Source organism: Gilliamella sp. wkB292, from assembly GCF_001690235.1.
In the GTDB taxonomy this organism is placed as follows: Bacteria; Pseudomonadota; Gammaproteobacteria; order Enterobacterales; family Orbaceae; genus Gilliamella; species Gilliamella apicola_F.
Genome location: NZ_LZGO01000047.1, coordinates 57,672 through 108,141, shown reverse-complemented (window position 1 = coordinate 108,141; position 50,470 = coordinate 57,672). Strand labels below are relative to the sequence as shown.

Annotated in this window: 47 protein-coding genes, 3 tRNA genes and 3 other RNA genes (1 of these 53 running past the window's edge); 36 read left to right on the top strand and 17 right to left on the bottom strand. The window is 35.2% G+C overall.

All coding sequences use genetic code 11. From position 1 onward, the window contains the following. Positions 1-1,568 precede the first annotated feature (1,568 nt). Positions 1,569-1,644: transfer RNA gene (locus A9G09_RS05070), tRNA-Phe, on the bottom strand. A gap of 158 nt (positions 1,645-1,802) precedes the next feature. On the opposite strand from A9G09_RS05070, the gene A9G09_RS05065 reads away from it, so the two are divergent. The 5 genes from A9G09_RS05065 (at position 1,803) to A9G09_RS05045 (ending at position 8,551) form a co-directional block, all read left to right on the top strand. Then, entirely contained in the window at positions 1,803-2,252 is a 450-nt protein-coding gene (locus A9G09_RS05065) for an FxsA family protein (RefSeq protein WP_065633807.1), read from the top strand. A gap of 133 nt (positions 2,253-2,385) precedes the next feature. Beyond that, complete coding sequence (locus A9G09_RS05060) at positions 2,386-2,679, top strand: co-chaperone GroES (protein ID WP_034915350.1); 294 nt, start codon at positions 2,386-2,388, stop codon at positions 2,677-2,679. 46 nt (positions 2,680-2,725) lie between these two features. Beyond that, a complete protein-coding gene (gene groL / locus A9G09_RS05055) occupies positions 2,726-4,372 on the top strand; it encodes a chaperonin GroEL (RefSeq protein WP_065633806.1) in 1,647 nt (548 codons plus the stop codon). Positions 4,373-4,771: 399 nt separating this feature from the next. Next, a complete protein-coding gene (locus tag A9G09_RS05050; protein WP_065633805.1) occupies positions 4,772-6,403 on the top strand; it encodes a hypothetical protein in 1,632 nt (543 codons plus the stop codon). Between the two features lie 18 nt (positions 6,404-6,421). Next, complete coding sequence (locus A9G09_RS05045) at positions 6,422-8,551, top strand: AAA family ATPase (protein ID WP_065633804.1); 2,130 nt, start codon at positions 6,422-6,424, stop codon at positions 8,549-8,551. Positions 8,552-8,862: 311 nt separating this feature from the next. Here the strand turns inward: A9G09_RS05045 and A9G09_RS05040 are convergent, their stop codons facing one another. Next, entirely contained in the window at positions 8,863-9,477 is a 615-nt protein-coding gene (locus A9G09_RS05040; protein ID WP_141671530.1) for a hypothetical protein, read from the bottom strand. Between the two features lie 28 nt (positions 9,478-9,505). Then, positions 9,506-10,666, bottom strand: a complete 1,161-nt coding sequence (locus A9G09_RS05035; protein WP_065633816.1) for a bifunctional tRNA (adenosine(37)-C2)-methyltransferase TrmG/ribosomal RNA large subunit methyltransferase RlmN — start codon at positions 10,664-10,666, stop codon at positions 9,506-9,508. A gap of 122 nt (positions 10,667-10,788) precedes the next feature. Here A9G09_RS05035 and A9G09_RS05030 point away from each other — a divergent pair, with 122 nt between their 5' ends. Then, entirely contained in the window at positions 10,789-11,541 is a 753-nt protein-coding gene (locus A9G09_RS05030) for a M15 family metallopeptidase (RefSeq protein ID WP_065799281.1), read from the top strand. A 7-nt stretch (positions 11,542-11,548) separates the two neighbouring features. On the opposite strand, the gene A9G09_RS05025 is transcribed toward A9G09_RS05030, so the two are convergent. Both A9G09_RS05025 and A9G09_RS05020 read right to left on the bottom strand, forming a co-directional pair. After that, positions 11,549-12,844, bottom strand: a complete 1,296-nt coding sequence (locus A9G09_RS05025; RefSeq protein ID WP_065633801.1) for an ATP-binding protein — start codon at positions 12,842-12,844, stop codon at positions 11,549-11,551. A 19-nt stretch (positions 12,845-12,863) separates the two neighbouring features. After that, complete coding sequence (locus A9G09_RS05020; protein WP_065633815.1) at positions 12,864-13,544, bottom strand: response regulator transcription factor; 681 nt, start codon at positions 13,542-13,544, stop codon at positions 12,864-12,866. 393 nt (positions 13,545-13,937) lie between these two features. On the opposite strand from A9G09_RS05020, the gene A9G09_RS05015 reads away from it, so the two are divergent. From A9G09_RS05015 to asd, 16 genes are all read left to right on the top strand, one after another. Then, the gene (locus A9G09_RS05015) at positions 13,938-15,233 is read left to right on the top strand and encodes a serine dehydratase subunit alpha family protein (RefSeq protein WP_065633800.1); all 1,296 of its coding nucleotides are present in this window, start codon (positions 13,938-13,940) and stop codon (positions 15,231-15,233) included. A gap of 123 nt (positions 15,234-15,356) precedes the next feature. Further along, a tRNA-His gene (locus A9G09_RS05010) sits at positions 15,357-15,432 on the top strand. A 22-nt stretch (positions 15,433-15,454) separates the two neighbouring features. After that, a tRNA-Pro gene (locus A9G09_RS05005) sits at positions 15,455-15,531 on the top strand. 41 nt (positions 15,532-15,572) lie between these two features. Then, positions 15,573-15,697: non-coding RNA, RtT sRNA (locus tag A9G09_RS05000), on the top strand. Positions 15,698-15,738: 41 nt separating this feature from the next. Continuing rightward, positions 15,739-15,863: non-coding RNA, RtT sRNA (locus tag A9G09_RS04995), on the top strand. A gap of 41 nt (positions 15,864-15,904) precedes the next feature. Then, positions 15,905-16,029, top strand: a non-coding RNA gene (locus A9G09_RS04990) — RtT sRNA. A gap of 175 nt (positions 16,030-16,204) precedes the next feature. Then, the gene (locus A9G09_RS04985; protein ID WP_065633799.1) at positions 16,205-16,927 is read left to right on the top strand and encodes a GntR family transcriptional regulator; all 723 of its coding nucleotides are present in this window, start codon (positions 16,205-16,207) and stop codon (positions 16,925-16,927) included. Then, positions 16,924-17,607, top strand: coding sequence for a GntR family transcriptional regulator (locus A9G09_RS04980; protein WP_065633798.1), 684 nt, complete (start codon positions 16,924-16,926; stop codon positions 17,605-17,607). Before A9G09_RS04985 ends, A9G09_RS04980 begins: the two co-directional genes overlap by 4 nt. Before the next feature lie 11 nt (positions 17,608-17,618). Beyond that, positions 17,619-18,086 (top strand): PTS sugar transporter subunit IIB, encoded by a 468-nt coding sequence (locus A9G09_RS04975; RefSeq protein WP_065633797.1) that lies wholly within the window; start codon positions 17,619-17,621, stop codon positions 18,084-18,086. Between the two features lie 17 nt (positions 18,087-18,103). Then, entirely contained in the window at positions 18,104-18,940 is an 837-nt protein-coding gene (locus A9G09_RS04970; RefSeq protein ID WP_065633796.1) for a PTS sugar transporter subunit IIC, read from the top strand. Continuing rightward, the gene (locus A9G09_RS04965; protein WP_065633795.1) at positions 18,921-19,742 is read left to right on the top strand and encodes a PTS system mannose/fructose/sorbose family transporter subunit IID; all 822 of its coding nucleotides are present in this window, start codon (positions 18,921-18,923) and stop codon (positions 19,740-19,742) included. The genes A9G09_RS04970 and A9G09_RS04965 overlap by 20 nt, the downstream gene beginning before the upstream one ends. A gap of 13 nt (positions 19,743-19,755) precedes the next feature. Next, positions 19,756-20,841 (top strand): SIS domain-containing protein, encoded by a 1,086-nt coding sequence (locus A9G09_RS04960; RefSeq protein WP_065633794.1) that lies wholly within the window; start codon positions 19,756-19,758, stop codon positions 20,839-20,841. Beyond that, positions 20,838-21,836 carry an SIS domain-containing protein gene (locus A9G09_RS04955; protein WP_065633793.1) on the top strand — a complete coding sequence of 333 codons (999 nt, stop codon included), beginning with the start codon at positions 20,838-20,840 and terminating at the stop codon, positions 21,834-21,836. Before A9G09_RS04960 ends, A9G09_RS04955 begins: the two co-directional genes overlap by 4 nt. Positions 21,837-21,850: 14 nt before the next feature. Continuing rightward, complete coding sequence (locus A9G09_RS04950) at positions 21,851-22,282, top strand: PTS sugar transporter subunit IIA (protein ID WP_065633792.1); 432 nt, start codon at positions 21,851-21,853, stop codon at positions 22,280-22,282. A gap of 147 nt (positions 22,283-22,429) precedes the next feature. Beyond that, entirely contained in the window at positions 22,430-24,511 is a 2,082-nt protein-coding gene (locus tag A9G09_RS04945; RefSeq protein WP_065633791.1) for a prolyl oligopeptidase family serine peptidase, read from the top strand. 273 nt (positions 24,512-24,784) lie between these two features. Continuing rightward, a complete protein-coding gene (asd, locus tag A9G09_RS04940; protein ID WP_065633790.1) occupies positions 24,785-25,888 on the top strand; it encodes an aspartate-semialdehyde dehydrogenase in 1,104 nt (367 codons plus the stop codon). A gap of 43 nt (positions 25,889-25,931) precedes the next feature. Here the strand turns inward: asd and A9G09_RS04935 are convergent, their stop codons facing one another. From A9G09_RS04935 to nagB, 3 genes are read right to left on the bottom strand one after another with little or no spacing between them, the layout of a single operon-like run. Further along, complete coding sequence (locus tag A9G09_RS04935; RefSeq protein ID WP_065633789.1) at positions 25,932-27,161, bottom strand: ROK family protein; 1,230 nt, start codon at positions 27,159-27,161, stop codon at positions 25,932-25,934. 37 nt (positions 27,162-27,198) lie between these two features. Beyond that, on the bottom strand, positions 27,199-28,341 hold the full coding sequence (gene nagA, locus A9G09_RS04930; RefSeq protein ID WP_065633788.1) for an N-acetylglucosamine-6-phosphate deacetylase: 1,143 nt from the start codon (positions 28,339-28,341) through the stop codon (positions 27,199-27,201). A gap of 11 nt (positions 28,342-28,352) precedes the next feature. Then, positions 28,353-29,159: a glucosamine-6-phosphate deaminase gene (gene nagB / locus A9G09_RS04925; RefSeq protein WP_065633787.1), complete on the bottom strand. Its 807-nt coding sequence runs from the start codon at positions 29,157-29,159 to the stop codon at positions 28,353-28,355. A 246-nt stretch (positions 29,160-29,405) separates the two neighbouring features. Between nagB and nagE the strand changes: the two genes are divergently transcribed. Further along, positions 29,406-30,899, top strand: coding sequence for an N-acetylglucosamine-specific PTS transporter subunit IIBC (nagE, locus tag A9G09_RS04920; protein WP_065633786.1), 1,494 nt, complete (start codon positions 29,406-29,408; stop codon positions 30,897-30,899). A gap of 209 nt (positions 30,900-31,108) precedes the next feature. Here the strand turns inward: nagE and tusC are convergent, their stop codons facing one another. Genes tusC through fkpA form a run of 3 tightly spaced genes read right to left on the bottom strand, consistent with a single transcriptional unit; the run spans position 31,109 to position 32,663 of the window. After that, positions 31,109-31,462 (bottom strand): sulfurtransferase complex subunit TusC, encoded by a 354-nt coding sequence (gene tusC / locus A9G09_RS04915; RefSeq protein WP_065633785.1) that lies wholly within the window; start codon positions 31,460-31,462, stop codon positions 31,109-31,111. Positions 31,463-31,477: 15 nt separating this feature from the next. Then, positions 31,478-31,846 (bottom strand): sulfurtransferase complex subunit TusD, encoded by a 369-nt coding sequence (tusD, locus tag A9G09_RS04910; RefSeq protein ID WP_065633784.1) that lies wholly within the window; start codon positions 31,844-31,846, stop codon positions 31,478-31,480. A 1-nt stretch (position 31,847) separates the two neighbouring features. Next, positions 31,848-32,663 carry an FKBP-type peptidyl-prolyl cis-trans isomerase gene (gene fkpA, locus A9G09_RS04905; RefSeq protein WP_065633783.1) on the bottom strand — a complete coding sequence of 272 codons (816 nt, stop codon included), beginning with the start codon at positions 32,661-32,663 and terminating at the stop codon, positions 31,848-31,850. A gap of 230 nt (positions 32,664-32,893) precedes the next feature. Here fkpA and fabZ point away from each other — a divergent pair, with 230 nt between their 5' ends. From fabZ to rnhB, 4 genes are read left to right on the top strand one after another with little or no spacing between them, the layout of a single operon-like run. After that, positions 32,894-33,340: a 3-hydroxyacyl-ACP dehydratase FabZ gene (gene fabZ, locus A9G09_RS04900; RefSeq protein WP_065558097.1), complete on the top strand. Its 447-nt coding sequence runs from the start codon at positions 32,894-32,896 to the stop codon at positions 33,338-33,340. Positions 33,341-33,383: 43 nt separating this feature from the next. Further along, complete coding sequence (gene lpxA, locus A9G09_RS04895) at positions 33,384-34,163, top strand: acyl-ACP--UDP-N-acetylglucosamine O-acyltransferase (RefSeq protein WP_065633782.1); 780 nt, start codon at positions 33,384-33,386, stop codon at positions 34,161-34,163. Beyond that, complete coding sequence (gene lpxB / locus A9G09_RS04890) at positions 34,163-35,317, top strand: lipid-A-disaccharide synthase (protein WP_065633781.1); 1,155 nt, start codon at positions 34,163-34,165, stop codon at positions 35,315-35,317. The genes lpxA and lpxB overlap by 1 nt, the downstream gene beginning before the upstream one ends. Then, complete coding sequence (gene rnhB, locus A9G09_RS04885) at positions 35,308-35,901, top strand: ribonuclease HII (protein ID WP_255307660.1); 594 nt, start codon at positions 35,308-35,310, stop codon at positions 35,899-35,901. The genes lpxB and rnhB overlap by 10 nt, the downstream gene beginning before the upstream one ends. 2 nt (positions 35,902-35,903) lie before the next feature. On the opposite strand, the gene A9G09_RS04880 is transcribed toward rnhB, so the two are convergent. After that, positions 35,904-36,503, bottom strand: coding sequence for a YiiX family permuted papain-like enzyme (locus A9G09_RS04880; protein WP_065633780.1), 600 nt, complete (start codon positions 36,501-36,503; stop codon positions 35,904-35,906). 102 nt (positions 36,504-36,605) lie between these two features. Next, on the bottom strand, positions 36,606-37,895 hold the full coding sequence (locus A9G09_RS04875; protein WP_065633779.1) for an NAD(P)/FAD-dependent oxidoreductase: 1,290 nt from the start codon (positions 37,893-37,895) through the stop codon (positions 36,606-36,608). A gap of 338 nt (positions 37,896-38,233) precedes the next feature. On the opposite strand from A9G09_RS04875, the gene A9G09_RS04870 reads away from it, so the two are divergent. The 5 genes from A9G09_RS04870 (at position 38,234) to rraA (ending at position 43,067) form a co-directional block, all read left to right on the top strand. Beyond that, positions 38,234-39,205 carry an HlyD family secretion protein gene (locus tag A9G09_RS04870; protein WP_065633778.1) on the top strand — a complete coding sequence of 324 codons (972 nt, stop codon included), beginning with the start codon at positions 38,234-38,236 and terminating at the stop codon, positions 39,203-39,205. Continuing rightward, positions 39,187-40,326 carry an ABC transporter permease gene (locus A9G09_RS04865; protein ID WP_065633777.1) on the top strand — a complete coding sequence of 380 codons (1,140 nt, stop codon included), beginning with the start codon at positions 39,187-39,189 and terminating at the stop codon, positions 40,324-40,326. The genes A9G09_RS04870 and A9G09_RS04865 overlap by 19 nt, the downstream gene beginning before the upstream one ends. 58 nt (positions 40,327-40,384) lie before the next feature. Next, on the top strand, positions 40,385-41,515 hold the full coding sequence (locus A9G09_RS04860; RefSeq protein ID WP_065633813.1) for an ABC transporter permease: 1,131 nt from the start codon (positions 40,385-40,387) through the stop codon (positions 41,513-41,515). Between the two features lie 78 nt (positions 41,516-41,593). Continuing rightward, complete coding sequence (locus A9G09_RS04855) at positions 41,594-42,490, top strand: 1,4-dihydroxy-2-naphthoate polyprenyltransferase (protein ID WP_065633776.1); 897 nt, start codon at positions 41,594-41,596, stop codon at positions 42,488-42,490. 85 nt (positions 42,491-42,575) lie between these two features. Continuing rightward, a complete protein-coding gene (gene rraA, locus A9G09_RS04850) occupies positions 42,576-43,067 on the top strand; it encodes a ribonuclease E activity regulator RraA (protein ID WP_065633812.1) in 492 nt (163 codons plus the stop codon). Between the two features lie 84 nt (positions 43,068-43,151). On the opposite strand, the gene dprA is transcribed toward rraA, so the two are convergent. Continuing rightward, positions 43,152-44,246 carry a DNA-processing protein DprA gene (gene dprA, locus A9G09_RS04845; protein WP_065633775.1) on the bottom strand — a complete coding sequence of 365 codons (1,095 nt, stop codon included), beginning with the start codon at positions 44,244-44,246 and terminating at the stop codon, positions 43,152-43,154. Between the two features lie 159 nt (positions 44,247-44,405). Here dprA and def point away from each other — a divergent pair, with 159 nt between their 5' ends. Next, on the top strand, positions 44,406-44,918 hold the full coding sequence (def, locus tag A9G09_RS04840) for a peptide deformylase (protein ID WP_065633774.1): 513 nt from the start codon (positions 44,406-44,408) through the stop codon (positions 44,916-44,918). A gap of 36 nt (positions 44,919-44,954) precedes the next feature. Here def and grpE read toward each other — a convergent pair whose 3' ends face one another. Continuing rightward, entirely contained in the window at positions 44,955-45,539 is a 585-nt protein-coding gene (gene grpE, locus A9G09_RS04835; protein ID WP_065633773.1) for a nucleotide exchange factor GrpE, read from the bottom strand. 153 nt (positions 45,540-45,692) lie between these two features. On the opposite strand from grpE, the gene nadK reads away from it, so the two are divergent. Then, positions 45,693-46,571 carry an NAD(+) kinase gene (nadK, locus tag A9G09_RS04830; protein WP_065633772.1) on the top strand — a complete coding sequence of 293 codons (879 nt, stop codon included), beginning with the start codon at positions 45,693-45,695 and terminating at the stop codon, positions 46,569-46,571. 107 nt (positions 46,572-46,678) lie between these two features. Here the strand turns inward: nadK and A9G09_RS04825 are convergent, their stop codons facing one another. Together A9G09_RS04825 and argF are read right to left on the bottom strand one after the other, a co-directional pair. Next, complete coding sequence (locus A9G09_RS04825; RefSeq protein WP_065633771.1) at positions 46,679-47,182, bottom strand: phosphatidylglycerophosphatase A; 504 nt, start codon at positions 47,180-47,182, stop codon at positions 46,679-46,681. A gap of 94 nt (positions 47,183-47,276) precedes the next feature. After that, complete coding sequence (gene argF, locus A9G09_RS04820; protein WP_065633770.1) at positions 47,277-48,287, bottom strand: ornithine carbamoyltransferase; 1,011 nt, start codon at positions 48,285-48,287, stop codon at positions 47,277-47,279. A 267-nt stretch (positions 48,288-48,554) separates the two neighbouring features. On the opposite strand from argF, the gene carA reads away from it, so the two are divergent. Next, positions 48,555-49,715 carry a glutamine-hydrolyzing carbamoyl-phosphate synthase small subunit gene (gene carA / locus A9G09_RS04815; RefSeq protein ID WP_065633769.1) on the top strand — a complete coding sequence of 387 codons (1,161 nt, stop codon included), beginning with the start codon at positions 48,555-48,557 and terminating at the stop codon, positions 49,713-49,715. A gap of 1 nt (position 49,716) precedes the next feature. Beyond that, a protein-coding gene (gene carB / locus A9G09_RS04810; protein ID WP_065633768.1) for a carbamoyl-phosphate synthase large subunit crosses the window boundary here: on the top strand, positions 49,717-50,470 show its start. 2,462 nt of this gene lie beyond the right edge of the window; 754 of the gene's 3,216 nt are visible here — the first part of the coding sequence; the start codon lies at positions 49,717-49,719; its stop codon lies off the right edge, out of view.

The window sequence follows — 50,470 nt, the reverse complement described above, 5'->3', positions numbered from 1 at the left end:
TATACATATTTATATTCAGATGAATATAAATTTATTACGAAAAAATATAATTTATGATTGTATTAATATTAAACTACTGATCCTAGCCAAAATATTAGACAGTGCCCACCTCTATCACTTTATTTTTTTGATAAAATTGGTCATATGATACTCAACTAACCATAGTATTTTTCTATATCATAAAGACGATATCAATAAGATCTGCACGATATCGTAACCTTGATAGAGCCGAGCATTGAGTTCTATAAATATATATTATCTACTTTTTTTCAGCCTTAACATACTTATTTTTTAATTTTCTAATTCTTGACGAATTAGTTTTGTCATTGATGATTTTCCAACACTAAAAAATCTTTATACACCCAATAAATGGTGTTCTAGATTTTTTATCCACATAAACTTTGTCGTATTTCTATTTGTGAGCTGTTTAATGGCTAATAGGCTTATTTTACGAGTTACTTTCTTTGGCTGTTTCTAAACAATACTGTTGTAATTTTAACTTGCTAACAAACACATAATGATAAGAAAATTAAGATGTTGATTCTTTCATCATACACATCATGAATTTGTGAAATAGCAATGATTGTAACGAGCCTCATTTAAATAAACAAGACACTTAAAGCGCTTGTTAGCAAAGTTATAGATAATCATACAATCTAGACTAACTCTAAAACATATCCGTAGCTGTTGTTTATGTGCTTCATATTTGATTTGTTTATCAAGTAGTAAAAATAATTTATCTGACATATCTTGTTCCCTTATTTGTCGACTTAAATAAAAGATGAAAATGAAAAGGGATATGTTCATTCTTATTAAATTCCATAACAACAGCATACCCTACAATACCAAGTTTAAATTGCAGAACTTGATAAAGGAGAAGTACATTATTTCTTTTTGGTTGCATCGATATCAGTATTGAACTCATCATCTCATTTAGCATAATGAAAATCAGCTCGAATCGGTAATATTTTTGCGTATTTAGTTTGTGGCTTATTTAGGTATATAATTTGTTTTTGATTAAGTTGAGTATTAATGGTAAATTTTATATTTTACATGTAGTTGCCTTTATTAACTTAGAGTCATTTGAGAAGAAACGAAATTATTTTTAATCTTACTTGTAGTATCTCAAAAATATTCGATAAAAATTAACATTTGACTTTAAAAAATAGTGAAACGTTAACTTAAAAAACCCACTCTCATTAAATTATCAATCCATCAGAATATGAATGGGTAAAGATGATTACTTCATAATTATCTTATGAACAAATAACAAGCATAATGTAATAAATATAAAAAAAAATAATAACGTAATAAGGTATTCATTGAAAGCATCAGTACAAGTAACGAACGCATAACCACTTGGTAAGCAATTCTTTATAACCCTTGCAAATAAAGGCTTTAAATCCAGTTTAATGATACACTCCATTATCAAACAGCTTGTACCCTATTTTGTTTCCGATTTTATACTTGATTTGGATTGATTTTAGTTAAACTTGGTTGAGTTATAAAATAAGGTAAAAACTTTAGACACAAAAAAACCAGCTTTCGCTGGTGTTCTTTTTTGGAATTGGTGCCCGGACGCGGAATCGAACCACGGACACGGGGATTTTCAATCCCCTGCTCTACCGACTGAGCTATCCGGGCAACAATGGATGCACATTAAACACGATCTGAGATTATCCGTCAATCCCTTTTGTAAGATATTTTAAAAAAAATAGATTGTTTGGTTGAAAAATAACTAATCATCTATATATCTAGATCTAATTTTAATAATATAACGTCACTTTTTAAGGAATTGTTATATGCGATATCTAGGCTTTATTGTTTTTTTTATTTATCTCTATTTTGAAATTAGTACATTTATGATGGTGGCTAACGCTATTGGCGTTTTTCTTGCCTTAATTTGTATTATTGCAACATCTATTATTGGTTTTTCATTAGTTAAAACACAAGGTTTAAAAAACCTGCGCGAAATGCAACAAAAAATAGCAGAAAATCAGAGTCCTAAAAATGAAATTATTAAAAGTGTTGCTTTATTGTTTGCTGGTTTTCTATTACTTATCCCTGGTTTTTTGACCGATATTTTAGGCGCTATTTTATTAATTCCTTATGTGCAAGAATCGATTGTTAATTTCATTGTGAGAAAACTACCAAAAAAATCAATATTTTCATCATACCAACGCACTGATAAAAATGCTGATATTATTGAGGGAGAGTTCATCCGTAAAGATGATGAAGAATTAATCAATTGAAAAATATTTTAATATTATTCTCTTGAAGAATTTAAAACAAACCCCATGTAATATTCACTATATTATATAGATCATAATTTGATGATTTATTGTTAATAATTATTTAATTTAAATTAGTGCTAGGAGATAACTAATGAAAATTCGTCCATTGCATGATCGTGTGATCATTAAACGCAAAGAAGTAGAATCAAAATCAGCTGGCGGTATTGTTTTAACAGGTTCAGCTGCGGGTAAATCAACACGTGGTGAAGTTTTAGCTGTTGGTAATGGTCGCATTTTAGAAAATGGTCAAGTTCAACCATTAGACGTTAAAGTTGGCGATATCGTTATTTTCAATGAAGGATATGGCGTTAAAACAGAAAAAATTGATAACGAAGAAGTGCTTATCTTATCTGAAAGCGATATTTTAGCCATTGTTCAAGCGTAATTGGCAAATAATTTAATTTATAGACAGAATTCAGGAGAAATACAAAATGGCAGCTAAAGATGTAAAATTTGGTAATGACGCTCGCGTTAAAATGCTTAAAGGCGTTAATGTACTAGCTGATGCAGTTAAAGTCACTTTAGGTCCAAAAGGACGTAACGTAGTATTAGATAAATCATTTGGTGCACCAACTATTACTAAAGATGGTGTGTCAGTTGCCCGTGAAATCGAATTAGAAGATAAATTCGAAAACATGGGTGCACAAATGGTTAAAGAAGTAGCTTCAAAAGCAAATGATGCTGCTGGTGACGGTACAACTACCGCAACAGTACTTGCTCAAGCGATTGTTAATGAAGGTTTAAAAGCGGTTGCGGCTGGCATGAACCCAATGGATTTAAAACGTGGTATCGATAAAGCTGTAGTTGCAGCAGTTGAAGAGCTTAAAAAATTATCTTCACCATGTGCAGACTCTAAAGCGATTGCACAAGTAGGTACTATTTCAGCAAACTCTGATGAAACTGTGGGTACTTTAATTGCACAAGCAATGGAAAAAGTGGGTAAAGAAGGTGTTATCACTGTTGAAGACGGCACAGGTTTACAAGACGAACTTGATGTTGTTGAAGGTATGCAATTTGACCGTGGTTATTTATCACCATATTTCATCAATAAACCAGAAACAGCAACGGTTGAATTAGACAGCCCATATATTTTATTAGCTGATAAAAAAATCTCTAACATTCGTGAATTATTACCAGTATTAGAAGCAGTTGCTAAAGCAGGTAAATCACTATTAATCATTGCTGAAGATGTTGAAGGCGAAGCATTAGCAACATTAGTTGTGAACACTATGCGTGGTATTGTTAAAGTTGCCGCAGTTAAAGCACCTGGCTTTGGTGACCGTCGTAAAGCAATGTTACAAGACATCGCGATTTTAACAGCTGGTACTGTAATTTCAGAAGAAATTGGTTTAGAGCTTGAAAAAGCAACTTTAGAAGATCTAGGTCAAGCTAAACGTGTTGTTATCAATAAAGACAATACCACTATCATCGATGGTGTTGGTGAAGAGTCTTTAATCACTGCGCGCGTTGAACAAATCCGTAAACAAATCGAAGAATCAACTTCTGATTACGATAAAGAAAAACTTCAAGAACGTGTAGCTAAACTTGCTGGCGGTGTTGCAGTCATTAAAGTTGGTGCAGCAACTGAAGTTGAAATGAAAGAGAAAAAAGCACGTGTTGAAGATGCATTACATGCAACTCGTGCAGCGGTTGAAGAAGGTGTTGTTGCTGGTGGTGGTGTTGCGTTAGTTCGTGCTGCATCTGCAATTTTAGACCTTAAAGGTGCAAACGAAGATCAAAACGTTGGTATTAAAGTAGCTTTACGTGCGATGGAAGCACCATTACGTCAAATCGTAACTAACTGTGGTGAAGAAGCATCAGTTGTTGTTAACGCAGTTAAAGGTGGCAAAGGTAACTATGGTTACAATGCTTCAACTGAAGAGTACGGCGATATGATCGCAATGGGTATCTTAGATCCAACTAAAGTAACGCGTAGCGCATTACAATATGCTGCATCTGTTGCGGGTCTTATGATCACAACTGAATGTATGGTTACTGATTTACCTAAAGATGATAAAGCTGATTTAGGTGCTGCTGGTGGTATGGGCGGCATGGGTGGAATGGGCGGAATGATGTAATTCATCCTATCGTTACAACCCAAAACCTGTTAAAAAACCACCCTTTTATTGGGTGGTTTTTTATTTATTTTCCTTCTATCAAATACTCATTAACTTCACAACTTAATCACATAATCAACACCGTAAATATCAAATAAAAGTCCATTTACACTAATTGTTGTTTAAAATAGCAAAACATCTAATTTTTATTTATGACTTTTAGTTACGCTTTTTTAGAAATGAACCAAGTATGTTGTTTTTTTCTTGTCAAAATGAAATGTAAAATAGATAATAACATGATGAAAAAATAAGGTTTATTTTTTCTATAAAAATAAATTAATTATACCAAACTTTATTACTTTATATGAAATAGGATATAAAGTTAATAAGTAATAAGTGAATATAAAAAGGAATAGAACAATGAGTGTATCGTCCAGTAAAAAAGCTGCAACAGTTCAACAAAATGATTATTCAGCAAGACAACGACAAAAATCTACCCGAACAGAATCCCCTCAAGCTAACATTCAAAATAATACTTTTTTCAAAGTTATTTTTTCTGATAATCTTTCTCTTGAACAAAAAGTTCAAGAAGTTACACAAATTTTAGAATTTACCGATAATAAAGAAATAGATCGTGAAAAAGTAGAAGAGTTTGATAAGTTCAAAGAATATCTACAATCAATCTCTGAAGAGATGTCTAAGCAACGTATCGAAATGACTGATACCGAAGTGTTCGCTGAATTGCAACGAGTCTATGCTGATTTTAATAATGACCTTAATGATTTTATTGATAAAATCAAACCGCTTACCGAAATCACTGATGCACTTTATAACCTACGCCAAAATGGTGAAACGCGTAACGCTCTAGCGCAAATAAAAGCAGATCAAGAATGGGATGATGAGAAGCAAGCCGAAAAAAAACAAATACAAGATGAAATCACAAATAACGATACACTAATAGCTAAACTAAAAGAAGAAATTCATACATTAGAGCAAGATAGAATATTCTTTGGCCTTGGAAAAATTAAAGCAGCCTCAAAAGCAAAAATAGCATCTAATCAAGAAAAAATAGCGCAATTAGAACAAGATATACAAAATAAAAATACACAATTAGCAAATCTTGAAGAAGAAATTAAACTTCGCCATGCGCAACGTAGTGAATCACTTGATGTTGAGAAATTAAAAGAGCTACTGAATTTAACATCAGATGAACACACATTACGGCAAGCTGATATGGTTGAATCTGCCTTAAAATTCGTTAACCAAGGTAAAGAGCGTTTTGGTGCTATTCGTGGTCATCTTGAAAAGATGGTTAAACAAATCGAAGGGCTTAGCGACAATAATGGTAACATGATCCAAATTTATGCCATTATGAACGAAGCGACCAAACAAGTTGAAAAAGTCCATCGTGAACGCCGACAAGAACTCGAAAATAAAGATGTTGGTGACAATTTGTTAGAGTCAATGAAACTGGAAGAAACTCGACGTAATTTAGATGAACATATCGATACCGTATCAACTGCAACTGTCGATACGATGCAAACCTACGGCGAATTAACAACCGAAGCAATTAAAATACGTAACATGCAAGCTGCAACTAAAAAACAAGTAGAAAGTGCAAGAGCAATGCATTCACGCGGTATTGCATCAGTCGCTTCACAACTTAGCGTTGTGGTAACAGCGGTTAACTCAGCAGCGATTAATGAAGCGCAATCCATGGCAGGAAATACTTTAGCTGAAATGGCGAGAGTAACTAACGATATTGCTAAGAACGAAGCAATACGAATTGCAACGGGTCGTGACGAAATCAATAACGATTTAGAAGCTATGCTACAAAACTTAGCTGAATTTGGCGATACTCAACGTGAAGCAACAGAAATCACCCGTTCTGCCCTTGAAACAATGCGCGCTAATTTAGAAGAAATCGAAAAAATGTCCAAAGATGTTCAAGGTGATACTCGTGAATTTATTGCAGTAACTGGCGATGTTTTATCTGAAAAGAGTGAAGCCAAAAAAGAAACTAAAAATACTACGTCCCCTTTTAAACTATAACTGACGAAGGAATGCACAATGTACCTAGTTAGAGGGCGTGAATATTTAGCGCAACATCCCAATTTTTCATTAGTGGGAAGAGAGCATGATTTAGAAAGAATATCATCAATTCTGATCCGACAATCATCAAACTCACTTTTACTAACAGGACCAGCTGGTGTAGGCGTTTCGGCGCTTACCCTTGGTTTACAAGCAGCTAAAAATAGTCCTGACACACCATTTGACTTAATTGTTAAAAAACTATTTTGGTTAAATAGTGATGCACTGTTTTCCAGTGGTGATAGCACTAAAATTAATAACGAATTTCAAAATATTTTAAAAAAATTACTGCAAACACCTGAATCGGTTTTAATTATTACTGATACAGCTAATTTTTTAGAAGCGGCACACAATACCGGTAATGCTCATTTTATTAATGCATTAAATAATGCTGATAAATCGGGTAATTTTCAAGTAATTCTAGAAGTTCGTGATGATAAACTTAGTAGTGTGCTAAAAGCTAGTACTAAAATGCCTGAGCTCTACACGCTTTATGATGTAAAAGAGCCAACAGGAAGTGATTTAAAAGCAATTGTTACAGTTGTTGCAAAAGAGCTGTCTGAACATCATCAAATCGAAGTTGACGATAATGCTATTGACGAAGCAATACACTTAACAAGCAAATATCGTGATAGTTTGGGTTTAGGTGGAGCACAGCCTCAACGCGCAATATCCTTGCTTGATCGCGCACTAGCAAGCTACCGCCAATTGACGCATAAACAGCATCCTAAAATTGCTGAATTAATGGCTAAAATTGCGAAAAGTACTGATGAAATAGAACGTCAATCTTTGCAACAGCAATTAAATCAATGGCAACAAGATTGGCAAGATTTGAAATCAGAAATCAGCAAAACATATCAATATCAACGTGATGCTGAAACATTACGCTTCCAGCTACAAGACGAAATCACCCAAATTCAGGAGCAAGAAGAGGAAAACAAAATTTCTGATTCTGCGGCCATAAAAACCTTTGCTCAATTGACAGCAGGTGGATTTGACTCGCCAGCTGTCACCAAATTAAAAGAAAAAATTCGACAAATTGATGCCGAAATTGCACAAAATAATGAGCAACATAAAAAACTAGTAATGCTTGCCAATAAAGATCTACGACTAAATCGACAAGAAGTAATCACTGAATTTAGTAAAATTTCGGGAATATCAGCCAATAAACTCGATGAAAACGAAGTTGAAAATTTAATTAATTTAGAAGCGCATTTATTGTCACGTATTTTTGGTCAGGATGAAATCGTCAAACATGTAGCTAATTCGGTTAAAGTTGCTAAAGTCGATGCACTAGAAGAGTCTGGACCAGCAATGTCTTACCTCTTTTTAGGACCATCCGGTGTAGGCAAAACAGAAATGGCAAAAGCTTTAGCGCAATACGTATATGGTGACGAAAAATCATTAGTGCGATTTGATATGTCAGAATATATGGAAAAACATGCAGTTGCTAAATTAATTGGTGCACCGCCTGGATATGAAGGGTTTGAAGCTGGTGGTATTTTGACTAATTCAGTTAGGGCTAAACCGGTTGGTATCTACCTATTTGATGAAATCGAAAAAGCACATCCTGATGTATTTAATATTTTCTTGCAGATCTTATCAGACGGACGTTTAACCGATAATATCGGTCGTACGGTCGATTTTTCTGACATAATGATTATTATGACATCAAATATTGGTCAGCCTTATTATCTTGATCCTAATCTATCTGATGAGGCAGCACGCGAACTAGCAACAAATGAGCTAAATAATACCTATCGTTCAGAATTACTGAATCGTTTTAATGGTAGGGAAAATATTGTTCACTTTAAACGACTACCAATGGAAGTTATTGAGAAGATTATCCGTCGTGAAATTGATAAACTCAATCAAGCTTATCAACCTCGAAACCTAACTATAGAAGTACAAGACGCTTGTCTTAGTGCATTTTGTCATGATCATTATGATATTATTCGTGGTGCAAGAGGTTTACCTGGTTATATTAAAGCCAATATTCGACCGTTTATCGTCAATCACATATTACAAAATCCACTTGATCAAGGCACGTTTAAAATAGTGTATAACCAACAAACGCATAGTTTTGATATGGAATTTTGTAAAAATTAAAAACGCTTCACTTCGTTTTTAGCGAAGTGAAATTTACTACAATAAATTGAAGCTAACAGGTAATGTTCCTTTAGCTTCAATTATACAACCCTTCTTAAATTCAAAACTTTTTAGCGTAGCCACGTAAATTATCAGAAAATTACCCAATAGCAGCGGTAAATAAATTAACCGTTGTAATTTTTTATCATAGTTATATTACGTAAAGTAAACCATCACCCAAAATGGTTTACTAACATAATTTAATTAAACTTACGCAACAAGCTTAGGGTATAAACTTCCACTTTGTACAAGCACGATATCATTATCAATATTTATTTTTTCGCAACAGAAAATAGATAATTAGCCACCTTAGTATCACCATTTTTTTGGTATAATTGAGCCGTTTTAATGACACTTTCTTGTCGAGATGCATCGTAATTAAAAAGTTGCTTAAACATTAAATCAGCAGTTTTCTGATCACCGTTCTGAATCGCACAATAACCATATTGTTCATACGCATCGGCTTTCCAACGGTGGCGATCTAAATCAATACTTTGTTGAAATTGTTGTTTTGCTTCTTGATAACGATTTCTACCACATAAAAAAGAACCATAATGAACATGATACAGTCCATTACCGGGTTGCATTAAGGTGATACGTTTGTAAATCATTTCAGCTTCATTATATTCACCAACATGCTGATCAAACATTGCCATTGCTAGCATAACTTGAGGGTTATTGGGTGAATATTGTGCAGCCAATTTCAAGTTATAATGTGCAGCTTTGATATTTTCTGGTGACTCATCAGCCTTAGCCAAATAAGCCAAACCTAATCGCGTTCTAGATAATGCGGCGGTTTGAGGATCAAATTCTTCATGGCCTTTAACTTGGCAACCTGTTAAAGCAATCATGGATACACAGCTGAAGATGACTAACCATATTTTCATTAACTTTTCCCTTTTCCGTTGTCTATTTTTATGCGGTTTGCTGAACCAAGTTTTGCTTTTTATACAGTGTTCTTTTAGTCCTGTCGACAACTTCACCGGCTAACTGACCACATGCGGCATCTATATCATCGCCGCGGGTTTTACGTACAATAACCGTAAATCCATAACCCATCAATGTTTTCATAAAACGGTCTATACGTGTATTTGAGCAACGTGAATAAGGAGCACCAGGGAACGGATTCCATGGAATTAAATTAATTTTACTTGGTACATTTTTTAAGAATTGAGCTAATTCATGAGCATGTTCTACGCCGTCATTAATCTGATTTAGTAACACATACTCAATTGTTACCTTGCCATGATTGGCATTTGAAGTAGACAAATAACGTAAAATTGAATCGCGTAACATCGCCATATTATACTTTTGGTTAATTGGCATAATTTCACTACGAATCGTATCATTTGGAGCATGAAGTGAAATCGCTAACGCAACATCAATCATTCCAGCCAATTTATCTAAAGCAGGAACAACACCCGAAGTTGAAAGCGTAACACGTCTTTTTGATAAACCGTAACCAAAATCATCTAACATGATTTCCATTGCCGGCGCAACGTTAGATAAGTTGAGTAAAGGTTCCCCCATTCCCATCATAACAACATTTGTGATAGGTCTATCGGCTAATTTTCCTGTCACACCAATGGCATTTGATGCACGCCAAACTTGGCCGATTATTTCAGAAACGGTTAAATTACGATTAAAACCTTGCTGAGCGGTTGAACAGAATTTACACTCCAAAGCACATCCTACTTGTGAGGACACACACAAAGTTGCGCGATCGCGCTCAGGAATATACACCGACTCAATCATCTGATTATTGCCGACATCCAATGCCCATTTAATGGTACCATCAGATGAACGTTGTTCCATCGCTATTATTGGGGCTTTAATTTCGGCTAACGTTTTTAATTGTTCACGTAATTTTTTATTAATGTCAGTCATTTGATCAAAGTCATCTATTCCAAAATGATAGATCCACTTCATCACTTGATCTGCTCTAAAAGGTTTTTCACCTAATGATATAAAAAACTCTCTCAATTGCTGGCGGGTAAAATTGAGTAGATTAATTTTTTCATTGGTTGCTGGAGTAGTTTGTGTTATTTTTGCTGCATCTGTACAATTTACAGACATGTTGGGTGTTGATGATGTTAACATAAGGCCTCGTTTTTACACATTATGGCTATTTAAATTTTTAGGGAAAGGATTATACTGGTTTTCACTTTATCTGGCTAATAAATATTAGTGATTTATAAATGAAAATGAATTCAACAATTTTAAAAAAAACGTTAACGATTACGCACACAATAACTTTACTTTTATGTTCAACATTCGCTATGGCACAACCAATTTCATTAGATAAATTAACAGGTCAATTTGACGAAAAGAAAGATAACAATTTTATTGCGTTAGATTCAACAATTTTACCTGTTAATAAAAAAGGCATGTATCTGCAAAAAGAACCTGCCCAGCAGTTAATTAAAGCTTATAACGACTTTAAAAAGTCTTATCCAGATATACCGTTTATAGTTGTGAGTGCAACTCGTAATTACACGTATCAAAATGGCATTTGGCAACGTAAATGGGATGACTTGTTACCAAAACTTCATGAACCCCAAAAAATTGCTGAGCAAATTTTAAAACTATCATCTATGCCAGGTACCTCAAGACATCATTGGGGAACAGATATTGACATTACCAGTGTTTCATCAAGTTATTTTAGAAATGATAAAAAAGGCATCATACTTTACCAATGGCTACAAAAAAATTTACCTAAATATGGTTTTTGCCAGCCATTCAATGAAGGTCGTAAAGGAGGATATTTGCCAGAAGAGTGGCACTGGTCATACAAACCTATTTCCAGCCAATATATCGCGCAATATAAAGCTATATTAGACAGTGAGCCTGATAAAATTATACAAAGACTCAATTTTACTGGTCACGACAAAATTACACTTGAAAGTTTAGTCAAACAATATGTATTAACAGTTAATTCTGAGTGTTATTAATAATACATTAGTGGTTACGCCAATAAGGAAGTTTGATAGTGACCACTAATCCCCCACCATCACGATTATTTGCTTGAATAGTACCGTTATGCATAATGACGGTCTTTCTTGCAATTGCCAGACCTAAACCATAACCTTTACCTAATTGTGCTGACTGGATACGAACAAACGGTTCAAAAATACTCGATAATTTATTTGAATCAACACCTGGACCACGATCTTTGACTTCAATTTGCAAATATTTACCCACTTCTTTTAACGATACTTCGACAGCTTGCCCAGCTTTAGAAAAACGAATTGCATTACGAATAATATTTTCAACTGCTCGGCGAATTTGTTCCGAATTACCTTTAATAATAGAATGCGTTATGGATGCTAAATTAAAATGTACATCAATTAATTGATGATTGGCTTCATAATTAGCATCACTAATCACCACACTAATTAAATCTTTTAAATCAAAATATTCATCAGTACGATTATTCATTTCGGCGCGTGAATAATTTAAAATTTCACCAATTAACTGATCTAATCGTTCTGACTCTAATTCAATTCTCGCTAAAGCAGTATCAATATTTTGTTTATTTTGTTGGGCAAGCCCAATGGCTAACTGTAAACGCGCAAGCGGCGTACGCAACTCATGTGACACATCATGTAAAAGTGCTTGACGATCTGAAATTAAAATATTTAATTGTTCAACCATCATATCAAAATCTTTACCCAACTCACTGAGTTCATCACGTCTAGGCTTTAATTTTTTAAATAACCTGACAGAAAGATCACCTTGTGATACACGAAAAAAGCCTTGTCGCAATAACCGCATTGGCCTAGTTAAGTTCCATGCTAAAAATAGACTAAAAGCTAAACCAACAAATCCCCCCATTAACATAATTGGCAACGGCATACTAAAAAATACCTTTTTGCTACGATCATCTTTATCTTCTTTGAACGAAACAGCATATAAAGTACCATCAGGCGCAATAGCTGTTCGTTGATAAATATAAGTTGGTGACTCTAATTCATCAGTCAATATATTAACTTGATCATTTTGAGGGGAAATTAATTTTATTGATAACAACGCCCGTTCACGTTCAGGTAAATGCGCAATAAAATTAAGTGTTTCATCTTCACCCGCGACATGTAACAATTGCGCAATCATATCGACTTTGGTCGGCATATGATTAAGAAAACGTTGATTTCTATTTTCTACATAAAAGGAGAAAGCTATCCAGGTTAACTGAAAGGTAAGATAAAAAATCACACAAAATATAATCAGTATTTTCCAAAATAATCGACGATTCATACCAAAGCCTACTCTATCGTTAACGGATACGGTAACCTACTGCTCGAATGGTTTCAATTGTCACATCGTTTTGTGCTACTTGAGACAGTTTTTGACGAATATTACTAATATGGACATCAACGCTACGATCATAAAGCTCTCTAGCTCGACCTAATCCTATTTCAGATAGCTCTTCTTTAGTCACAACCCGTTCACTATGTTTGACTAATAAAACTAATAAATTGAATTCAGTTGATGTCAAATCAATAACTTGCCCATTCCAAGTACAAAGACGCTGCGGTAAATCAAGCGTTAAACCATTAAAATGGTATTTTTTGTCATCGACCATTTCAACTGAACGTTCATCAAACCGACGTAAAACAGCTCGCAACCTAGCTAATAATTCTCGTGGATAACAAGGTTTAGGAATATAGTCATCAGCACCAAGCTCTAAGCCTAACACCCGATCAATATTATCGCCTTTAGCTGTTAACATAATAACGGGCATATTACATTGCTGACGTATGCTTTTTAATACATCAATACCATTAATATCAGGTAACATAACATCTAAAATTGCGGCACGATACTTACCCGATAATGCTTCATCAATACCATCTTTACCCAAATAAACACTTTTAATATTAAAACCTTCATTGGTCAAATATTCACTTAGCATTTGTGATAATTCAATATCATCATCAATTAATAAAATATTTATCATAATCGCCATTATTATCTAAATTTTAGGTCTTTACATTATTGCAATAATTAAAAAAAAGTCAGGTAGTTTTACTAAAATATTACATATTTTGAACTATTCCTGATTATTTAATTTACTAACCAACCATATAAAAAATTTAAGATAAATATTATTGCTTATTATATTTTTTGAAAGAATTTGAATAGTATTTATCAGTTAAATTACTTACCATATTATTTAAGTCAAAATTGTCAGATTGGTTATTAATATCAAACAGCAAATAATTAAGCCTTATACTGTTTACGCTGCAATCACATCGTTCAATTTTCAATAAATATTAAATAAAATAGTATGCTATCAAGAAGGTAACATTTCACCATCAACATTACCATTAAAATATGGAGATAAACAATGAAACAACAAGTAATGTGGCAAGAATTAATTAAATTGGTGAAACATGAAGTATTACCCGCGCTTGGTTGTACTGAACCGATATCATTAGCATTTGCCGCTGCTGTTGCGGCTCAATATCTAAACAAAAATAATATTGAAAAAATTGATGCTTATGTTTCACCAAATTTAATGAAAAACGGTATGGGCGTGACTGTGCCTGGCACTGGCATGGTTGGATTACCTATTGCCGCAGCAATTGGCGCGATAGGTGGCGATGCAAAGGCTGGACTTGAAGTATTAAAAAATATAACACCAGAGCAAATCACCTTAGCTAAAAAAATGTTAGTAGATAACAAAGTGAATGTGAAAATAGCCAACAATAATCAAGCCATCTACTGTGAAGTCAATATTTATACAGAACACGATCATGTTAAAGTATGCATCGAAAATTCACATACCAATGTTATTTTGATTGAAAAAAACAGTAGCGTTATTTTTAAACAAAATAACATTGCTACAAATCAATTAAACAATAACGATATCATCAAACAGGTATCGGTAAGATTAATTTATGACTTTGCAACCTATGCAAATTTTGAAGATATTCAATTCATTTTACACTCTGCCGAATTAAATTGTGCCCTTTCTCAAGAAGGATTAAAGCATGCTTATGGATTAAGTATTGCCTCAACATTACATGAACAAACCCAAACAGGATTATTAGCTGATGATTTGCTTTCAAAGGTCATTATTCGCACAACTGCTGCATCTGATGCGCGTATGGGTGGTGCAACGTTACCAGCCATGAGCAATTCAGGTTCAGGTAATCAAGGAATCACCGCTACCATGCCGGTTGTAGTGGTAGCAGACTATTTAGATGCAACACCTGAACAATTAGCTCGAGCATTAATGTTATCCCATACCATTGCCATTTATATTCATAGCAAGTTTCCGCCTTTATCGGCTCTTTGTGCAGCGTCAACAGCCGCTATGGGCGCAGCAGCGGGTATGGCATGGTTACTTGGTCAAGGCAAATATGAACCTGTTGATATGGCAATTTGTAATATGATTGGCGACTTATCAGGCATCATTTGTGATGGCGCTTCAAATAGCTGTGCAATGAAAGTTTCAACATCTGTTTCATCAGCGTTTAAAGCTGTACTGATGGCTTTAAACCATATTCGGGTAACAGGAAACGAAGGTATAGTTTGTGATAGTGTTGAAAATTCAATCAACAACTTAGGGGCCATCGCTAGTAATAGCATGAAAGCAACTGATACTCAGATTATTGATATCATGTCACATAAGGCTTAAACTACGTTTTAGTGCTAAAAGATTAAACTTTTAGCGCTTTTAATATAACCAATTGGTATATTTTTTAAAAAATATGCTGGACAATGTTGTTTTTTATGCGTAATATTTCGTCCTGCTTCAATGGTGGCTATAGCTCAGTTGGTAGAGCCCTGGATTGTGATTCCAGTTGTCGTGGGTTCGAATCCCATTAGCCACCCCATTTTATGAAGCAAAAAATCTAACGGCGAGTAGCGCAGCTTGGTAGCGCAACTGGTTTGGGACCAGTGGGTCGGAGGTTCGAATCCTCTCTCGCCGACCAATTTTAAATAAAAAAGCCTGCTCATTGAGTGGGCTTTTTTATTATCCGCTTCAGCTTAAAGGATGAGAACCGACGGAGGTTCGAGCCGAGCGTAGCGAGACAACGTTGCTTTAGCAACGACCCGAAGGGCGAGCATAAAATGCGAGTTATCCTCTCTCGCCGACCAATTTTAAATAAAAAAGCCTACTCATTGAGTGGGCTTTTTTATTATCCGCTTCAGCTTAAAGGATGAGAACCGACCGAGGTTCGAGCCGAGCGTAGCGAGACAACATTGCTAAAGCAACGGCCCAAAGGACGAGCATGAAATGCGAGTCATCCTCTCTCGCCGACCAATTTTAAATAAAAAAGCCTGCTCATTAAGTGGGCTTTTTTATTATCCGCTTCAGCTTAAAGGATGAGAACCGACCGAGGTTCGAGCCGAGCGTAGCGAGACAACATTGCTAAAGCAACGGCCCAAAGGACGAGCATGAAATGCGAGTCATCCTCTCTTCCCCGCTCTATTTTTTATTATCTTACTGATTTAATGTCACTTACAATAAATATTGTGATCATAACAACAATTTTGGTACTTAAGATTGACAAGATATATTTTTTTAATTAATTTTTAACCAATAAAAATGGATTTAAGATATATCTTTTGGATATTACGATCCAAAAAGGAAGGGGATGACTATTGGAATATCGTGATATTGCGGTCAAAACAGCTGTTGAAGAGCAAATTAAAGCAAATCCAGCCATAATAAAGGATAAATTCACAGAACGTGGGCTTGCCGAATATTTTGGCGTCAGTCGAACAACGGTTAGAAAAGCGTTAAATGATTTGGCCATGGAAGGCTATGTTTTTTCTGCTAAAAAAAATACACAATATCCAACAATCTTTGAAATCAATATGTTGAAAATGTCTTCATTTAGTGAAGAAATAGATAAAGAAAATCCAAAACAAATTAAAATCAAAGTTCTTTCCAACCAAGTTATCAAGATTCCCTCAGAATTGACAAAATTCTTTAATTTTAATCACCAATTACTCAAAATAATTAGGCAACGCGTATTAGGTGAAATGCCTTTATCTTACGAGATCTGTTATTTACCCTTCGAAAAATTCAGAGGTTTAGAAACACAAAATTTGAGCAATGTGTCGCTTTATCAATATTTAAAAGATCATTACCAGCTAATACCGAGTCATGGTCGGGAAGAAATTACCTACGAAACCGCAAATAAAGAATGTGCCAAGTATTTAGGTATCAAAGAACAAACACCAATCTATAAGGTTTCAAGTTATAACTACGATAATAACTTTGAGCCTTTTGAACACACTGAGCAATATTTAATAGGTAACCGATTTAAATATCACTTATCGGCTAAAAATATCTTCAATTATAGCGAGACAGATAAATGAAGTTATTTGAAAAAATTGCAGTTCAGTTAAGCGAGTTAATAGATACGGGTAGGTATGGTGTTGGTGCCGCATTACCGCCAGAAGGCCAGCTACAACAAAACTACGGCGTAAGTAGAACAACTATTCGTAAAGCAATAGACCTATTAGTTGAAAAAAATCAAGTTGTAAGAAAGAAAGGGGTGGGGTTATTTGTTGCACCTAAACTTTCAACGCAAAATATTCTAGAAATGACGGGCATCATCAAACCCTATGATTATCAGAATGATAAAAAAGTGATCAAAGAGTCTTATTTAAGACAAGCAGGAAGCTACTACAGTCAATTATTAAAAATAAAATCGTCCGAGCTTATTTATTATATTAGCTTTCTTGAAGTGGCAAAAAACAGTGTCGTAAAAGCTATTTTTTTGCTACCTCTTAACTATTTTCCTGATTTTCAACTTTCCATAATAAAAGTGTTATCGGCACTCGAAATTGTCAATTCGAGTAAAAAGAAAGTTGATAAATTAGAACAAGATTTACAATTAATTGTTGCCAATGCTGAACTTGCCAAACAGCTAGGTATCAAAATTAATAACCCATTATTTAAAATTTCTAACCACTATTTTGATATTAACAGCGAACCAATAGCCATTGAATATAAATTTGCTACTAATACTAAATATGTTGTCGATTTCACCTAGGAGGAAAATTAATGATTAAATTATTACGTGTTGATCATCGTTTATTACATGGTCAAGTTGTTGTTTCATGGTTCGATAGCGTTGGAGCCAATACTATTTTGGTCGCTAATGATACGGTGGCAAATGACGAACTACGCAAATCAGCTATTCGATTAGCTAAACCTGAACATGGCAAATTAGTCATGAAATCCATTGATGACAGCATTGAGGCAATTAATTCTGGTGTAACTGATAAATATCAAATGCTGATCGTTGTTGAATCGGTTGCCGATGCTGAAAAGCTAATTAGAGGCACACAAGGAAAAATAACCAGCCTCAATTTAGGTGGCACAAAACCACGCGAAGGAACGAAGAGCTATTCTAAAACTATCAATCTAACTGAACAAGAAGCAGATTTATTAACTGCACTAAAACAAGATGGCATTGATATTTACATTCAACAAGTTCCGAGTGAAGCAAAGCAAAAATTTGAAAAATAATTTAGAGGATACAACACATGAGTATCGAATTAACAGCACTTCTATTAGCTTTAATTGCGATGTTAGCAAATGCTGAATACTTTTTAGGATCATCAATGTTATCTCGCCCGCTCGTCACCTGTACTTTAGCAGGTTTAGTTATGGGTGATATTACTCAAGGCATTATCATTGGTGCAACCTTAGAGTTAGCTTTTGTTGGATCGTTTTCTATTGGGGGATCGATTCCTCCCGAAATAATTTCAGGCAGTGTTTTAGGTACCGCTTTTGCTATTGGTGCAGGTAAAAGTACTGAAATTGCTTTAACATTAGGTATTCCAATTGCGTCACTGGTGTTATTAGTCAAAAATCTCTGTTTCCTTTTTATTCTTCCTTATTTTGTTCACAAAGCAGACAAATATGCCAGTGAAGGCAATGGTAAAGGGATGGATAGAATGAATATCTTAGGTGGATTTTTCTCAATCAATCTGCCAATTGGCTTAGTTGTCGGATTCTCCTATTTATTTGGTAGTGCCGCTGTTAACAGCTTATTAGAGATGATACCTAAATTTATCATTGATGGTTTAGGTATTGCCACAGGGCTACTACCAGCTTTTGGTTTTGCAATGTTAATGAAAATTATGATCAAAAAAACCAATACTACCTTCTTTGTTCTTGGCTTTGCATTAGCGGTATACATGAAAGTGCCAGTTACCGGCGTAGCTATTTTTGGTGCTTGTCTTGCCTTAATTTTGACTGGTTATTCTGCATTTAATGGCAAAAAAGGCGCAATAGACGAAGGTAACCAACAGCTCAATACAAATACAGGTAATGCATTAGCATCACAGGAGATCGATTATGAAAATGAAGAATTCTAAATTAGTAACCAATAAAGAGTTAAACAGAACCTTTTGGCGCTCTTTTACCGCTGAATGGTCATGGAACTATGAACGACAAATGAATTTAGGCTATGCCTATGCTATGCGTCCGGCTTTGGATAAAATCTACAGTAATAACAAAGTAGAATTAACCGATGCCTATCAACGACACCTTGAATTTTATAATATCACACCATGGTTAATCACCTTTCCATTGGGTATTTGTATTGCCATGGAAGAGCAACATGCTACAGACAGTGAGTTTGATAAAAACTCAATCAATGACGTTAAAATTGCCCTAATGGGACCATTAAGCGGTTTGGGTGACTCATTTTTTTGGGGAACACTACGTGTCATTGCAACAGGCATTGGTACCTCGTTAGCGTTGCAAGGCAATATTTTAGGCCCGCTACTATTTTTACTGATTTTTAATGTCCCAGCGATTTTGGCACGTTATTTTGGCTTACTGATAGGCTATAACATTGGGACGTCATTTATCGATAAAGTTCAAAAAACAGGATTGATGGATAAATTATCCTACGGCGCTTCAGTATTAGGGCTTTGTGTGGTCGGGGCGATGGTTGCCACTATGGTTACCTTAAATATGCCATTAAAAATTGGATCAGGTTCAGATGCTGCATCACTGCAAGATATATTTGATGGAATTGTGCCACAAATATTACCGTTGCTCTTTACGCTGTTTATTTTTGTACTGGTTAAAAAAGAAGTTAAAGCACATTGGATTCTATTATTAATTGCGGCAATTGGTATTTTTGGAGCCTGGAGCGGTTTGTTAGGTTAATGAGAGGAAAACAATGAAAAGTATTGCAGATTATGTGGCTTTAGAACCTGAGTATTATCAGCATATACTCGATAATTACCAAACGTTATTTGCTCATATTATCGATTTAAGCCAGATTAAACAACTTAATGCAATTGTTATTTTTGCAACAGGTTCAAGCGCTAATGCGGCCTATAGTGCTCGCCCTTTTATGAGTAAAATATTAAACGTGCCAGTTTATATAGAAGATCCTTCTATTGCGGCTAATTATTCATATTATAACGATCCTAACAATTTATATTTTGCTATTTCGCAAGGTGGTGAAAGTTACTCAACGATTCATTTAGTTAAACAATTTGTGGAGAATAATCAAACTATTTACAGTTTAACCAGCAATCCAAGCAGTCCATTGTATAAAGTGAGTAATCATATTTTATCAATGGGAATGCCAATTGAGGAAATGCCTTATGTTAGTGCAGGTTATAGTGTAACTATACTCGATTTGATGTTAATCACTTTAGCTATTGGTCAAAAACTAGGGCATATTAACGCTCAACAATTTGAAAGTTATTTCGCACAAATACAAAAAATAACTCAATTACTGCCACAAATCATTTTGCAATCACAAGCTTGGGTTGCGAAACATCAAGATCAATTCAATCAAACTAACCGTGTGATTTTTATTGGTTATGGCGCAACATATGGCATTGCACGCGAAGGTGAAACCAAATTCACTGAAACCGTACGCAATACAGCATTTGGCAAAGAATTAGAAGAGTACATGCATGGACCCTATCTTGGCTTGCATCGCGATGATTATATCGTTTTTATTGAGCCACAAGGTCGACTCATGGACAGAGCTGAGTTGTTAAAACAGTTTTTAAAACAATATGTGCAAAACATTGCAACTATTTATGCACATAATACCGAAACACCGAAAACAGCCGATTTGTGCTTAAATATTGACTGTGATGAACTTTTATCATCACTATTTATGACCATCCCAATTCACTTACTCAGTTATCAAGTATCGCAATTAAAAGGTCACAATCTAGAAAAATCAACATATCCAGAATTTGATGAAATCACTAAATCTAAAATAAAGAGGGTTACAGTATGAGAAAATATGACGAACAAAAAGAACTCAATAGCATGAATGGTGCATTAGCATTACGTCCACAAATTAATGAGTTTATTGATAAAATTCATAAACGTGGTTACAGCAATGTTTGTTGGTTAGGTATTGGTGGCACTTATGCATCATCAATGCAAGCAGTTGTCCATATGAAAGAAAAAACAGCCATTGAAACTTTTGTTCAACATGCGGCTGAATATCTAGTAACAGGAAACAAACGTATCACTAAAGACACATTAATCATTATTTCATCTGTCACAGGTACCACACAAGAAGTCGTTGCAGCTATTGAGAAAATTCAAAAAGAAGTTGGTTCAACCATATTCGCTTTCATGGATAAAGCTGATACACCATTAGGGAAAATGGCACACCATGTTATTACTTACCCAATGAATGAACAATTAAAATTCTTTATGACAGCAGATCGTTTAATGTATTTAGCCGGTGAGTTCCCTGATTATGATGAGTTTTATCAACAAATGGATCAACACTTTGCTAAAAATATTGTTGCTGTTGCCAAAAAAGCCGATAAATTTGGTCAAGAAGTTGCTGAAAAACACCATAACGATACAATGCACTATTTTGTTGGCGCGGGCAATCAATGGGGAGCAACGTATTCTCATGCTATGTGTTATTGGGAAGAACAACATTGGTTACGTTCAAAATCCATTGAATCAGCTGAATTTTTTCATGGTACATTAGAAGTGATCGACCGTGATACGGCAGTTACTGTTTATGTTGGTGAAGATACACAGCGCCCATTAAGTGAACGTGTCGCTAAATTCTTACCACAAATTTGTGGAAATTACACCATTATTGATACCAAAGATTATGAATTACCGGGTATCTCTGAAAAATATCGTGGACACTTATCACCGTTTGTTTTTCGTACTATCAATAATCGAATTGATGCTTATGTCGAACACTTAAATCGTCATCCAATGTCAATTCGTCGTTATTATCGTTGCTTAGATTACTAAGGAGAACATTGCCAATGATTGCAGTATTAGTCAGCACCCATGGACCAATGGCAAACAGCATTATTGAAAGTGCTGAAATGATTTGTGGTAAACAAACACAATGTGAAGCTGTCCCTTTTTTAACGGAGCAATCGTTAGATGATTTTCAACAGCAAATTGAACAAACATTGACAATGCTAACACAGGAAGGACAAACTCTGCTTTGTTTTGTTGATTTAAAAGGTGGCACCCCCTTTAATACATTAACCAGACTAATGGCAAATTACCCAAATCTCGAAATTGTTACTGGGGTGAATATACCCATGTTATTGGCAACATTTATGCTAAGAACGCAAATGGCGTTAGATGATTTATTACCAGAACTAATGCAAACAGCTCAACAAAGTATTGAACACTATAATATCGTGTCGATGACATCATCAATAATAGAAGATGAAGAGTTTTAAACTGGTCAAATAAAAACAATTAATTTAACTTCAATAAGGCAAATATATTTTTAATCACAATAAAATTATATTTGCTTTTATCCATTACGAGTAATACCTTTCTATTTAAAGCCTTACATTGATCATCAAATAAATAGGTAAGCAAATTTGACTATATTTAAAGATAAAACGGTTATCATAATATTGATACTATTATTAAGTAGTATTTGTAGCTGTTGTACAACTAATAATGGATTAACATTAAAACAAATCGACGCGAACGATAAATATCGTTGGATGGAAAATCAACCACAGTTAATCAATAATTGGTTATTGTCTGAATCTGAACGTACTGTCAAAACACTAAATGCGTTACCTTGGCAAAAAACAGTGAGTCAGCGGTTTAATGAGTTAACAGATTTTGGCGCTGAACCTAGAATATCTGATATTCAATACGTAGGTGATAATTGTTTTTATTTCAAACAAACAACAGATCATCCATATAATCGTCTTTTTGTTAAAGATCGCTTCAATAATGAAAAAGTATTAATTGATCCTCCTATTGGCTATGGCATATATGACTTTTATCCATCATATGATGGTCAATATATTGCTTATAGCATTTATGAAAATGGTGCTGAGATATCATCAATAAAAATTATTAATGTAAAGACCAAATCACATCTTAACGATGATATAACCGGTATATCAGATCCAAGTATCATTTGGTCTAAAGATAATTTATCTTTTTTTTATAAAAGAAATGATAGATATCAAAGTAATAGTCAAAAATCCGGCACAGAAGAGGTCTATCGTCACTATTTAAACGCAAATAGACAAAATGATGTTTTAATATTTGGTACTGGCCAGATATCCGATTATAACCCCTTTACCGATCAAAATACTTCATTATCCTTTTCGTCAAATTGGGCTATTGCTTCGATCTCACCTTCTATATCGGGTTATAGTATCGATTTGTATATAACACCTTATGATGATCTTCAAAAAAATAATGCTCATTGGCAAAAAATCATCGATAGAAAACAAAATGTGACCAATTTTATTCTAAAAGATGATTGGTTATATTTAGCTAAACATAATAATTTGTCTGGTTATACTATTTCTCGCGTGAATCTAAATAAGAATAGCCAACCAGAAGAAAAAATTATGGAATGGCAAAATGGAGATTTGACCCAATTTGCAGCAAGCAAAGATGCTATTTACTTAGCTTATCATGAGTCAACAATCCCCCACTTTGTAACTATCTCTTTTGCTGACACTCATCATGTTAAATTGATTCCACTTGCCAATAATCAAGAAGTAACAGCCATTTTTAGTAATGCAGATCGCAAAGAAATATTATTTACTGCTCAAAATTGGACTGTCCCACCCAAAATATTTAGTTATGATCCTGATAATGGATTAATTCAAGATACAAAAATGATTAATCCCAGTGCTTTTTCGTTTGCCAACTATGAGGCTGAACAACAATGGATAAAATCAAGCGATGGCACACTCGTTCCCATGACGATTATTCATCCTAAAGGGATCAAATATGATAGTACTGCTCCTACATGGTTAACGACCTATGGTGCATATGGTGTAAGTCAGCTCGCTTTTTTTGATGCGACACGTTTAATTTGGCTTGAAAGAGGTGGAATAATTGCAATTGCTCACGTTCGAGGCGGTGGAGAATTAGGAAAAAATTGGCATAGTGGCGGTAGCTTAGCTAATAAACAAAACTCAGTTGATGACTTTATAAAATGCGCACAATATTTGATTAATCATCATATTACCCAACCATCTAAGCTAGTTATCAGCGGTGAGAGTGCGGGTGGTATTATAATTGGCATGGCATTAGCTAAACATCCTGAACTTTTTGCTGCGGCATCTATTAATGTGGGTATGTTAAATATGAGCCGATTAGATAACATCGCCATTGGCAAAGCAAACTTTGCCGAGTTTGGTTCGCCATTAAACGCAAAACAGTTAAATGATTTATCTAAAATAGATGCCTATTTAAACTTAAAAGATAATGTTACGTATCCACCGGTTATGATTTCGCTAGGTTTGAAAGATGAGCGTGTCGCACCATGGCAAAGTGCTAAATTTATCGCTCGCCTTAATGCGATAAACCATAGCGAAAAACAGCAGGTGTTAGTTATTGCAGATCAATATGAAGGGCATTTTTTGGATAATTTTCTCAATACAGTCGAGTTTTTTATTTGGCAAACCATGCCAACACCATAATTAAAAATTGCTAACATTAGAGTGAATATTATTTATGACAATCTCTATCATTAATTATGTTACTTAAACGCACTTATCATTGTAAAAAATGAATAGGTAACAAACATCAATAAAAACAAGCTAGCAATTTAAATAACCATAGTTTTATATAATTCACTGTTATCTTTTAATAATCTAAAAAAATAATTCTTATCTTACTTTGTTTTATGATGATATTTTGCTTTAATAGTAAAAGTGACTATTTATATAACATCTACTTTTTGGAAATAAATTATGAAAAATGTTGGTTTTGTCGGATGGCGTGGAATGGTGGGTTCTGTTCTGATGCAACGTATGGTTGAAGAACACGATTTTGATTATATCAACCCTGTTTTTTTCTCAACTTCTCAAGCAGGTGCTGCTGCACCGACTTTTGGTGGAAAAACAGGAACGTTACAAAGTGCAGATAATATTGATGCACTAAAAGCATTAGACATTATTGTCACCTGCCAAGGTGGTGATTACACTTCCCAAATCTATTCAAAACTACGCGCGACAGGCTGGCAAGGCTACTGGATTGATGCCGCATCAACTTTACGTATGGAAGATGATGCTGTTATTGTGCTTGATCCCGTTAACAAAGCGAATATTCACGCAGCTTTAGATAAAGGTATTAAAACCTTTGTTGGTGGTAACTGTACCGTTAGTTTAATGCTAATGTCTTTAGGTGGTTTATTTGCTGAAAACTTGATAGATTGGGTATCAGTGTCAACTTATCAAGCAGCATCTGGCGGTGGTGCACGTCATATGCGCGAACTGTTAACCCAAATGGGAATGCTAAATGCCGAAGTTGCTAAAGAATTGCAAGATCCACATTCTTCAATTTTAGATATTGAGCGTAAAGTAACACAAAAAATGCGTGATGGAAGCTTACCTACCGATAATTTTGGTGTGCCTTTAGCCGGTAGCTTGATTCCTTGGATCGATAAAGCACTCGATAATGGACAAAGTAAAGAAGAGTGGAAAGGCCAAGCTGAAACCAATAAGATTTTAGGAACCAGCAAAATTATCCCTGTTGATGGACTTTGTGTTCGAATTGGCGCTCTACGTTGCCACAGTCAATCATTCACAATTAAATTAAACAAAGATATCAGCGTGCCAGAAATTGAAAAATTATTAGCTGCACATAATGATTGGGTAAAAGTGGTACCTAATGATCGTGAAATTTCAATGCGAGAATTAACACCAGCTGCAGTTACTGGTACGTTAACAACACCAGTTGGACGTTTACGTAAACTTAATATGGGTAAAGACTATTTATCAGCATTCACCGTTGGCGACCAACTATTATGGGGCGCGGCAGAACCATTAAGAAGAATGTTACGTATTTTAGCCTAATAAAAAAGCCCGAACCATCGGGCTTTTTTTTATCATCAAAAAACTATTGTTCACTATCTTCAACTAATGTCATTAATAACGAACCGTTAAATAATGCTTGTTGAATAAGTGCAAAAGCGCCTATAGCTGAACAATCATTTAACGCTGAACAATTAATGGTGAGGTTTTTTCTTAATCCCTCTAAACTCTGAGCATTTAATGCACTATTTACAGCATTTAACAAAATTTCTGGTGATTTGGTTAATTCCCCAGCGAGTACAATACGTTGTGGGTTAAATATATTTACCATAATTGCGACAGCTCGCCCCAAATTTTCACCCGCGTCTTTAACTAATTTAATAGCTAGTTCATCGCCTTGATTAGCACAACTGCAAATATTTGCAATATTACACTCAGTAAGCGTTAATTTAGTCGGGTATCCTTGTTCGATCATCTGTTTAGCTCGGCGCTCTATAGCGTTATTTACAACTCGATTTTCTAAACAACCAAAATTACCACAATGACAACGTTCCCCTAGTGTATCAACCTGAATATGACCCACTTCACAAGCACTTTGATTGTGATTGGTTAATAATTGTTGATTAACAATCACGCCTGATCCAACTCCTCGATGAACACGTATCAATATTGAATCATCCACATCTTGTGTGGTACCAAAATAACTTTCAGCAAGCGCTAAACTTTGAATATCATTGCCTAAAAAGATAGTCACATTAAACTCACGATGTAATACTTCACCTAAATGCCACTCTTTGACTTGAATATGCGGAGCATACCGAACAATACCTCGTACGGAGTCTATCAAACCAGGCAGTACAACCGATATGGCTATCAAGCGTTTCACTTTTTTACTATTTTTATGAATAAATTCTTTAAGTAACGCAACAAGATAGTCTTGCACTTCTTGCTCAGTAAAAGCGGTTAATGGATAAACCTCTAACGCTATACTATGCGCACCTAAATCATAAAGTTCAATAGTGACATGTGAACGACTTAATTGTACGCCAATAGTTTGATAATAACTAAACTTAGCTTGTATAGAAACAGCAGGACGCCCGCCTGTTGATTGTTGTGCATCAACTTCTTTAATCAATCTATTTTTAAGCAGTTGGCGGGTGATTTTTGTGATACTGGCAGGGGCTAGCTGACTAATTTCCGCAAGTTGTATTCGAGAAATTGGCGCTTGCTGAACAATCAAACGATAAATCATTGCATAATTAAGTTGCTTGATTAGCTCAGCGTTGCCAACTAAGTTTAGATAATTAAATGTCATAGATTAACTCAGATAATTTCATTCGTTATCTGACATTCTAGCGGGTCATCACCCCATTAACAACCGTTTTAATTATTCTAAAGTCACGATTAAAAACAACAAGATTGGCTATTTTACCTGCATTAATCGTACCCAGTTGTTTATCTACACCTATTGCTTTTGCTGGATAAAGCGTTGCCATTCTTAATGCCTCGTCCAATGCAATGCCCACATATTCAACTGCGTTTTTCACCGCCTCAATCATGGTAAGCGCTGATCCACCTAATGTGCCATTTTCGTCAACGCAACGCCCATCTTTATAATAGATAGTTTTTCCAGCAAACACGCCCGAAGTTAAATTTGAACCAGCAAGTAACATCGCATCAGTTATTAAAATTAAATGGTCTTGTTTTATTTTATGGCTATTACGAATATTAGCCCAGCTCACATGATGGCCATCAGCAATAATGCCGACATAAACCTCTGGCTCATCATAAATTGCACCAACTACACCCGGTTCTCGCCCAGAAATATAAGGCATAGCATTAAATAGATGCGTCCCTAAACGAATACCGTCATTAAATCCTCGACGACAATCATCATAATGCGCATTAGAATGACCAACTGATACATGAATACCAGCATTAACCAACTGTTGAATAAAATGACTTTCAACTTTTTCTGGTGCAAGGGTAATAATTTTAATCACATCAGCATTTTCGCAAAGAAAATCAATCATTTTTTGCGACGGTTGACGAATAATATTAGGATCATGAATACCTTTCTTTTCTGGATTGATATAAGGTCCTTCAAGATGTAATCCCAAAGCTTGGTTAGGATGCGTGGCTAAATATTCACGCATAACATTTACCGCTTTTATCATAAATTCATCTGTTGAAGTAATTAAAGTCGGTAAATAACTGGTACAACCATGAACAAGGTTTGTTGCTTGCATTGCTTCTAGTGTTTTAACACTTAAAGCATCAAGTGATTCATTAAACTGCACTCCACCACAACCATTGACTTGAATATCAATAAGACCCGGTGCAACAATGGCACCTTGTAAATCATCAATAGTGATGCCAGCTGGCAATTGTTCTTGTTTACAAACTTTGCTAATCTTATCGCCGTCAATAATAACGGCGTGATTTTCAAGAATTTCATAACCAGTATAAATACGACAATTTGTTAATGCGTACATTGAGTTATCCTTTATAAAACAGTTATTTTAAGATTATCTGCTTCCATCTGTTTAAAATATTTTAAGGTTTTGACTTTAAGATCATCAGTACTTGGCTCATCACAAACAATAATTGATGCTGGGTGCATTTGTAATGCAGTCACAGTCCATAAATGATTAATTGAACCTTCAACACCTGCTTGTAGTGCTAAACTCTTATTATGACCACAAACAAGTAAAATTACCTCTTGTGCATCCATTAATGTTGCAACACCAATAGTCAGTGCGTGTTTTGGTACTTGATTTTTATCATTATTAAAAAAGCGAGAATTAGCAATAATGGTATCTTCAGTTAAAGTTTTAATCCGTGTTCTTGAACAAAGTGAAGAGCCTGGTTCGTTAAATGCGATATGTCCATCTTGACCCACACCACCAACGAAAATATTAATTTTACCGTAAGATTTAATTTTTTCTTCATATTCACGGCATTCTTGATCGATATCTGGCGCATTACCGTTTAATATATGGATGTTGTTTTTATCAATATCAATATGGTTGAAGAAATTTTCATGCATAAACGTGTGGTAACTTTGAGGGTGATCTTCCGGTAACCCAACATATTCATCCATGTTAAAGGTAACAACATGTTTAAAACTGACATGACCTGCCTGATAATGTTTGATTAATTGTTGATACATAACTAAAGGTGAACTACCGGTTGGTAAGCCTAATAAAAACGGACGATCCGCTGTCGGTTTAAATTGATTAATTTTATTAACAATACGCTGTGCAACCCAAGCGCCAACTTGTTGCGCATTTTCTAAAGGAATAAGTCTCATGTGCTACTACCTCTTCTGATATAATAAAATAACTTCTTTTTTTTTAAAGTAAAATATGTTGACTATATTTTACTATATTAAAGTATTTAATCAAAAAAATTAGTGACAAAAATCACAAAAATTAAATAATTAATTTGCGAAGTAAAATAATATAATATCAAATATAAAAAAATAACTACTAATATCTAACAACTGTTTTTAACTTAACTTTTTTAGATATTGTTTAACAATATGTGAGGTTAACTTATGGGAATTTTAGCTTATTTACAACGCATTGGGCGTTCATTAATGGTGCCGGTGGCAGTATTACCTGCGGCGGCAATATTGCTTGGTATAGGCTACTGGATTGATCCAAATGGCTGGGGACAAAATAGCATTATTGCTGCCTTTTTAATAAAATCTGGTGGTGCAATTATTGAAAACATGCCAATCCTATTTGCTATAGGCGTCGCTTATGGTATGTCTAAAGATAAAGATGGTGCAGCTGCATTATCTGGATTAGTCGGTTTTTTAGTTGTCACAACATTACTTTCACCAAGTTCTATTGCGTTATTTAATGGTATTGATACCAGTGTTGATGGTTGGCAATCTCAAATTTCTCCTGCATTTAAAAAAATTAATAATCAGTTTGTTGGTATTTTAGTTGGTATTATTGCAGCTGAATTATATAACCGATTCAGTTCTGTTGAATTACATAAAGCGTTAGCTTTTTTTAGTGGTAAACGATTAGTTCCTATTATTGTTTCTATCGTCATGCTATTAGTTTCTGCTGTTTTATATTTTATTTGGCCATCTATTTATGATGCATTAGTTGCTTTTGGTAAATACATTAAAGATTTAGGCTCTATTGGAGCGGGTATTTATGGCTTCTTTAACCGTTTGTTAATTCCGGTCGGCTTACACCACGCACTTAACTCGGTATTTTGGTTTGATGTAGCTGGCATCAATGATATACCAACCTTCCTTGGTGGACAAAAATCAATTGATGATGGATTAGCAACCATTGGTATTACCGGTCGCTATCAAGCAGGATTTTTCCCAATTATGATGTTTGGTTTACCAGGCGCAGCATTAGCCATGTATCATACAGCGAAAAAAGGCAACAAAGATAAAACCGCATCGATCATGTTAGCCGCTTCATTTGCCGCATTTTTCACTGGGGTTACTGAACCTTTAGAATTTGCTTTTATGTTTGTAGCACCTTTACTTTATGTAATCCATGCTATTTTAACTGGAATTTCACTATTTATCGCTGCAACCATGCAATGGATAGCTGGCTTTGGCTTTAGTGCAGGTTTAATCGATATGCTGTTATCCAGCCGCAATCCTTTAGCTGTACAGTGGTATATGTTGATATTACAAGGTTTAGTGTTCTTTGTTGTCTACTATGTTGTATTCCGTTTTGTGATTGTTAAATTCAATCTTAAAACACCAGGTCGTGAAGATGATGAAACAGTAACGACAAATAGCCAAGATTCACAATCAGGACTTGCTATTAGCGATGCATCTCAACTTGCACAGGAATATTTACTTGTTGTTGGTGGTAAAGAAAACTTAACCAATATTGACTCATGTATTACTCGTTTACGCCTAAGTGTTAATGATTCTGACTTAATTGATGAACAAGCAGCAAAAGCACTTGGTGCAATGGCAGTAATTAAATTAGGTAAAACAGGTGTGCAAATTGTGGTTGGACAGCAAGCTGAAAAAATTGCCGATCAAATGAAAAAATTGGTCTAACCGAGTTATCACTCAATTTCTATAAGTTATTTTAATAAAAATAATCCAACCTATTACTGAGGTTAGCAAAGTAATAGGTTGGATTAATAACTTATATCATTAGTATTTTGTAATAAAAACATCCATACACATCCAATATATCAAATAGAAGTAAAAAAGATCTAAACAGTGGGTAGAGTTAAAACTGATTTGTGTTTTAGTTTTAATAGTTAAAACCGTAAAACCACATCTTGACTAGCTAATAATTGTTTTAAAGATGGTGCATCAAGTACTTTATGTGGAATATTTAAGTTGATATTAGTTAGATTTCGTGAGTTTAACGCAGACTGACAAACATAAACATCATCAATATCATAAAGCTCTAACAGGTTAAAAGTAGCAATATAATCGCGCATTAAAATTTTATCAGGATACTGATTTGGCAATAAATGAAATACCCCATCGTCAATAAATAGTACCGAAATAGCGTTTATTGCCGATGCAGCAAGTGCAATATCAAGTGCTTCCCGACCTTTAGCATCACCATGAGGTAAAGAGCTAATAATAATGGCAATTTTCTTCATTGCAATAACCTTAAGTTAAAATTGAATAGTCCGATCTGAAATCGCCATTGATTCACTTAGCTCTCCTAGCCCAGTTAATTCAAAATATTGCGCAAGATTATTTTTAGTCACACCTCGCCTTTGTGCAGCAGCGACACAAACACCTAACTTTAAGGCGTATTTTTCCGCTAATTGTTGCCAAGCTGAAATTAAATTAAATTCATCATTTGCCGGATCGGTATAATCGTTAGCATTATACACGCCATCGCCATAGAAAAAGATATTTTCAATACGATAAGAAGTTTGACTTAATAGTGATTGTGCAAATTGATAGGCACAATAAGCAGATTGGGTCCCATAAGCGGGACCCAAAACGACAAGAGTGTAACTTAATGAATTACTCAAATTAGTTTGTTGCCTTTGGTTGGGCTGATTGAGTATTTTGGTTTTCGCTATTAGCATCACCATTATCTATACCAAGTAACTCAACTTCAAAAATTAATGTTGAACCTGGTTGAATTGAAGCTTTATCACCTTGTCCAGGGAAGCTTTGATCACCATAAGCTAAATCAGGTGGCACAACCAACTTAATTTTACCACCAACACCAATTAATTGAATTCCTTCTGTCCAACCTTTAATAACACCGCTTAATGGGAATGTTGCTGTTTCACCACGGTCATAAGAACTATCGAATTTACGTCCATCAGTTAATGTTCCAGTATAGTGAACAATAACGGTGTCATCGGCAGTTGGATGACGATCAGAACCTTCTTTAATAATTTGATAAAGTAATCCAGATTTAGTTTGTTTAACGCCATCTTGTTTAGCAAAATCAGCACGGAATTTATCACCAGCGGCAGTATTATCGGCTTTTTCTTTTTCAAAACGCGCTTTACTTTCTTCTTGAATACGTTTACCGAATGCTTCTAAAACATTTTTTACTTCATCTTTTGAAAGTTGAGATGCATCACGGAAAGTTTCATTAAAGCCACTAATAATATAATCTTGGTCGGCTTTAATTTGATTTTGTTCTAAATTTGCTTTCATGTAAGTTGCAAATGATGAACCCAAAGCATAAGCTTCTTTTTGTGCATCATTTGAAATGGTAATTTTATCTGTTGCTGGCTGTGTTTTTTCTTGAGATGTTTTTTTATCATCACAGCCAACCAAAGCCAATACAATTGCACTACTTACTAACGTCATTTTAATCAATGATTTCATACTACTCTCCAAGTTAGGAACTTTTTAGCTATATTTTCAGATCATTATATATGATTTGATATAGGATAATATAGTATTTACAGATCATTTATTTAATAAAACTATTATTAATATAGCAATAATAGTTATAGTTAAACAAAAGGGGGGATTTAAATCATCCTTGAGTGATAGTGGCATCCTCAGTTATAATGTACAAAATTTATAGAAAATAATGTAAAAGGATAGCTATTTTGACTACCGAACTTAATACCCTTGATATTGAAGAAATCATCAGTTTATTACCTCATCGTTATCCATTTTTAATGGTTGATCGGGTGATTAGTTATGAAAAAGGTAAAACATTAAAAGCGATTAAAAATGTCACGGTTAATGAACCTTTCTTCCAAGGTCACTTTCCAAATAAACCGATTTTTCCTGGCGTATTAATTTTAGAAGCTATGGCACAAGCTACGGGAATTTTAGCTTTTAAAAGTATTGAAGAGTTATCACCAGGACAACTTTATTATTTTGCATCAATTGATAAAGCTCGCTTTAAAAGACCGGTTGTGCCAGGTGATCAAATCGTGCTTGATGTTGAATATATTAAAGAACGTCGTGGTATTGCACTATTCCATGGAGTTGCAACTGTTGATGGCAAGTTGGTTTGCGAAGCAGAAATGATGTGTGCTCGTAAATAACTTGATTTTTAAAATATTCCTAAAACAGTATTAAGGAACTGCTATGGCAACGGAAATACACCCAAGTTCAGTAATTGAAAAAGGCGCAAAAATTGGCGATAACGTCAAAATTGGACCTTTTTGCTTTATTGGTGAAAATGTTGAAATTGGCAATGGGACTTTTTTAAAATCACATGTTGTCATCAATGGCCATACTAAAATTGGTAACGATAACCAAATTTATCAATTTGCTTCAATCGGTGAAGTTAATCAAGATTTAAAATATCGTGGTGAGCCAACTCGCACTGAAATTGGCGATCGTAATATGATTCGTGAAAGTGTGACTATCCATCGAGGAACGGTTCAAGGTGGTGAGTTAACGCGTATTGGCAGTGATAATTTATTTATGATAAATGCCCATATTGCACACGATTGTCATATTGGAAATCATTGCATTTTAGCCAATAATGCAACACTTGGTGGGCATGTTCAATTAGACGATTATGTCATTATTGGTGGTATGACAGCTGTACATCAATTTTGTGTAATAGGATCACACGTGATGGTAGGTGGCTGTTCAGGCGTTGCGCAAGATGTACCACCTTATGTGATTGCTCAAGGTAATCATGCCACTCCGCATGGTGTTAATTATGAAGGTTTAAAACGCCGTGGATTCAGTAAAGAAGCGCTACAAGCAATTCGTAATAGCTACAAAATTCTTTATCGAAACGGATTAAGTTTAGATGAAGCTAAAATAGAAATTGAAACACTCGCAAAACAGCATCCAGAAGTACAATTATTTGTCGACTTTTTTGCGCGTTCAACTCGTGGCATGATTCGTTAATGGCAGATAAGCCCTTTACTGTCGCTTTAGTTGCAGGTGAAACCTCTGGCGATATTCTCGGCGCAGGTCTAATCTGCGCTTTAAGAAAACTTCATCCCAATATTCAATTTATCGGTATCGCAGGCCCCAAAATGCAAGCCGAAGGCTGTCAAGCTTGGTATGAAATGGATGAGTTATCGGTAATGGGAATTGTCGAAGTATTAGGAAGATTGCGCCGCATTTTATCCATCCGCCAAGATATCACTAAACGCTTAATCGCCCTTAAACCAGATGTTTTTATTGGTATTGATGCCCCTGACTTTAATCTCTCTTTAGAAGGTAGGCTAAAACAAGCCGGTATCAAAACCATACATTATGTGAGCCCATCTGTTTGGGCATGGAAACAAAAACGCGTATTTAAGATCAAACGTAATACAAATCTGATTTTGGTCTTTTTACCGTTCGAAAAAGCGTTTTATGACAAGTTTGATGTGCCGTGTCGTTTTATTGGTCATAAAATGGCGGATGATATCCCTTTAATACCCGATCAATTCGCAATGCGCCAACAATTAGGCATCCCACTTAATAATCGTTGCTTAGCGCTATTACCAGGAAGCCGTCATGCTGAAGTCACGCTATTATCGGCACCTTTTTTACAAGCTGCTCAGTTGCTACAGCAACGTTTTCCGGATTTACATATTGTTGTGCCTTTAGCTAATGCAAAAAGGCGACAAGAGTTTGAACAAATTAAAGCACAAATCGCCCCTAATCTTAAGGTTCAATTATTCGATGGTCAGGCGCGTGAAGCAATGATTGCAAGTAATGCAGCTATTTTGGCATCAGGAACGGTTGCTTTAGAATGTATGTTGGCTAAATGTCCAATGGTGGTTGGGTATAAAATGAAAGCCTTTACGTTTTGGCTAGCTAAAAAATTAATCAAAACACCCTATGTTTCATTACCTAACATTTTAGCCGGTAAAGCGATCGTACCTGAATTACTTCAGCATGACTGTACACCCGAAAATATCGCTAATCACGTTATTCCTCTCTTAGAGAGTGATAATACGGAATTGAAAGCAACCTTTTTATCGTTACATAAGCAAATTCGTTGTAATGCCGATGAACAAGCCGCTCAAGCAGTACTTGATGTTTTAGAGGACTCACCTTGTTGTTAGAATTTACCTACCCTGATGCCACATTAATTGCCGGTGTTGATGAAGTTGGACGAGGACCATTATGCGGCGATGTCGTTACCGCAGCGGTTATTTTAGATCCCAATAAACCGATTAAGGGATTAACAGACTCAAAAAAACTGTCAGAAAAAAAACGCGAACAACTATTTGACATTATTAAAGAAAATGCATTAGCTTGGTGTATTGCAAGAGCATCTGTTGAAGAAATAGACAAGTTAAACATCTTACACGCTACCATGTTAGCTATGCAACGAGCTGTAGATGGATTACCGATTAAACCCAATTTTGTTTTAGTAGATGGTAACCGTTGTCCTAAATTCGGCATTCAAACACAAGCCGTGGTTAAAGGTGATTTACTTGTTGCTGAAATTAGTGCTGCGTCGATTCTTGCAAAAGTGACGCGTGATCGTGAAATGGTTAAATTAGACAAATTGTATCCACAATATGGACTGGCTCAGCATAAAGGCTATCCAACTAAAGCCCATTTAACTGCCATTGAAGCGCATGGTATTAATCACTTATACCGAAAAAGCTTTGCTCCGATAAAAAAATTACTGTTAGTTTAACACTACCAATGCTTATCAACAGTAACCAATAATGGCGAGTTAAACATAGCAACAGGCGAAATCACTTTTTCTGAATAAGGGATCTTATCTCCATAACGTTCAGTTAGTTTTTGTTTAACTGCTGGTGCTGAAAGATTAAAATCTTTAATTCTTTGTAATTGTCCAATTTTCAACGCTAATGCTCGGTCATAAATTTTCCAAACTAATTCAGAACAATAAATATATGTATCATCCCAACCAAACCAAATATCGTAAGGCTTATTTTCAAATGAATGAGCAACTTGTTTTAAATGAGAAATTTCTTGCTGTGATAAAGGGTGATCTTTTAGACGTTTAATTATATATTTTCTATTTTTTCCTCGATTTATCCATTTATCAAACGGTGTATAGACCACTTTATTTGCCGCTTCAAAGACATAAGGTTTTCCATTTTTAATAAAAATTATTCCCATATGACTATAAGGTGAGTTAGTGGCTTGTTGAACAGCAAGACTTTGACGGGATTGAGAGGATTGAAAGATAATATCCCCATCTTGAGGTTTGTAGTCAGCAACACAAATGAAACTGGTTAATAATAACACAAGTACTGAAACAAAACGCATAAATAAAAACCCAAATAACTAAACTAATTAGCCTTAATTATATAAAAAATAGCTACTTATAATTTTTATTCTTATAAGTAGCTATATGTTCTTATGTAAAAACTAATCTCGATTAGTAAAAATCGACGACGCTTTAGCTTTATACATCACTTTACTTGCGCTAGCAAACCGAATGGTTTTAAATATGCCAAGTAAACTCGCCTGATGTGTACGATAAAGTAATCGATGAATCATTAACGCTAAAAAGCCTTTAACACTCATTTCACTTTTACTGCCCAATTTAACCACTCCTTGTGCAGTATCGTGCAACGAAATTATGGTACCTTTGTCAGAATATTTAAATGACTTCATTGGTTGATTATTAAACAAGTTAACAATGTTTTCATAACACACTTTTGCCATTTGATGTGCAGCTTGCGCGGTAGGAGGAGATGCATGGCCGTTATCTTGCATAGCATAAGCACAGTCACCAATAACAAAAATACTATCATCGCGCGTAGTTTGTAATGTCGGTTTGACGACCAACTGATTAGAGCGGCTTGATTCTAAACCGGCAATCTCTTTTAAAAAGTCAGGCGCTTTAACACCAGCAGTCCAGATCATAATGTCGGCTTTAATCTCGTCCCCTTCTTTAGGGTAAAAACCGTCACTTTCAGCTTTAGTAATCATGGTTTTAGTTAACACATGAATACCGCGTTTTTGTAAAGTTTGAGTAATACTTTCCGCTGTTTTTTCTGGTAAGGCAGGTAGAATTCGATCAGTTGCTTCAATTACCGAAACATCTAATAAATCAGAACACATTTTATTGCGTCCACAAGCACCGAAAGTTTCAACCATATGAGGTAGCTCAGAGGCTAATTCAACACCTGTTGCGCCACCACCAACGATAGCAATACGGATTTTATCTTCATCTTTTGTTTCGCTCTCATCAATAATAGAGCAAAAACTGGTAAATTTAGAAATTAAGGTTTCACGTAAACTAATTGCCGCATTTTGGTCATCTAAAAAGATACAGTGCTCTTTCACACCTGGCGTACCAAAATCGTTAGAAGTGCTACCAATTGCTATCACTAAAAAATCATACGCAAGGGACGTTGTTTCATTATTATTGTCGATAATTTTAACTAATTTGTTATCACGATCTATATCGGTAAACGTACCTTGAGTAAATCCAAAACAATGATCTTGCCCTTGAGAAGAGTAATAAATATTATCAACTTGTTCATCAAGAACACCGGTTGCAACTTCATGTAATAGTGGTTTCCAAAGATGATAACTATTTTTATCAATTAACGTTATCTGTGCTTTATTACTTTTTCCCAGCTTATCGCCTAGGTCTGTCGCTAGTTCCAAACCACCAGCGCCACCACCAATAATAATTATTTTTTTCATAAATTTTAGGCCTTCGTATTTCAATTTTAAATATCATACTAAATAAGTCGGTTTTTATCTATTTCTTTTAACTAATCTTATTCATAAATAAAATCTATTAAAATAGTAGTTTAGAATGATTGAAATTTATATATTGTCCAAATAAAATAATAATAATATCTATAAAAGTGCCAATATTTACGTATTCTTTAAACAAAGAACTTGCTTTCGTTGTTTAAATAAAACACATTTCGTATAATATAAAGAATAGTTACAATTTACGTATGTAAAATCCATATTGCATACAATTATCCTAACTCTTTAGGCCTTATCTAATTACTGTCACTCTTAAAAAATTTATGAATAAAAGAACTTTTATTATTATTGCATTAATTGTTATTTTAATTTCAATGACAATTTTAATTCGATCACACAATAATCAACTCATATTACAAGGTGAGGTTGATGCGCCTAATGTCAGTATCTCGTCAAAAGCGAAAGGCCGGGTACAAGTCATCAATGTCAATCGAGGCGATGATGTTAAGCCTAATCAGATTGTTATTACTCTTGATAGTCCTGAGCTTTTAGCGCAAGTCAAAGCGGCCGAAGCGGCTCGCGATCAAGCTCAGGCGCAAGTCGAACTTTCAGAACATGGAACACGTGAAGAAAGCATTCGTTACTACGAAGCACTGCTTAAACAAGCCAAAGTAGATTACAACAATGCATCAAAAGAGTATGAACGTAATAAAGCCATTTCAAGCAAAGGATTTGTCTCTCAATCAATATTAGATAATGCTTTAAAAACTCGCGACGCTGCTTTTCAACAAGTTCAATCTGCACAAGCTAATTTAGATCAGGCCAAAAATGGTGACCGAGTTGAACAACGTCAAATTTATGATGCGCAATTAAAGCAAGCAGAAGAACAACTGAAACAATTACAAATCCAATACGATGACTTGAAAGTTAAAGCCCCAGTTGAAGGTGAAATTGGATCTATCCCGGCTGAAGTTGGCGAGTTATTTAATGCAAATAGTCCATTATTAACCATAATTCGATTACCCGAAGCCTATTTTGTATTTAATCTTCGTGAAAATATTATGCCTAATATCCACAAAGGGGATCACGTTAAATTAGAAGTACCTGCACTTGGTAATAAAGAGGTTGAAGCGGAAATTCGTTATATCGCGCCTATGGGTGATTACGCAACTAAACGCGCAACTCGTGCCACTGGTGACTTTGACTTGAAAACTTTTGAAGTTAGACTTTATCCAACTACACCTATTGCAGGTTTACGCGCTGGCATGAGCACCTTATGGAAATTAGACAACTAATTTTAGACTTTTGGCAGCGTTTTAAACAAGCATTTAACGCTGAAATACCAGTCATATTTAGACGGTTTACTTTCCACTGGCTAATGTGGATTTTACCGCTGATTATTTTCATATTAATCAGTAGTATCTTCCATCGTGGAGTATTATTTGATTTACCAGTTGGCTATATTGATAATGACAAAAGTAGTTTATCACGTGAAATAGTGCGCGATCTTAATGCTGGCGCACATGCTAATCTTATCAATTATGATAGCCAACTTTCTATTGCTGAACGTGATTTACAAAAAGCTAAAATTTATGCCATTTTATATATTCCACCCAATTTTGAAGCGGACGTATTAGCCGGTCGTCAACCTACGCCTATGCTTTATTATAATGCGTTATATTATAGTGCAGGTCTGTATTCAATTATGGATTATTCAGGTTTGATTGCCACATTAAATACTCAATATCGAACCACAATGGCAACCAGTGTTGGCTTACCTGTTCCAACGCTGGCAAAAGTTAACTTCAATTATGATGGGCTATTTAATGCTAGCGGCAACTCTATGTACTTCCAACAGTTCTCTGCTGTAGTACATTTGTTACAACTATTTGTAGTCACAACCACAATTCATATTTTAGCGCAGCTACCTAAACGTACTCGTCCAAATTATCCGTTTGTGCTCGGCAAGTTAGCACCTTATACCATTTGGTATACCATGTTACTCATTTTTGAAATCGCCATGTTGGTGCTATTTTCGCATGCTCGCGTATCAGGCTCGCCCTTTGCTATGATTGTGGTGGTGTTCTTTTATGTTATTGCTGCACAAAGTATTGGTATTTTGCTCTACACATTTACCAAAACCTCTTTAGATGCTTACACCTATATTGGTGTCTTGGTTGGTTTGGCACTCACTTATTCTGGTGTAGTTGTACCCGAATTATCGATGCCTTGGATTGCAAGATTTATCTCATCTCTTGAGCCGTTAACCTATGCTCTAAATAAATTGTTTGATCTATTTTTGCGGCATTCTAGTTATCTTTCAGTACTAAAAACCTGTAGTATTTTAATGATTTACCCAATAATTATTACAGTGTTAGTTCGAAAACGCTTAGTTAGACGGCTACATTCACAGTAAGAGGAAACATTTGGTGGTTAAAATATTTTGGTCTTCATTTGCAAAAATATTTTTATTTATGCTAATACGCCCGATGTGGTTGTTGCTGTTAGTATCTGTCTCGTTGATGAGCTTAGTGTATAGTAATGGTACGATTACGAGTTTACCTGTAGCAATTGTTGATCAAGATCATACAGCAACCAGCCGTAGCCTTATTCGTTCTTTAAATACCAGTTCCAAGATTGAAACAATTATATACGAAGGTTCATTAGAAGCTTATGACGATATCAATAATCGTAAACTGTTTGCTGTTTTCACCATTCCTCGAGATTTTGAAAAACGGATCTTAAGTGGTCAAGAAGTGACAATCCCAGCTTATGGTGATGCTTCAAGCCGTTTAGCTAATGGCTTAATACAGGTGGACATAAAGGGCATTTATCAGCAAATATTAACGGAATTTAATAGCCGAATTATGCGAAATAATGGTTTTTCAGACAAACAAATCAATGTCATTCTTTCACCAATAAATGGTCAAACTGAGCCTCTTTATAATGCTGGAATTAGCTTTGCTGCAATAACGTTTCCTGGTTTATTAGTGATGTTATTACAACACTCATTTTTAATTGCTTCAACGCGCACGAATATAACTTTAAACTCACTGCCTCAAGGAAAACCACCCAAAATCGCGGTAATAGGTAGTTTATGCGGTTTAATTCCAATTTGGTTATTCTTATCAATTGTGCTATTTGGTTTATGGCCTTGGGTTTTAGGATACAGGCAATTGGCAAACATACCTGAAATTTTAATTATGACATTTCCATTATTGCTTGCAGTTTTAGGTCTCAGCAAATTACTGACCGAGTGTTTACGTAGAGCAGAAATGATCTATTTAACACTGGCATTTTTAACAACGCCTGTATTTTACTTATCCGGTACAATTTGGCCGCTTGATGCCATGCCTCTTTGGGTGCAGACAGTTTCAAGAATGTTACCCTCAACTTGGGCAACCAATATGATCGCGGGCGTTAATCAAATGGGATTAGGTCTAACAGATAATTGGTTTAATGTATTTATGATTTTAATGCTTGGCGTGATGTACGGCTCACTTGGTTTTTTTATTGCCGCATTAAGACAAGGGCAAGTAAGACGATTCTTTAAAAAAATGAAAAGAACTTATATTGATAAAATTAGAAAAATAAAATTCACTTAGTTCATCATTAGCAGTTAATATCAATTACTGTTATGATGTCTGCTAATTCAGTAAATTTAAATAACATGTTAAATATCAATGAAATGTTATCCGTGGATTATTAGTTTACGTCCAAAAACATTAGTACTTTCGCTTTCTGCAATTCTAATGGGCAATGCGCTAGCTTATTGGCAACACGCATTCAATCTATTTATTATGCTGTTTTCAATCACCACAGCCGCTCTATTACAGATATTATCTAATTTAGCCAATGACTATGGTGATGCCATTAAAGGGAGTGATAAGCAAAATCTCAGCGCACATGCTCGAGGCATTCAATTAGGTTTAATTACCTTAAAGCAATTAAAGATAGCATTATGGATTAACATTTTGTTATGTATCTTATCGGGATTAATTTTAATTATTGTAGCCTGTAATAGTGTTTATCAATTATTAAGCTTTATTCTGTTAGGACTTTTGGCGATTATCGCAGCCATCACTTACACTATTGGTAAAAAACCTTACGGTTATATTGCACTAGGTGATTTATCCGTATTGCTCTTTTTTGGTTTAGTTGGGGTAATGGGCAGTTATTTTTTACAAACTAAATTATTATCTGTATCGATTATCTTGCCATCTATTGGAAGCGGCTTATTGGCTGTAGCGGTTCTTAATATTAATAACTTACGCGATATCGACAGTGATCGACTCAATCATAAAACAACGCTTGTAGTCTTGATGGGAAACACTTTTGGGCGATATTACCATATATTGTTATTGCTCTGTTCTCTAAGCTTTTTTAGCTTGTTTTCTTATTATCAACTACACACTATTTATAGTGGATTATTCTTAATAATCTTACCACTATATGGCAAACATATTTATGCGGTTTTACAATATCGCAATTCAAATGAAGCATTACCTTTGTTAATACAGATGGTCAAACTTGCTTTATTAACTAATTTACTTTATTGTTTGGGTATTATTTTGAGCTAGCTCACGTTTATTTAAATTTTATATCGTGTTAATCAATGTTAGCGTTATACTACACACAATTTAAAATGCAAAAGGAGACTCGATGATGGAGTTTGATACTTCAATTCTTTGCGATTATTACCCAGAAGATGTTAACGTCGTTGAACCAATTTTCAGCAATTTTGGTGGTGTATCGTCATTTTCAGGTCAAGCTGTAACAGTAAAATGTTTTGAAGATAACGGCTTATTATACGAAGTCTTACAATCCAATGGTACTGGCAAAATATTGGTGATTGATGGTGGAGGATCGGTTCGACGAGCACTAATCGATGCAGAATTAATTGATATTGCTATTCAAAATCAATGGGAAGGCATAATCGTTTATGGTGCGGTTCGTCAAGTTGATTACCTTGCTGATGCTGAAATCGGTATTCAAGCTCTTGCAGCAATTCCTGTCGGCTCAGAAGATCAAGGTGTGGGTGAAGTCGATATCCGTGTTAACTTTGGCGGTGTAACTTTCTTTTCAGGTGATTTTGTCTATGCCGATAACACCGGCATTATCCTATCTGAAATTGCATTAGAAATTGAAGAAAAATAAAAAGTATATTCACCACCGATTCATATCGGTGGCAGCTATTCTTAACAGATAATCTAGCTAAAAATTCGCGACAATAAAAATGTATTAGCGAATTCTTGTACGAATAAAACCGCCAGTTACTGTCATAATTAATCCAGCAATTTCCATCTCTAATAGTTTACTGGTTAGCTCTGGAATTGGTAAATCAACTAATGAGGCAATCACATCAACAGCTATAGGTTGGTGATGGATCACAGCAAAAATTTCGGGATACAAAATACTGTCATCATGTTGTTTTTTTTCTTGCCGCACCATTGTTGATAAATAACCGTTATAGTGTTCTAAAATATCGATAGGTTGAGTCACTAAATAGGCACCTTGTTTAATTAAATAATGGGTTCCACTACAGTTTTGATTATCAATATCCCCAGGTAAAGCAAACACATCACGATTTTGTTCAATAGCATAACGCGCAGTAATTAACGATCCACTTTTTTCAGAGGCTTCAACAACAAACGTGCCTAAACTTAATCCACTTATAATCCGATTACGTCTTGGAAAGTACGCAGCTCTCGCGTTTTCAAAGGGCAAAAATTCAGATACTAACGCACCATTTTGTGCCAAAATATCTTGCGCGAGTTTAAGATTAGATGTTGGTGCGATCTTAGCTAAGCCACTGCCAAGAACAGCTATAGTATCACCCGATACTTCAAGAGCACCTCGATGGCAAATTGCATCTAAACCAAGCGCTAAACCACTGGTTATCGTTAAACCATTAATCGCAAGCTCACCTGCAAAATATCGCCCCCATTGCGCACCATATTCACTAAATTCACGGCTACCGACCATCGCAATTTGGGGGGAAGATAACAGCTGAGCATTTCCCATTACAAATAAAAATATAGGGGGCGAACTGATTTGCTTTAGTAAAGCGGGATAGTGTAAATCACAATAAGCGATCAACGATCTGGGTGGGCAAGAATTATTTAACCAATTGAGCACCGGTTCAAAATGTAAATAAGAGATAGATAAGCAATGTGTTTGTTGAGTTTTGCTTAAACCTAATTTTTCTAATAAAAAAGGAACATCCTTAATTTGATTAGGTAGACCAGATACAAAAAACTGACCCAATTTTTTAAAAATAGCCAGTTTTCCATGACCAAGCATTGAAATTCGGAGCAAGAATTCATATTTACTCATTACATTCCTCTTGATTCACATCTAAAACAGATGCCTTAACTTGAATTGATAAGATATATTTTATCAATAGCCAACTAAGGCTATTCATTACCAAGATAAATGTTTACAATGTGAGCAAGTTGATAAAACCTAACAAATGAGGAGTAGATCGAACAATTTATGGCTATTTTACCGGTATTACGTTTTCCTGACGAACGACTTCGCAAAGTTGCAAAACCTGTAACTAATTTTACACCTGAGCTACAAACCATCATTGATAATATGATTGAGACAATGTACGCCGAAAATGGTATTGGACTTGCGGCAACTCAAGTCGATGTACATGAACAAATTATTGTTATTGATGTTTCGGAAGACAAAAGTCAAGTTTATGTCATTATTAATCCAGAGGTTATTAGTCAAGAAGGTGAAACAGGTATTGAAGAAGGTTGTTTATCAGTTCCTGATTGCCGTGGATTTGTACCAAGAGCAGAAAAAATTAAAATTAAAGCACTTGATCGCCATGGTAACCCTTACCAAATTGATGCCGATGAATTATTTGCTATTTGTATTCAACATGAAATGGATCACTTAAAAGGTAAATTATTTGTTGATTACCTTTCACCATTAAAACGTCAACGAATTGAACAAAAAATGAAAAAATTGACGCGAGAAGAGCAACGCAATAAATAAGTTTAGCCGCCCTTTTAAGGCGGCTCATTTTTTACTTTATTTAGCAACAATTACCATAGCTGGACGAATTAATCGACCATTTAACGTGTAACCTTTTTGAATGGTATTTACGATTTGACCTGATTGATGTTCAGGTGACTCAACCATACTAATCGCTTGATGTAAGTCTGGATTTAATTGTGAATCTTGGGTGTTAATCACTTCAATACCAAATTTTTTCACGGTATCTAAAAATGATTTTAAGGTCAGCTCTAAGCCTTCAACCGTTGCTTGATGCTGTGGATTATCCTTATCAGTTGATTCTAAAGCACGTTCTAGATTATCAATGACAGGTAATAATTCGTTCGAAAACTTTTCAAGCGCAAATTTACGGGCTTTATCAACATCTTGCTCTACACGTTTGCGCACGTTGTCGATCTCGGCACGAGCACGAATCATGGCTTCGCTTTCATTCTTTTTAGCAATTTGTAATTCTTGTTCAAGCTCGGCAATTCGTGCATCTTTCACTTTTAATTGCTCATCAACATTAGGTTGAGCTTGTGTAGCTTGCTCGTTTGATGATTCGGTTGCGGTATCAATGTTAGATTCATTTTCTGACATATTCTTATCTTGCTCTGTCATACGGTACTCCAAATGTAGTCGAAAACTTAGTTAATAACGGTTATTATGGGGACAAATTTTATTATTACAAGCTTAACAATAAGTTGATAGATATTTTTTTGACTGTTATAAAAAAATACAGCAATTTATATCTAACAATAACAAGGATATTCTATGAGTGCACCATTTAAATGTATTGGCTTAATTGGCATTCCAAGAAAACTTGAGGCAATCGAAACACATAGCGTACTCTATGATTGGCTGGTTAAATTGGGAATTGAGGTTTTAGTTGAAGACCGATTAGCGGAATATATTAAATTCCCAGCCAAAGTTTATGCTTCACTAGATAAAATAGGTGAGCAGGCAGATTTGGCTATCGTGGTAGGGGGCGATGGTAATATGTTGCGCTCAGCACGTTGCTTATCACACTATAAAATAAAGGTAATTGGCGTCAATCGTGGCAATCTGGGTTTTTTAACCGATATTTCACATGAAAAAGTGATCGAGCAGTTAAGCCCTGTGATTGCAGGTGAATATGATGACGATCCTCGCTTTTTAGTCGAAGTCTCTATTTATGATAATGGCAAATTAATCAATTCTGGTTTTGCCGTTAATGAAATTGTCGTTACGCCAAATACCGTTGCGCATATGATTGATTATGATGTCTACATCAATGAACGTAATGCCTTTTCACAGCGGGCTGATGGCTTAATTATTGCCACACCAACTGGCTCAACAGCCTATTCTTTATCTGCCGGCGGACCTATTTTAGCTCCGCATTTAGATGCTTTAATTATTACACCTATGTTTCCGCATTCATTAGCAGTTAGGCCATTAGTTATTAAAAGTGACAACCCTATTCACCTTAAATTTCCAACCACCGCACTCGATCTAAATATCGCCTGTGACAGTCAAATAATTTTACCGGTGAAACCAAGTCAGGATGTGATTATTCGTCGTTCAGAGTATGAATTTAACCTAATTCACTCTAAAGACTATGATTACTTTAATAATCTTTCAACTAAACTTGGCTGGTCACAAAAAATGTATTAGCCAATTTAAATGGCCCTTTTTTAGCTAAAATCATTATGCAAGACAACTCGCTTGTTAAGATAAAAACAAGCGATAATAAAAGAAAGCAAAACAATATTGTTTTTAAATCAGCAGTTAATCAGATAAGTTAATAGATAAACAGTAATAGATGAAAAAATAGCGGCGATAACGTCATCGACCATAATCCCAAATCCACCTGGTACACGCTTATCAAACCAACGAATAGGCCACGGTTTTGCCATATCAAATATTCTAAATGCAACAAAAGCAATCATGACCCAGAGAATAGAAACTTGTGGAATAAAAAATAAGGTTATCCACATGCCGACAAACTCATCCCAAACGATATGTCCCGAATCATGAGTATGCGTATCATCAGATGTTTTTTGACATAAAAAACAACCAAATATAAAGGCAACAACCATCAATACCCAGTATAAAATGGGTTGCAAGCCATTAAATAATAACCAACATGGAATTGCCATTAATGAGCCCATGGTTCCTGGCATAATAGGCGATAAACCACTGCCTAGCCCAACCGCTAAAAAATGGATTGGATTGGTAAGTTTTAGGTATTTTTTAAAATCTTTATTGCGATCTTGTTTAGTCATTATGTCGTGATTCTTATTGATAAAATTTTGCCGACTAAAGTCGGCAAATCATAAAAAGCTAATGCCTTATAAGCATTAAGTCCAGATAGGTATATTATTCGTCTTTAGTTAAGGTTGCAACCATGACAGCTTTAATGGTGTGTAGTCGATTTTCGGCTTCATCAAAAACAATACTATGCTCGGATTCAAAAACTTCATCTGTCACTTCTAAGCCATTTTTCAAACCATATTGAGCAGCCATCTGTTTACCAACAGTCGTATTCATATCATGAAAAGCTGGTAGGCAATGCATAAATTTAACTTTAGGGTTGCCAGTTAATTTGATCACATTTTGGTTGACTTGGTATGGGGTTAATAATTTTACTCGCTCATCCCATACTTCTTTCGGTTCGCCCATTGATACCCAAACATCGGTATAGAGGAAATCAACATCTTTTACACCTTCGGCAACATCTTCTGTTAAGATAATTTTAGCACCAGTGGTTTTGGCTATCGCTTGGCATTTTTGCACCAGTTCAGCTTCAGGTTGGCAAGCTTTCGGCGCAACAAGGCGAATTTCCATTCCCATTAATGCCGCGCCTTCCATTAATGAGTTGCCCATATTATTACGTGCATCCCCCAAGTAAGCAAATTTAACACTATTTAAAGCTCGATTTCCAATATGCTCTTGCATGGTCATAAAGTCAGCAAGGATTTGGGTTGGATGCGCTTCGGTAGTTAAACCATTCCAAACCGGCACACCAGCATATTTTGCTAAGGTTTCAACAATATCTTGCCCATAACCTCGATATTCAATACCGTCATACATTCGACCAAGCACTCGTGCAGTATCAGCAATCGACTCTTTATGACCAATTTGACTACCACTTGGTCCCAAATAAGTCACTTGTGCACCTTGATCGTAAGCACCAACTTCAAATGCACAGCGGGTACGAGTAGAGTCTTTTTCAAAAATTAAAGCGATATTTTTACCTGATAAATGTTTTTTTTCCGCTCCTTGGTACTTAGCCTGTTTTAATTCAATAGCAAGATTAATTAATTGATTAATTTCTGCTGGTGTGAAATCGAGTAATCTTAAGAAATGGCGCTGATAAAACCCGTGCATGCAATACCCCTTTAGTTATCATGATTTGAATAATTTTATTTGAATAATTATTCACTTTCAAGCCAATTTTTCAAAAATCAATAACAACCCCCAAAACCCAGCTAAAATCTCAAAAATTAGACATTATTATTTAGTTATTTTTAATAATAATACTTTTTTTATTTAAAATATTGTAATAAACTAGCCGAGTGCTGTATATGGAAAGATAAGCAAGATTGAATTTTTATTCAATTTAAATATATTTTTATTCAAAAGGTCTTTTTAATTATGCAAACTTATGCCCTCCTTATGTTACAAGATGGTTCAACATTTATTGGTAAATCAATCGGCGCTGACGGACAAACAGTTGGCGAAGTCGTTTTTAATACATCAATGACTGGCTATCAAGAAATCCTAACTGATCCCTCTTATTGCGAGCAAATCGTTACCTTAACTTATCCACACATTGGTAATGTCGGTACGAATGATGCCGATGCCGAATCTAGTCAAGTTTATGCTAAAGGTTTAATCATTCGTGATTTGCCCCTAATAACCAGCAATTACCGTAGTGAGCTTGATCTTTCAAGCTATTTAAAAAAGCATAATGTCATTGCTATTGCAGATATCGATACCCGTCGTTTAACCAGAATATTGCGTGAAAAAGGTGCACAACATGGCGTAATAATAACAGCAACAAATAAACAAACCTTATTGGATAATGCCCAAGCGGCCAAGCAACAAGCAATAAATTTTAAAGGATTATCAGGATTAGATTTAGCAAAAGAAGTGACTTGCACAAAAAGCTATATCTGGACACAAAGTATATGGACAAGAGAGAATGAAAATCCTATGCCGAAAGCTGAGAACACGCTACCTTTGCATGTTGTTGCTTATGATTTTGGCGTAAAACGAAATATTTTACGAATGTTAGTTGAGCGAGGATGTAAATTAACAGTAGTACCAGCCAAAACACCCGCAGCTGAAGTATTAGCACTAAACCCAGATGGCATATTCCTATCAAATGGTCCTGGTGATCCCGCACCCTGTACTTATGCTATAGATGCAATTAAGGCATTTTTAACCACTAATATTCCTATCTTTGGTATCTGCTTAGGTCATCAACTGTTAGCACTGGCGTGTGGTGCAAAAACCATAAAAATGAAATTTGGACATCATGGCGGTAATCATCCCGTTAAAGATTTAGAAAATAATCGCGTCATGATCACTGCGCAAAATCATGGTTTTGCTGTCGATGAAGCCAGTTTACCGAGCAATTTGCGCGCTACACATAAATCTTTATTTGATGATTCATTGCAAGGTATTCATCACAATCAAAAACCGGCTTTTAGCTTTCAAGGCCATCCTGAAGCAAGCCCTGGCCCCCATGATGCCGCCCCCCTTTTTGATCACTTTATTGAATTAATAAAAATTTATAAGCAGGAGCAATAACATGGCTAAGCGAACAGATATCAAATCGATTTTAATTATTGGCGCTGGTCCAATTGTTATTGGTCAAGCTTGTGAATTTGATTATTCAGGCGCTCAAGCCTGTAAAGCCCTACGTGAAGAAGGTTATCGCGTTATTTTAGTTAATTCGAATCCGGCAACCATTATGACAGATCCAGAGATGGCCGATGCCACCTATATAGAACCTATTCACTGGTCAACCGTTGCCAAAATCATCGAACAAGAAAGGCCTGACGCCATTTTACCAACTATGGGCGGGCAAACGGCACTAAACTGCGCTTTAGAGCTTGAAAAGCAAGGTATTTTAAAGCAATTTAATGTTGAAATGATCGGTGCCACCGCTGATGCTATCGATAAAGCTGAAGATCGTAAGCGCTTTGACCAAGCGATGAAAAAAATAGGACTTGATACAGCACGTTCAGGTATTGCACACTCATTAAAAGAGGCTTATGTCGTACTTGAACAAGTTGGCTTTCCTTGCATTATTCGTCCTTCATTTACGATGGGTGGAACTGGCGGTGGTATCGCCTATAACACCGAAGAGTTTGAAGAGATTTGTGCTCGAGGATTGGATCTTTCTCCCACCAATGAACTATTGATTGATGAATCTTTGATAGGTTGGAAAGAGTATGAAATGGAAGTTGTTCGAGACAAAAATGATAACTGTATTATTGTTTGTTCGATCGAAAATTTGGATCCTATGGGCATCCATACGGGTGACTCTATTACTGTTGCTC

Excerpts from the sequence above, each read along its gene's own strand:
- A9G09_RS05065 (WP_065633807.1), top strand. The coding sequence starts at position 1,803 with ATGCGATATCTAGGCTTTATTGTTTTTTTTATTTATCTCTATTTTGAA.
- A9G09_RS05060 (WP_034915350.1), top strand. The coding sequence starts at position 2,386 with ATGAAAATTCGTCCATTGCATGATCGTGTGATCATTAAACGCAAAGAA.
- groL (WP_065633806.1), top strand. The coding sequence starts at position 2,726 with ATGGCAGCTAAAGATGTAAAATTTGGTAATGACGCTCGCGTTAAAATG.
- A9G09_RS05050 (WP_065633805.1), top strand. The coding sequence starts at position 4,772 with ATGAGTGTATCGTCCAGTAAAAAAGCTGCAACAGTTCAACAAAATGAT.
- A9G09_RS05045 (WP_065633804.1), top strand. The coding sequence starts at position 6,422 with ATGTACCTAGTTAGAGGGCGTGAATATTTAGCGCAACATCCCAATTTT.
- A9G09_RS05040 (WP_141671530.1), bottom strand. The coding sequence starts at position 9,477 with ATGAAAATATGGTTAGTCATCTTCAGCTGTGTATCCATGATTGCTTTA.
- A9G09_RS05035 (WP_065633816.1), bottom strand. The coding sequence starts at position 10,666 with ATGTCTGTAAATTGTACAGATGCAGCAAAAATAACACAAACTACTCCA.
- A9G09_RS05030 (WP_065799281.1), top strand. The coding sequence starts at position 10,789 with ATGAAAATGAATTCAACAATTTTAAAAAAAACGTTAACGATTACGCAC.
- A9G09_RS05025 (WP_065633801.1), bottom strand. The coding sequence starts at position 12,844 with ATGAATCGTCGATTATTTTGGAAAATACTGATTATATTTTGTGTGATT.
- A9G09_RS05015 (WP_065633800.1), top strand. The coding sequence starts at position 13,938 with ATGAAACAACAAGTAATGTGGCAAGAATTAATTAAATTGGTGAAACAT.
- A9G09_RS04980 (WP_065633798.1), top strand. The coding sequence starts at position 16,924 with ATGAAGTTATTTGAAAAAATTGCAGTTCAGTTAAGCGAGTTAATAGAT.
- A9G09_RS04975 (WP_065633797.1), top strand. The coding sequence starts at position 17,619 with ATGATTAAATTATTACGTGTTGATCATCGTTTATTACATGGTCAAGTT.
- A9G09_RS04970 (WP_065633796.1), top strand. The coding sequence starts at position 18,104 with ATGAGTATCGAATTAACAGCACTTCTATTAGCTTTAATTGCGATGTTA.
- A9G09_RS04965 (WP_065633795.1), top strand. The coding sequence starts at position 18,921 with ATGAAAATGAAGAATTCTAAATTAGTAACCAATAAAGAGTTAAACAGA.
- A9G09_RS04960 (WP_065633794.1), top strand. The coding sequence starts at position 19,756 with ATGAAAAGTATTGCAGATTATGTGGCTTTAGAACCTGAGTATTATCAG.
- A9G09_RS04955 (WP_065633793.1), top strand. The coding sequence starts at position 20,838 with ATGAGAAAATATGACGAACAAAAAGAACTCAATAGCATGAATGGTGCA.
- A9G09_RS04950 (WP_065633792.1), top strand. The coding sequence starts at position 21,851 with ATGATTGCAGTATTAGTCAGCACCCATGGACCAATGGCAAACAGCATT.
- asd (WP_065633790.1), top strand. The coding sequence starts at position 24,785 with ATGAAAAATGTTGGTTTTGTCGGATGGCGTGGAATGGTGGGTTCTGTT.
- A9G09_RS04935 (WP_065633789.1), bottom strand. The coding sequence starts at position 27,161 with ATGACATTTAATTATCTAAACTTAGTTGGCAACGCTGAGCTAATCAAG.
- nagA (WP_065633788.1), bottom strand. The coding sequence starts at position 28,341 with ATGTACGCATTAACAAATTGTCGTATTTATACTGGTTATGAAATTCTT.
- nagB (WP_065633787.1), bottom strand. The coding sequence starts at position 29,159 with ATGAGACTTATTCCTTTAGAAAATGCGCAACAAGTTGGCGCTTGGGTT.
- nagE (WP_065633786.1), top strand. The coding sequence starts at position 29,406 with ATGGGAATTTTAGCTTATTTACAACGCATTGGGCGTTCATTAATGGTG.
- tusC (WP_065633785.1), bottom strand. The coding sequence starts at position 31,462 with ATGAAGAAAATTGCCATTATTATTAGCTCTTTACCTCATGGTGATGCT.
- fkpA (WP_065633783.1), bottom strand. The coding sequence starts at position 32,663 with ATGAAATCATTGATTAAAATGACGTTAGTAAGTAGTGCAATTGTATTG.
- lpxA (WP_065633782.1), top strand. The coding sequence starts at position 33,384 with ATGGCAACGGAAATACACCCAAGTTCAGTAATTGAAAAAGGCGCAAAA.
- lpxB (WP_065633781.1), top strand. The coding sequence starts at position 34,163 with ATGGCAGATAAGCCCTTTACTGTCGCTTTAGTTGCAGGTGAAACCTCT.
- A9G09_RS04880 (WP_065633780.1), bottom strand. The coding sequence starts at position 36,503 with ATGCGTTTTGTTTCAGTACTTGTGTTATTATTAACCAGTTTCATTTGT.
- A9G09_RS04875 (WP_065633779.1), bottom strand. The coding sequence starts at position 37,895 with ATGAAAAAAATAATTATTATTGGTGGTGGCGCTGGTGGTTTGGAACTA.
- A9G09_RS04870 (WP_065633778.1), top strand. The coding sequence starts at position 38,234 with ATGAATAAAAGAACTTTTATTATTATTGCATTAATTGTTATTTTAATT.
- A9G09_RS04865 (WP_065633777.1), top strand. The coding sequence starts at position 39,187 with ATGGAAATTAGACAACTAATTTTAGACTTTTGGCAGCGTTTTAAACAA.
- A9G09_RS04860 (WP_065633813.1), top strand. The coding sequence starts at position 40,385 with ATGCTAATACGCCCGATGTGGTTGTTGCTGTTAGTATCTGTCTCGTTG.
- A9G09_RS04855 (WP_065633776.1), top strand. The coding sequence starts at position 41,594 with ATGAAATGTTATCCGTGGATTATTAGTTTACGTCCAAAAACATTAGTA.
- rraA (WP_065633812.1), top strand. The coding sequence starts at position 42,576 with ATGGAGTTTGATACTTCAATTCTTTGCGATTATTACCCAGAAGATGTT.
- dprA (WP_065633775.1), bottom strand. The coding sequence starts at position 44,246 with ATGAGTAAATATGAATTCTTGCTCCGAATTTCAATGCTTGGTCATGGA.
- def (WP_065633774.1), top strand. The coding sequence starts at position 44,406 with ATGGCTATTTTACCGGTATTACGTTTTCCTGACGAACGACTTCGCAAA.
- grpE (WP_065633773.1), bottom strand. The coding sequence starts at position 45,539 with ATGACAGAGCAAGATAAGAATATGTCAGAAAATGAATCTAACATTGAT.
- nadK (WP_065633772.1), top strand. The coding sequence starts at position 45,693 with ATGAGTGCACCATTTAAATGTATTGGCTTAATTGGCATTCCAAGAAAA.
- A9G09_RS04825 (WP_065633771.1), bottom strand. The coding sequence starts at position 47,182 with ATGACTAAACAAGATCGCAATAAAGATTTTAAAAAATACCTAAAACTT.
- argF (WP_065633770.1), bottom strand. The coding sequence starts at position 48,287 with ATGCACGGGTTTTATCAGCGCCATTTCTTAAGATTACTCGATTTCACA.
- carA (WP_065633769.1), top strand. The coding sequence starts at position 48,555 with ATGCAAACTTATGCCCTCCTTATGTTACAAGATGGTTCAACATTTATT.